The organism is Nocardia sp. NPDC051463 (genome assembly GCF_040681975.1).
GTDB lineage: Bacteria > Actinomycetota > Actinomycetes > Mycobacteriales > Mycobacteriaceae > Nocardia.
Genome location: NZ_JBFBAB010000008.1, coordinates 1 through 55,998 on the forward strand (window position 1 = coordinate 1; position 55,998 = coordinate 55,998).

Genomic DNA, 55,998 nt, shown 5'->3' on the forward strand with positions numbered 1-55,998 from the left:
CAGAACAAGCAAGTCACAACATTCAACGGCGGCAGCGCCATCGCAACACTCCACGGGGTTCAAGGGGTGGGTGTTGCATCCACCCCTTGAACCCAAGCCGTATTCGACCGCCATATGACTACGGTCGGCGAGCAGCTCAGGTACACATCGAGGGGACATGCTCTGCCTTCGGCGCCGTCTGGACGGCCGCGATGCGGTGGTTGAGTCCCGCGCGGTACGGTGAAGGCGATCGCGGCCGAAGTTGTGTTGAAAACAGTTGGGCCGCAGAATGATCCACTTTTTGCGGGAGCCGTGCGCGATCGACTCCCATGCGGCCATCGGGACCCGGTCCACCAGCAGTTCGGCACCGCACCCGAACGGTTACGTGGTTTCCTGGTCCAACCCTTTGAGATCGACTGCGCCGGTGGCTGATAGGAACAGGTGCGGTGGCTGATTCGGCAGAGTTCAGTGGCGCGTGGCGGCGGTCGACTCGAAGCGCGGTAGTTCGGCAAAAGTGCACGTACCGAGCCCGCACCCGAATCCCGCTCGGCCATCCCGGCGGTCCGATGCCACCAACGCATCATCGGCGACTATCTGACCGGCCATCCGGACGACGACCCCCTCGTAGCCCCGCTACTCGCCGACCTGACCAGCCTCCCACCCGTGCTCGTCCAGGCAGGCACCGGCGACAACCACCTGACCGACGCCCACCAACTCGTGGATCACGCCCGAGCCCACGGCGTGTCCATCAGTCTGGAGCTCTACCCCGTGGCCACCCACAACTTCCGCATCTTCTGGTCTTTCCTCCCCGAAGCCGCCGACGCCCTCCGCGTCGCGGGCCGCTTCATTCGAGACCACACCACCGGATCGCGCTCCGAAGTCCGGCCCAGCGCGGAGCGAGGCGAAAGCGGGAGAACCTGCCTGCGCGGCACGGGGTGGGAAGGTATCGCCGCACAGGCGTATTCGGAGGCCCATCAGCGTGGATCTCGGGTGCGCCGGATTGAGATCCGCGACATGGGTGACGCTGCTAAGTCGGCCCATGGAGCGTATTCCGAAGCGGCGGAGGTCAACTCCATGCTGATACGAGGCAACTCGTAGGTGACCGTCAACGTCGTCACGCAGTCGGCATGGGTCCGCCGACTGCTCAGCCGGTGACGCTAACGTCCCATGATGCCGAATGCCGTGCGTTCCGTCGGAGCGTCATAGTTCGGACCATGCGACCCCGAGCCATGGTGAGGTTCGTCCGGCTAGCAGCTGGAGGTGGAAGTCGGGGCCTTCATGTGTCCGATCCTCTTCGGGATCGGTGAGTTGACTGATGGTGCAGATGTAGTCGCCGTTCGGGAGTTCGATGCTGGACCCGTAGATATCCTTGTCGTCGTCCACGGCGGAGTCGGCGAACTGGGCAGCCATGGTGACCGTGTCCAAATTGACGACGACCAGTTCACCGCGCGTCACGGTGATGGGGCCGGCGATTTGCCTGATGATCGGCAGCCGCGGATCTACCGGCGAATCCGAAAGGTCGATCCGCCATTGCTCCTCGCCGCCGGTTCCCCACAGCAGCATCGTCCGCTGCCGTATCTCCGATTCGACGCGCTCGAACAGTATCTCCAAGGTCCAGTTTTCGCCGACGAACGACGTATACGCGTGTGGGTCGACAAGACCGAGGAATCCCGAGTCATCGGTCATTTCGTCGATCCGATGCTGAAGCTGCGCCATGCGGTAGTCCTCCCCGGATTGATCACCGAACCCTACAGGCACAATGCGCGGTCGAACACCGAGCTCACTCCATCGGCGTCCGCGGAGAAGGCGCAGCAGCGTTCCTGGAAGTGTTCTGGCGCAAGGGAACCGACAACCCCGGCGTGCCGGCCATGTTCGATGCTCGGGTCGTCGCTGCCCGGTCGAGCGGAGTAGGTCGCCCGTGTTGCCGACCACGCTCGCCGCGGTCGAGTGCTGGGCCGCATACGGGGCGACCGGACTCCAGGAGTCGAACCGCGATGAGTTTCGCCGTGGCTTCCCGTCTGTATCCATATACCCGATCAACTGCACCCGAGGAGAGCATCATGACCGCCACTTACACCTTCGACGTCTTTTCCAGCCTCGACGGCTACGGCGGCGTCAGCAGCGGCGACTGGGGCGGCTACTGGGGCAAGCAGGGCCCCGAACTGCTCGACCATCGCCTCGCCTTGTACGAGACGGAGCAGCGGATGGTCTTCGGGGCCAACACCTATCGGGCGTTCGCGCAGATGCTGGCCTCGGGCACCGACGAGTCGGTGCGTGACCCATGGGTCACCCGGATGAGGAGCCTGCCGGCGACGGTCGTGTCGACCACCTTGGATGGACCCCTCGACTGGCCGGACGCAGCCGTCGTGAGCGGTGACGCCGTCGACGTCGTCGCCCGGCTCAAGGAGGAGTCCGAGGTGCCGTTGCGCTCGCACGGCAGCCTGTCGATGAACCGGGCGTTGATGGCCGCCGGTTTGGTCGACCGCGTCCAGGTGACGCTCTTCCCCGTGATCACCGGCCAGACCGGTGATGACCCGATCTTCCAGGGTGCGGCCGACTTCGACCTCGAGCTGATCGAGAGCCGGACGCTCGACGGCAACATCCAAGAGCTCATCTACCGGCCCACCCTCCATGTCTGAGTTCATCCACCCCCCGTCGAGCGGCCGGACCGACCCGCGATCTCGGTGCACGCAGTCGCCGGCTGTTCAAGGGAAGAGTGCAGCCCGGACGCCACGGGCATTGAGAGCACTGGGCCCGACGCCAGACAAGGGTTTTGTCCCGGTGCGATCCGGGGGTAACCGGATAGCTGCGCAGCGGCGCCCCCCGGCCGGGTGATCTTCCTCAACGGCACATCCAGCGCGGGTAAGACCACGTTGGCGCGGGCCATCCAGGATGAGAGTGACGTCCCGTTCGTCTACTGGGGGATCGACACCTTGTTCGGTCTGGTTCCGCCGAATTGGGGTGGTGGGCGCGATGGCCCGCTCAGTCGTGACGGATTCTGGTATGACCGGACCGGCCACGATGCAGACGGTCACCCGCTGATGGTCATCCGCTACGGCCACGTCGGATACCGGATGCTGCGGTCGGCGTGCGCTGCGGCTGCCGAGTTCGCTCGTGGGGGCGATCACCTGGTTGTCGACGAGATGCTGTTGTCTGCGGATCTGTTGCCGATGTGGATGGATGCGCTGGCCGGCCTGGACATTCAGTTGATCGGCGTCACCTGTCCGTTGGCCGTCGCCGAGCAGCGGGAACTGGCTCGTGGCAAGACAATCGGGTTGGCGCGAGGCCATCTCCGCACGGTGCACGATCACGGCTATCCCTACGACACGATTGTCGACACGACTACTGCAACGCCCGCCGAACTGGCCAGAGTTGTACTGCATCGACAGCAGACTGCGGACATGTGACTTCGCCTCGGGCAGTGTTCCCCCCTGTGAACCAGGGCGTCCGACCCCGGACGCCGACCACGGATCCCGGTTGCAGATACAACCTGCAAGTGACAACTACATGCTGTCGCCACACAACCAGCGAAGATCAGGGTGTTTCCTGATGGTCGGTGTCCGTGGGGCGTGCCAGTATCGAAAGTATGTACCCGTCTGTGCCCGCGTTCGATGCTGCCCGGGGATATGACCCTGCGCGGGGGTTCGACCCTGGTCGGGGATTCGGGGTGCCCGGTGGATCGGGGGTGATGCCGGTGTTCGATCCCGGTCAACCGCCGTATGCACGGTTGGTGCGGCGCTCGGGTGGGCGAATTGTCGGCGGGGTAGCGGGCGGTATCGCCGATCACTTCGGGATCGATGTTTTCAAGGTGCGGATGGCGTTTGTACTGCTGTCCGCGCTGGCCGGGGCGGGCATCGTCGGCTATGGGTTGTTGTGGATCTTCACCCCGGGCGGTGCGGATGCGGATCGGCCTTCCGGCGCGGAGCGTCGGCAGGGCATCGGGCTCGCGCTGCTCGGGATGGGGCTGGCGGTCGCGGTGTCGTGGCTGCTCAGTGGAACCGCGGCAAAGGTGATCATGCCGATCGTGGTGGTTGCGGTCGGTGCGGCGCTGGTGTGGCGTGAATACGACACCGATGGTCCGCGGTCGCTGCTCGGGCTGCCCGCGCGTCCGTCGGTAGTGACCTGGTCGCGCATCGTCGCGGGGGTCACGCTGATCGTGCTCGGACTCGGTGTGGTGGTGCTGGCCAGGATCGATCTGAGTTCTCTCGGGTCCGCGCTGATCGCGGTGGCGGTCACCTTGGTGGGGGCCGGCCTGCTGACGGTGCCGCTGTGGCTGCGCATGATGCGGGCGCTGAATGCCGAACGCGCGGCCCGGATCCGCAATGAGGAACGCGAGGAGATCGCCTCGCACCTGCACGATTCGGTGTTGCAGACCCTGGCCCTCATCCAGCGACAGGCCGACGACCCGCAGGAGGTGGCCCGGCTGGCCCGCGGCCAGGAACGCGAACTGCGGAAGTGGCTTTTCGAGGATGCCGGTCCCGCGCAGTCGAGTTTGGCCGCGGCCCTGCGCACGATCGCGGGTGAAGTGGAGGACCAGCACGGGGTGAAGGTCACCCCGGTAACCGTCGGGGATGTCTCGATGGATCCCGGCGACACCGGCGCGGGCCTGCCCAAGGAACATTTCACTGCCCTGCTCGGCGCGAGCCGGGAGGCCTTGGTGAACGCGGCCAAACATGCCGGAGTCCCGGATATCGACCTGTTCGCCGAGACCGAGCCACACCAGGTGAGTGTGTTCGTGCGCGACCGTGGCGCCGGGTTCGATATCGCGGCCATCCCGCAGGATCGGCAGGGTCTGGCGAAATCCATCCGCGGGCGGGTCGAACGGCGCGGCGGGCAGGTGGAGATTCTGTCGAACCCCGGCCGGGGCACCGAGGTGCGGATCATCATGCCGCGCAATGATGCCGGTGGTCACGACGATCAGGATGACGCGTCCGCGCCGACCGCTGCCGACACGACAGACCAGGTCCGGCAGCCGGTGCATCCCGGCAAGTGACGCAGTTCGCGCGGTCGTGTCGGTTGTCGCGGATGGATCGGTAAGCCCGAGGGTCCGGGTGCGTCTTGTGGTACCGATTGAGTGCCGGCCGCCCGAGGGCGGTCGGCAGTCAGGGTGGGCGACCCACCGACAGATAGAGGAGAAGTAGGTGACCGTGCGGGTCTTTCTCGTCGATGATCACGCCGTATTTCGTTCAGGCGTCCGGGCGGAGCTGAGCCGCGAGCCCGATATGGAGGTCGTCGGGGAGGCCGGTGGGGTGGCCGAGGCGGTTGCCGGGATCAATACCGCCAAGCCCGATGTCGTGCTGCTCGATGTGCACATGCCCGAGGGCGGCGGGGTCGCGGTGCTTTCCGGGATCGAGGACGGGCCGGTGTGTTTGGCGCTGAGCGTGTCCGACGCCGCAGAGGATGTGATCGCGGTGATCAGGGCGGGCGCGCGTGGCTATGTGACCAAGACGATCTCGGGATCCGAACTCGCCGACGGCATCCGCCGGGTTGCCGGTGGCGACGCGGTGTTCAGTCCGCGGCTGGCCGGGTTCGTCCTCGACTCGTTCACCGGCAAGTCACCGGTGCCGGAGCCGCCGCTGGATCCGGAACTGGATTCGCTGACGCCGCGCGAACTGGAGGTGCTGCGCCTGCTCGCGCGCGGCTACACCTACCGCGAGATCGCGGAAACCCTGTTCATTTCGGTGAAAACTGTGGAGACGCACGCCTCCAACGTGCTCCGCAAAACCCAGCAGTCCAATCGCAATGCGCTGACCCGCTGGGCGCACCGCCGTCGCATCGACTGAATGCGCTCACATCACCGCGATGAGAATGGCGATGATGAGGATCAAGCCGATCAGCAGGCCGACGGCGATCGCCAGCGGTGCCATGCTCGGCTGCGGAGGCTTGGCGCGCTGTGGGGCCGGTGCGCTCACTCCCAATGCTTGGGTGCGATGCGGCCGCGGTAGCGGCATCGAATGCGGACTGCGCAGTCCCGACGCGGAATTCCGCGCGGCCCACGCCGGTATCGTGCCGTCCTCGGTGCGGACCGGAGCACCGAGAATATAGGGCCCAGTCCCGGGACCGAAGGCGGCGGTGAGGATTTCGTCCCTTGCCTGGGCCATCGTCGGCCGCCGCTGCGGTGCGGGTTCCAGCATGTGCAGCAGGGCGTTGGTGAGTATGCCGCTGCGACTCGGCGGAATGATCTGTGCCATCGCCGCGCGCGTGACAAGGACATCGGTATCGTCGTCGAGACCGAACGGCGGCTGCCCCTCGATTGCGGTGTAGAGGGTGGCCCCGAGAGAGAAGACATCGCTCGCCTCGGTCGGCTGTGCGCCGCGCGCTACCTCGGGAGGTAGGTAGGCGGGGGTGCCGGTGATCACGCCGTCCGGGTCGTCGGAGCTTTCGCCCGCGCCGCGCGAAATGCCGAAGTCGCTGAGCTTGGCCATGCCGACGACCGGACCGCGGTCGGCGACGAGGATATTGCCCGGCTTGATATCGCGGTGCACGATGCCCGCGGCATGTGCGGCGGCCAATGCATCGGCGACCTGGGCGCCGATCTGCGCCACCTCGATCGGCGGCAGCGTGTCGACCAGCGCCAATGCCTTCGCGATATTGCGCGAGGGCAGATGCTCCATCACCAGCCATGGCTCGCCCGCCTCCAGCACCACGTCGTAGACGGCGATGGCGTGCTCGTGCGAGAGCTTCGCCGCCACCCGCCCCTCGTGCATGATCTGGCTGCGGATCGCATTCGCCTCCGCTTCGCCGAGACCGGCGGTGGAGAGCACCTGCTTGATGGCGACATCCCGGTTCAGCAGCCGGTCGTGCGCGAGCCACACTGCGCCCATGCCGCCACCACCCAGCTTCGACTGCAGGCGGTAACGGCCTGCGACCAGATAATCCGGGCCGACAATGGGGCGGGGGCGATCGATCATGGGTGCAGGGTATCCGAATTCGGTGGTAGCTGGCCTGATTCGAGTCGAGAGTCCGCCGGCCACGGACGGTGATTTCAGCGCTCGTCCATACCCGGGTTCGCAGTGCGCGTGACAGTACTCGCGGCGTGCTCTTGACGGATCCCGGGGGTGGGTTTCTACTAAGGAAGTATCGAACGTATATTCGATACTGATCGATAGCTGGATCGGTGCTGGCCTCTTGCTTCCGCTGGCGGGAGTGGGCTGCCCCGCATGCTTCGCCGTCGGGTCCATCGTGGGAAGTAGGTGGTAGAGGTGGGTGCGGATGCGGAATCCCGAACGGGAGTCGGGCGGGATGGGACGCCACCGGACGCGGCGCGTGGCTCGTCGCCGACGCTGGATGAGCTGCGCAGGCGAATGGCGGCGATACCCGGCCGCGGTACGGCGGTGGCCGAGCGGATCCCGCTCGGCTCCGAACTGCGCCGTGAATCGCTTGCGGTTCCGCCTGCTCTTGCGGAGTTATTGCCCGATGGCGGCTTGGCCAAGGGCTCGGTCGTTGCCTACAACGGGACGAGCTCATTGCTGGCGGGTTTGCTGGCCGCGGTGACCGAGAGCGGAGGGCACGCCGCGGTGGTCGGGGTGCCACGGCTCGGTCTGCTCGCCGCGGTCGAGATGGGCGCTCAGCTCCAGCGGTTGGCGGTCGTCGCCGACCCCGGCCCCGATCCGGTGGAGGTGGCCGCGGTGTTGCTGGACGGCCTCGATCTGGTGGTGCTCGGCCTCGGTGGCGTCGCGGTCCCACCCGCTCGGGCTCGCGTGATCGCCGCCCGCACTCGCAATAGGGGAGCCACTTTGGTGGTCACCAATGGCGGTTGGGCCAATCCGTCGCTTCGCCTCGACACCCGGGTCGCCGGCTACGCGGGCCTCGGCGCGGGTCGTGGCAGGCTCCGCTCGGTATGCCTGGAAGTCGATGTCCGTAGCAAGGCGGGACCGCCTCGCCGCGGTCGGATAGCGCTGCGTCCGCGCGCGGGCCGAGTGGAATGGGTATCGCTCGAAACTCTCGACGTGACAGTGGAAACGCCGGACACGCGCGGTGCGGCATCGTGAGCGCGTACTTCGGGGGTGTGTCATTCGGGGTGGTAGATCCGGCAAGCGAGGTGACGCCCGATGTGCGTGGTGCGGCACCGTGATCCGAGCGGGCCTGTAGTGTCGCTCGCCGATGCGGGGTCGGATGCGCATGGCCGCGGCCCGCTGTGCCTGCCTGCGCGCGGTCCGGTGCAGTGGGGCCGTGGTGTCGGGTCGTTCGGAAGCGCAGGGGCGAGCTCGGATGATGCGGCCGATTCATGGGGCGTGGCGCGGTGATTCAGCCGGGCCGCGTGCGGAGCGGTTCTCGGGTGCTGGCGCTGTGGTGCCTGGATTGGCCCGCGGTAGCGGCGGCGGTGATGGCGCAGGTGCCGGCGACTCGCCCGGTGGCGGTGCTGGCGGCGGGCAAGGTGATCGCGTGTTCGGCGATCGCGCGGTCCGAAGGGGTGCGGCGCGGGCTGCGGCGACGCGAGGCACAGGCGCGATGCCCGAATCTTCTTATCGTGCAGGCAGATCCGGATAGGGATGCACGGTTGTTCGAGCCGGTGGTCGCGGCCGTCGATGCGACGGTGCCCGGGGTGGAGGTGTTGCGGCCAGGGCTGCTTGTGCTCGGTGCGCGTGGCGCGGCGCGGTTCTTCGGATCCGAGGAGGTGGCCGCGGAGCGACTGGTCGATGCGGTGGCCGCGGTCGGGGTGGAAGCCCAGGTCGGGATCGCCGACGAACTGTCCACGGCGGTGATCGCGGCACGGCGCGGTGCGATCGTGCCGCCGGGCGACGGTGCGCAGTATCTTGCTCCCCTGCCGATCGCCGAGCTCGCCGTCGAGCCGAGCTTGGCGGCGCCGGAGCGTGCCGACCTAGTGGATCTATTGCGCCGCTTGGGATTACGGCGGATCGGTAACTTTGCCGCGCTGTCCTCGGTCGAGATCGGATCGCGTTTCGGTGCCGACGCCGTGCTCGCGCACCGCAGCGCGCGTGGCGTGCCGGAGCGCCCGCCGTCGGCCCGCCGTCCGCCGCCGGATCTGACAGTGCAGTACCGCTGCGATCCACCGATCGATCGGGTCGATGCGGCTGCCTTCGCCGGTCGCATGCTCGCCACCCGACTGCATGCTGTGCTCGCCGCTGCCTCGGTGTCCTGCACCCGTTTGTCGGTATTCGCGGAAACCGAATCGGGCGAACAACTCTCGCGTATCTGGCGGTGTGCGGAGCCGCTGACTCCCGAAGGCACCGCCGACCGGGTGCGCTGGCAATTGGATGGCTGGCTTACTCGCCGCGACGGTGCCAGGCCCACCGCGCCGATCACGCTGCTGCGCCTGGAACCCGTCGAAGTGGTGGCCGCCGGCGCGCTCCAACTGGGTTTGTGGGGTGGGGTCGGGGAGGAAGACGAGCGGGCTCGTCGCGCTCTGATCCGGGTGCAGGGCCTGCTCGGCGGCGAGGCGGTGCAGGTCGGTGTGCTCAGCGGCGGTCGCGGCCCCGAGGAACGCATCACCATGGTCGCACTCGGCGACGAGCCGGTGCCCGCCACCGACCCGGCCCTGCCCTGGCCTGGCCGCATGCCTCAGCCCGCGCCCGCGGTAATCCTGGTGAACCGTCCCGCGGTGCGTCTGGAAGCGGCCGACGGCACCCCGGTCCAGGTCACCGACCGTGGCCTGTTCACCGCGGACCCTGCCCGCCTGCACTGGGGGAGCCGGAACTGGCACCTGGCGGGCTGGGCCGGACCATGGCCGGTGGACGAGCAGTGGTGGACTCCCGAATCGCCCACCGCCGCGGCAGGCATCGCGGCTCGCGCGCAGGCTCAACTCGCAGGCGAACCTGCCGATGTCCGCGTTCTGCTCCTCATCTACTACTCCGAAACCTGGCGCGCCGAAGGGCTTTACGACTGACCGGGCCGCGTCCAGACCATGGCCATGGTGAAGGGATGGCCGCGCAGGTCCGCCCATGTGGGCTTGGCCGCCAGCCAGGTGTCGTCCACGAGTGCCTCGACCATTTCGGTGAGCACCCAGCCCGCCGTCAGCGCCGCGGACATGTGCTCGCTCACCAGATGTAGATCGGTGCTGATCGCGATCGGCGCACCCGAGGCAGTCGTGTAATGCGTCGGCATTCCGGTCACCATCATGAACTGGGGGTGGTAACTGACCATGACGCAGCAAGCGCCCGGCGCGGCCAGTCGCCATGCCTCGGCGTAGTAGGGCGCGAGTTTCGGCAGGTGCTCGTCGATCAGCGAGGAGATCACCAGATCGTAAGCGCCGCTGGGCAATTCGGTATCGCGAACATCTGCCTGCGTCAGAGTGGTGTGCGCACCGCGGGTCCCGGCCAGCTCCAGCATGCCCGCGCTCACATCGACGCCGTCGATATTCGTGATCCCGCGACCACGCAGCCAAGCACCGGTGCGGCCGGTCCCGCAGCCCAGATCGGCCGCGCGCCGCACTCGCGCCCAATCCGGATGGTGCAGCCGCGCCAGCAGTGCGAGGTCCATCTCGTCCATGACGGTTTGCTCGTAGGTCGGAGCCCACCCGTCGTATCCGGTGGCGACGTCGACGGTGGGGTAATTGCGGCGGTCGAAATCCGCGAAGGAGGGCATGGCGCGAAGTATTGTCTGGACCGCGCGACACTCGCCAGCTGATTTCCGCGGGATACACCGATCGATCGCCACGTGCAGCGAGTCCGTGACCATCCTGATGAGGAAGCCCCGGGTCGTTGCGGAGGTGCTCCTGGGACTCGATGTGGTCGATGGTGCGCCTGGGAGTGATCCCCGCAACAGGTGGGGAGTCGGCGCATGGTGCCCTCGGTATCCTCGGAGATCGTGGATCTGACCGTGAGCCGGGCTGTGCTCGATGACGTACAGATCGCCTACCGGGATTCGGGGGCGGTCTCGCTCGATGCCGTACCGGTAGTGCTCGTGCACGGTATGGGTGGGGATGGGCATACCTGGGATCGGTTCGCGCACACGTTGGTGCAGGCCGGCCGCCGGGTGATCATCCCCGATCTGCGCGGGCACGGCCGCAGCTCCCACACCGACTCGTACCTGTTCGGCGAATTCGGCGCCGATGTGCTGAAACTGTGTGACCGACTCGGTCTGCACGCCGTGGACCTGGTCGGACATTCCCTCGGTGGCTACGCGGTGTCCTGCGTTGCGCAGGAACGGCCGGAATTGGTGCGGCGTCTGGTTATCGAGGAATGCCCGCTGCCGCTGCGCTCCGGCGACGAAGAGGTCACGCTGACCCGCCGCTTCCCGACCATCCCCGAACTCTGGCACGCCACAACCAGTCTGATCCGGCATCCGCGCGCGGTGCTGGCCTTCGACCGTTCGATGACGCGGACCGCGCTGGAGCAATTCCGCAAACCCAACCCGGAATGGTGGGACCGGTTGCGCGACATCACCGCACCGACCCTGGTGCTGCGCGGCGGCCCCGGCGGCATGGTCGACCCCGAGAAACTGGCGATCATGCGCACCGACATCCCGGACTGCACGGTGACGGCGTTCTCCTGCGGCCACAGTATCCACCGCGACCGCTACCACGAGTTCGAGGCCACCGTCCTCCCGTTCCTCACCTCGTACTGAGGAATCCGCACTCTTCTCGTGGGAGCAGTCAACAGAAGTTGCTTATTGCCGCCTTTGCGGTATCGGCGCTGCCAGGCAAGATCTACAGTAAAGCGATGTCCGCACTCGACCATCCGGTCTTGTTCTTTCCTGACGAGCTGTCGTTCCGTGCTCGGCTAGCGGACAACCACGGCTCGCGTGAACGTGGTCCGGCCGAGATTCGGCAACAGGGTGGCGGGGCATGTTGTGCTGGACCACGCGCGAACGCGGCGTATCGAGAAGTTCGTGCCGAAGTTCGCCGATGGCCGGCAGCTGGGCTGAGATGGTCCGGGTCGTGACGTGCCGATGAGCGTATTCGAGGGCATGGTGTGCTCGACGGCCGCCGCCGATATTCCCCTGCCGGGCACCGCGACTCGGGTGAGCGGCTGGCTGTGCGTCGAGCAGCCGGGCGCGTGGGGACGCGACGTCATCGGCGACGAGGTACTCGGGCCGGAGATCACTGCCGAACTGGCGGCCCGCACCAAGGCGGCGCAGGTCCGTCCGACGCTGATCCGGCGGCCGGGGCGCAGTGAATTCACCGGGGCCAGAACGGTTGTGATCGCAAGCTCGCGGCCAGCGGGTTCGTGGTGCGAACGCTTCGAGATCACCGATCTGAAGCAGCTGCTCGACCTGGATTTGCACCTGCTCAACGGTCCGCCACCGGGAATCGGTGCACCCGTCGACGATCCGCTCGTTCTGGTGTGCGCCCACGGAAAACGCGACCAATGCTGTGCGCTGCTCGGCCGCCCGATCGCCGCGAGCCTGGCCGCCGAATACCCCGGCCACGTGTGGGAGTGCTCGCACACCGGCGGCCACCGCTTCGCCCCCGCCGTGGTCCTGCTGCCCTCCGGCCTGACCTACGGACGCCTTGATGTCGCGGGCGCGAGGCAAGCGGTCGAAGCTGCCACCCGCGGCGAGGTCTCGATGAGGGGTCTTCGCGGCCGCAGCTGCTACCAACCCATCGAACAGATCGCGGAACTCGCTGTGCGCGAACAGATCTCCGCAGCTACCGATGACCTCACCGTGCACCTCGAGCCCACCGCGACTACCTTCGTCCCGATGGTCGCTCCGGTGGCGTCTGCGTCGGCTACTGTGCCGGTGGGCGACTCGGCGGCGTCTGGGCTGGTGGGGGACCCGGCAAAGTCTGCGTCGGCCTCCGCGCAGGCTGGTGTCTCGGCGGCGCCGATGAACACCGCCGCGGCGGCGAGCGCGTCGGCCGATCCGACGCTGGCAGGCGCGGCAGTGGTCACCCACCATGATGGTCGTCGTTGGCGTGTGACTGCACGTTCGGTGGCCTTCGCCCCACGTCAAGCCAGTTGTGGCGCAGCGGCGAAGCCGGTGACCGCGGTGGTCGCCGACGAAATCCAGCTTCTCGCCGACGATTAATGCTCGAGTCGCCGAATCTCGGGTGGCGGGTAACGTACGGGCGGCTGGAGCGTTCACCGAGGGAGTGCTTGATGACAGATCCGATGGCGGGCCCGAACATGCAAGGGGCACCTCCTCTCCCGGGTGGGCAGCACTCGCATTCCGGCGGTGATTCGGTGCCGCCAGATTTCCCGCCGCCGCCCGGATATGCACAACCTGTGGACGGGGTCCAGTCGCCGCAGCCGGAAAACCAGCCGCCGCCGGGGTATCAGCCGCAGCCGGGTAATCAGTCGCCGCCGGGGTATCAGTCGCCGCAGCCGGGTAATCAGTCGCCGCCGGGGTATCAGTCGCCGCAGCCGGGTAATCAGTCGCCGCCGGGGTATCAGTTGCCGCAGCCGGGTAATCAGTCGCCGCCGGGGTATCAGTTGCCGCCGCCGGGGTATCAGCCGCAGCCGGGGTATCAGTTGCCGCCGCCGGGGTATCAGCCGCAGCCGGGGTATCAGTTGCCGCCGCCGGGGTATCAGCCGCAGCCGGGGTATCAGTCGCCGCAGCCGGGTAATCAGTCGCCGCCGGGGTATCAGCTGCCGCCGGGGTTTCAGCCGCCACTGCCGGGGTTTCAGCCACCACTGCCGGGGTATCAGTCGCCGCAGCCGGGTAATCAGCCGCCGCCGGGGTATCAGTTGCCGCCGGGGTATCAGCCGCCTGCGCCGGGTAGCCAGCCGCCGCCGGGGTATCAGTTGCCGCCGGGGTATCAGCCGCCTGCGCCGGGTAGCCAGCCGCCGCCGGGGTATCAGCTGCCGCCGGAGTATCAGCCGCCGGCGCCGGAATATCAGCCGCCACCGCCCGGGTACCAGTCACCCGCACCGGGATACCAGCACGCATCGCAACCCTCCGAGCCTCATAGCGCACCACCGCAACCACCTACCCAGGACCCCGCCGCAGCGGGGAGCCCCGCGGTGCAGGCGTATCTCGCCGCAGTCGCAGAACACATGGCCGGTGGCGAGATGCAGATCTCGCAGAACTGGATCGGTCAGGTGTGGAGCCTGATCGGCGTCGCCGCGGCCGTCGAAACACCGGTCGATCCGATGATGCTCACGATCTGCGTCGCCAATGTGGCCGAGGTGTCGCCTGCCGCGCTCGCCGACTTTCCGCGCCTGGTCGACGATTTCGTGCGGTCCCTGCGCAAGCAGAGCATGTTCGAGGTGACGGCAGACACGATGGCCGTCGCCGCTCTGGTGTCCGAACGCGTGCATCCCGGCGTCCTGAAGCGATTGACCAACAAACCGATGACTTTCGGTTCGATGGTCGTGCCCGCGGTGGTCGACCTCGAGGCCCGGCAGCTCCACATCGCCGCCAACACTCCGTTCCTGGGCTTGGCGATGTGGGGGAGCATCCGCGTGCAGGCGCGCAAGTATCTCCCGGAACCCCGCCTGGTACTGGGCTGATCGCTGCTGCGCCATCGCCCCCTGCGCGACGGCGCAGCAGCGCTCACCAGTGGGTGCCGGGAACCCAGCGGGCGGCGCGGCGCAGGACCGTGCCGGTGACGCGGCGTGCCGTCGACCGCGGACGTGGCTCGCGTTGGGGGGTAAGGGTTTCCGGCACTTCCTCTGGGTCGGATTCCGTGCGCTCGCCCTTGGCCGCAGGAGAATCGGGCAGTGCGCGGTAATAGCGGTGCAGTATGCGGTCGCGGGTCTTGGGGGTGAGCAGGGCGCCGTATTCAGCGAAGGTGCCCAACGGTACGTCGATGCGTTTGGGGCGTTCGGTGAGCGCGCGCACGATGGTGGCCGCCGCCCACTCCGGGGACTCGGCCGGGCCCTGATCGCCGCTCGGAGTGATCATCGGAGTGCGCACCAGCGGCATATGGATGGTAGTGAAAGTGACGCCGTCGGCCATGGTTTCGACCGCAGCCACCTCGGTGAACTTGTCCAGCGCCGCCTTGCTCGCGAGATATGCGGCGAAGCGCGGGGTGGCCACCTGCACACCGGCGCTGCTGATATTGACGATGTGGCCGAACTTGCGTTCCCGCATCTGCGGCAGCAGGGCCAGCGTGAGCCGCAATGCGCCGAAGTAGTTGACCGCCATGGTGCGTTCGAAGTCGTGCAGCCGGTCGGTGGAGCGGTGGATGGCGCGGCGGATGGAGCGGCCCGCGTTGTTGACCAGCATGTCGACGTGACCGTGTTCGTCGAGAATGGTCTTGACGACCTGGTCGACGGATTCGGAATCGGTAATGTCGCACTGATATCCGTAGGCGATGCCGCCCTCGGCTCTGATCTCTTCGACCACGGTCGCGAGCTCATCGCCGCGACGCGCGAGCAGGAACACGATGGCGTTCTTGTCCGCGGCGGCAAGTGCCGCCGCCCGGCCGATGCCGGAGGAAGCGCCGGTGATGAGGATGTGTCGGCCGGTGAGGTCGCGGCGGTTGCGCCGGGTCTGCCCGCGCGGGCCGGTGTCGTCAGCGGATGCTCGGGTCATCGCTGCTCCTTTGCAGGTCGATTTGGCACGAACTTACTCCTAAGTAAGTTTACCTGCCAAGTGAGCCCCGTCACGTAGGGGGTCGCGCTCGAACGCATCTCGAATCCTTCGAACATATGTGCGATACTCTGCGCATGGCGGACGATCGGATGGCGGAAGTATTTGCCGCGGTGCGGCTCGGAAGTGGGGATCCGGAGGCGGCCCAGCGGCTGCTCGAGGAGTTGTGGATCGAGATCGGTGTCGGTGGAGATCCCTTGCATCGCTGCTTGATCGCGCATCATCTTGCCGATCTGCAGGACACCGCCGATGGGGCGCTGCTATGGGATCAGCGCGCGCTCGCCGCGGTGTTCGGTCCCGGCGTTCCGCTCGACGAAGGGCTCCGCGGCTTCCTTCCCGCGCTGTATCTCAGCCTGGCCGACAGTCACCGCCGCGTCGGCGATTTCGACACCGCTCGTATGCAATTGGCCATCGCGCGCGGCCATCTCGACATTCTCGCCAACGACGCCTATGGCGCCGTGGTCCGGGCCAAGCTCGACAGGGTCGGGGCCGCGCTGACCGCCGCGTCGAAAGAGTCGCTGCCGGCCGGATGACCTGCGGCGACGGGTGAATCTCCGAGGTTGCCGCCCCGTTGCCACTCCTTAACATTTCGAATGTATGTTCGATAATTGAGGAGGTGATGTGTCATGGGTTGGAGCAACGGTCCGCCGACCTGGGCGGAGCTGGAGCGGGTGCTGTCCGGTCGGCCCGGCCGGACCAACCCGGAGGCGATGTACCCCGGCGACGGCGGCGACAGTCCGGCGTGGTCGCGCAAGCGCGGTGCGTACCGGGCCGAGCCGGTCGAACCCGCTGCGGGACCGGTGGTGCCGTATGCGGAGTTGCACGCACATTCGGCCTACAGCTTTCTGGACGGGGCGAGCCAGCCGGAGGAACTGGTGGAGGAGGCGGTCCGGCTCGGGTTGGCGGCGATCGCGCTCACCGACCACGACGGCTTCTACGGAACTGTGCGCTTCGCGGAGGCGGCAAAGGAATGGGGGATGCCCACGGTCTTCGGCGCGGAGCTGTCACTCGGTGCGCAGCGGCGGGAAGGGGCGCAGGCCGCAGGCGCGGATTCGGCACCGCGCACCGGCTCGCCCGACCCCGCCGGTCCGCATCTGCTCGTACTCGCCAGGGGACAAGAAGGGTACCGGCGACTATCGCGTGAGATCGCGGTCGCTCACATGGCCGCAGGGGAGAAGGGCATTCTCCGTTACGACCTCGACGCGCTCACCGCCGCGGCGGACCGGCACTGGCACATCCTGACCGGTTGCCGCAAAGGCCATGTCCGCCGAGCTCTCGAGCGTGATCTCGGTGCGGGCGACACCCGCCTCGCCGAGGCGGAAGCGGCCCTGCGCGATCTGATGGCACGTTTCGGCGCCGACCGGGTGAGCGTGGAGCTCACCCACCACGGCATTCCGGAGGACGACGAGCGCAACGCCCATCTCCTCGCACTGGCCGACCGGCTCGGCCTACCCGTGCTGGCGACCACCGGAGCGCATTTCGCCGGACCCGGTCAGCGTCGCCGCGCCATGGCGCTCGCGGCGATCAGGTCGCGTCGGAGCCTGGACGAGATCGCAGGCTGGCTGGCCCCGGCCGGCGGTGCGCACTTGCGCTCCGGCGCGGAGATGGCACAGCTGTTCGCCGCTTGTCCGCAGGCGGTGGCGAACGCGGTGGCGCTCGCCCGCGAATGCGCCTTCGATCTGAAATTGATCGCACCGAAGCTGCCGCCGTTCGACGTGCCCACCGGACACGACGAGAAGTCGTGGCTACGTGAGCTGACACTCACGGGCGCTGCCGACAGATATGGTCCACGAGCGGGAAATTCCCAGGCGTACCAGCAGATCGAGCACGAGCTCGCGGTGATCGACAAGCTGGAGTTCCCCGGCTACTTCCTGGTGGTGCACGACATCGTCACCTTCTGCAAGGACAACGACATCCTGTGCCAGGGCCGCGGTTCGGCGGCCAACTCGGCGGTCTGCTACGCGATCGGCATCACCAATGTCGATCCCGTCGCCAACAATCTGCTGTTCGAACGGTTCCTCTCCCCGGAGCGCGACGGCCCGCCCGATATCGATGTCGACATCGAATCCGATCGTCGGGAGGAGGCGATCCAGCATGTCTACACCAAATACGGTCGCGACTATGCCGCTCAGGTGGCCAATGTGATCACCTACCGCGGTAAGTCCGCGGTGCGCGATGCCGCACGCGCACTGGGCTTTTCGCCGGGCCAGCAGGATGCGTGGAGCAAACAGGTGAGCCGCTGGAGCGGCGTCGGCGGCGAGACCGGCACCGATATTCCCGCAGAGGTGCTCGAGTTGGCCACCGAAATCGAGGGTTTGCCGAGACATCTCGGCATCCACTCCGGCGGCATGGTGATCTGCGACCGGCCCATCGCCGATGTCTGCCCGGTGGAGTGGGCGCGGATGCCGGGCCGCAGCGTGCTGCAGTGGGACAAGGATGATTGCGCCGCGGTCAATCTGGTGAAGTTCGACCTACTCGGCCTCGGCATGCTCTCCGCGCTGCATTACATGATCGATATGGTGCGTGAGCACAAGGGGGAGACGGTCGAGCTGCACAAGCTGGACCTGCAGGAAGCCGCTGTCTACGAAATGCTCTCGCGCGCCGACTCGGTGGGTGTTTTCCAGGTGGAGTCACGCGCTCAGATGGCCACGCTGCCCCGATTGAAACCGCGGAAATTCTACGACCTGGTCGTTGAGGTGGCGCTGATTCGACCTGGTCCGATCCAAGGCGGTTCGGTCCATCCCTACATTCGCCGCCGCAACGGGCTCGAAGAGGTGACCTATGACCATGAGGCCCTACGGAATTCACTCGCGCGCACCCTCGGCGTGCCGCTGTTCCAAGAGCAGCTCATGCAGATGGCCGTCGATGTCGCCGGTTTCACCGCCGCCGAGGCCGACCAGTTGCGCCGCGCCATGGGGTCCAAACGCTCGCCGGAGCGCATGGAACGACTCAAGGATCGCCTGTACGAGGGCATGCGCGAGCTGCACGGCATCACCGGCGAGGTCGCCGACCGTATCTACGAAAAGCTATATGCTTTCGCGAATTTCGGCTTTCCGGAAAGCCATTCGCAGAGCTTCGCCTCGATCGTGTTCTATTCGGCGTGGTTCAAACTGCATCATCCCGCGGCCTTCTGCGCCGGTTTGCTGCGTGCTCAGCCGATGGGCTTCTACTCTCCGCAGTCGCTGGTCGCCGATGCCCGCAGACACGGGGTGCTCGTGCACAGTCCAGACATCAACGCCAGCCGCGCCGAACCGACCCTCGAGCAGCGCGGCACCCAGGTGCGCCTCGGCCTCGCGACAATCCGCCACATCGGCGCCGACCTCGCCGAACGCATCGTCACGGCTCGTGGGGCGGTGCCGTACACATCCTTCCTCGACCTCGCCGGCCGCGTGGAACTCACTGTCGCCCAAGCGGAGTCACTCGCCACCGCGGGCGCGCTCGGCAGCCTCGGCGGTACTCGCCGCGCGGCGCTCTGGGCGGCGGGCGCCGCCGCGGGCGAACGTCCCGACCGCCTACCCGGCACCGGCGCCGCCACCACCGCCCCCGCCCTGCCCGGCATGAGCGCGCTCGAACTCGCCGCCGCCGACGTCTGGGCCACCGGCGTCTCCCCCGGCAGCTACCCCACCGAATTCCTGCGCCCCCAACTCGACGCCCTCGGTGTCATCCCGGCCTCCGGTCTGCTCGCCGTTCCCGACGGTTCCCGAGTCCTGGTCGGCGGCGCCGTCACCCACCGGCAGCGTCCCGCCACCGCCGCGGGTGTCACCTTCCTCAACCTGGAAGACGAAACCGGCATGGTGAACGTCGTCTGCTCGGTGGGCCTGTGGACCCGCTACCGCCGCCTGGCGCAGAGCGCCCCCGCGCTTCTCATCCGCGGCCGCGTCCAGAACGCCGAAGGCGCGGTCAGCGTGGTCGCCGAGCACCTACAGCGCATGGACCTGCGTATCGAGGCGAAGTCTCGCGACTTCCGTTGATGCTCAGAATATTCCGTTCTGGTTGACGGCATCCGCCGGGATCGGCTGGATGACATCCCAATGTTCGACGAGCTTTCCGCCGTCGAGCCGGAATATATCCATGATCGCCAGGCCGCGCTGCCCGGGTTCGCGTACTCGGTGCACCTGAGCGCAGATTTAATTACCTTCCGCGACAAGACATTTCACCTCGACACGCAATCTGGGAAACGCTTCCCTCGGGTGGGCGAGCCGGGCGAGCAGTCCTTCGAGTCCGTCGGCGATTTCCGGGTTGTGCTGGATGTACCGATCGCCGATCAGTGCGGCGGCGGCCTCGAAATCGCACGCGAATCGGCAGTGCCGCAACGTCGGTCTATCTGCTTCGCCGACCGCGACGCACTGGTGCTCGCCGCGCTCGAGCAGTACCACGGTGATCTGGTACGTGCCATCGAGGACGTGGAAGCCGCCTCCGACGATCCCGTCGAAACACTGCGCACGTGCACCCACGTACTCGGCGCATGAACGCCCGGCATCCGGCCTCTACAAGGTGCTGCACGAAAGCACCCTCAACCAGCGCGCGGCGATACTGTTCACACAGGAACTGACCGAACGCACCATCGCCGCCGTCCAACGATGCATGGATGCCGGTCTCGTGCCCGACGACGATGCGGCGTCGGTCACGCTCGATCTGCGTGCGGCAGTTCACGGTGCGGTGTCGATGCGACTCGACCGGCCGGACCAACCAGGGCCGCCGCTCACCGATCAGATCGAAAGATGCCTCGTCGGACTCGTCGGCGTCGCACCGGTTGGGATAACCCGGATGGCGAGCTCGGTGACCGAACTCACTGCAGCGGCTAGTCTTCGGTCATGCGCAAGCTTGCTGTCGTGATGACCGGCCTGCTGGGTTTGACGTTGCTCGCCGGGTGCGGTGACGACAACGGCAGCTCCGCCTCGGAGGGGTCGACCATGGCCACCGCCGTCGCTCCCGCGCCCGCGATCGTACCGCCGGGGTTCCGTGAACAAGGCCCGGCGACCAAACAGGACAACCGCGGGCAAAGCGGTGAATCGATCACGCTGCGTAAGGAGGTCGTCACCGGCAGCGTGTCGCTCACCGCGAGCGACCCGGTCGGCACCGCGGGCAAGGTCGCCGATCAGGTGCGGCTGCTCGACGGCCGGATCGATAGCCGCACCGAACAACCGGGAGGCGACGACGTCGACCCGAGCGCCACGCTCACCGTGCGGGTTCCCTCGGACAAGACGGATAGTTTCATCGACGGTCTCGGCGGCCTCGGGCGTGTCACCCAGGTGAGCACCAACCGCGACGACGTGACAATGCGGTGGGAAGACCTCGACGCGCGGATCAAGGCGCTGCAGGCCTCGGTAGACCGGCTGCGCGCACTCATCGCAGGCGCAACGAGCACCGCGGATCTCATTGCCGCGGAAAGCGCTCTGTCCAGTCGTCAAGGCGAACTCGACAGCCTCACCGCGCAGAAGCGTCACCTCGACGACCAGGTCGCACTGTCCACCTTGACCATCGATATCACCACCGTGGACAAGAAGTCCGACGACGGGCCGACCAATTTCTGGGATGGCATCGTCTCGGGCTGGCACTCGCTGATGGACTGGCTGAAGGACGCGGTCGTCTTCAGCGGCAAGGCGATTCCGTGGCTCGGTTTCCTCGTCGTGGTCGGCGCGGTGGTCTGGGGCATCGTGCGCATCGTGCGGCGGCCCGGCCGGAAACCGGGTGTCACGGCTACGGAAGAATCGGCCACGCCGAAGAAATCGGCGGTCGCGGCGGAAACGGTGGCCGAACCGACGGCCGCAAGCACCTCGAAGAGCCCCGATGCCAGCGGCGAGACAGGAGCGGCAGGTGTCGACGGTGGTCAGGGCGACGATAAAACCGAACAGCCGTAAAGGCCCGCTCATCGAGACCCTCGCCGACGGCACCCTGCAGTTATATGTGCGCGCCCCCGCCGTCGAAGGTAAGGCGAACAAGGCCGCCATCGAACTCCTTGCCGAGCACTACGGCGTCCCCAAATCCGCTGTCCGCCTGGCCGCAGGCGCGACCTCGCGCTTCAAACGCTTCGAAGTCGACCTCTGAAATCACCGGCGCCCGGCCGAGGGGCGACTGGTTCACACCCCGCCGGGAAATCCGAGTTGGCGCCAAGCTTCGTACACGGTGACCGCGGCTGCGTTGGACAGGTTCATCGACCGCCGCCCCGGCAGCATGGGGATCCGCAACTGCGTAGTGACATGCGAGTCGGCAAGTACCTCCGCGGGCAGACCGGTGGGCTCGGTGCCGAACAACAGCACATCCCCCTCCCGATAGGCCACCTCGGTGTAGTGCGTCCGGGCCTGCGTAGTGAACGCGAACACCCGCTCGGGCCGCAGTGCCTGCCACGCCGCCGCCAAATTCTCGTGCACCGTCACCGAAGCCAGATCGTGGTAATCCAAGCCGGCCCGCCGCAGCTTCGACTCCGAAAGGTCGAACCCCAGCGGTTCGACCAAATGCAGCTCGCACCCGGTCCCGGCGACCAGTCGGATCGCATTGCCGGTATTCCCCGGGATGGCAGGCTCATGAAACATCAGTCGGAACACCGGGCCAGTCAATCAGGTTCGGTGGCAGCCACCTTGTCGGCCTACCGTCGGCGATCGCAGGATCGGCCACGGTCCACTGACGGAGCTGTTCAGTCGGGTAACAGACCGAAGACGCTTACTCGGCGGGTCGCTCCGGTAAGGCGCAGGCCATGCCGTCCGCCATTCCGGTCGGACGCACGCCGAGGCCCTGGTTGAGGCGGGCCCGTTCGTTCTCCCAGGCGATGGTGGTGGCCAACTCGGCGACCTGCGTCTTTGTCAGCTGTGTCAGTAGGGCGGTGCGCAGGTCGTCGAGCTCGACGGCCGGCGTCGAGGTCATGGCTTCGGCGAAGGAGATGACGAGTCTTTCCAGGTCGCTGTAGGCGTCGCTGGTTCGGTAGCGCGGCAGGTCGGTGAGCTGTTGTTCGTTCAGGCCGGAGGAGCGGGCGATCGCGGAACCGATATCGAGGCAGAATTCGCAGTTCACCAGGCCTGCGGTCTTCAGTTGGGCCAAGTCCTTGAGCTTCGGATCCAGCCGATTGGCGAACAGCAACGACGTCTCGTAGACGATTGTGCCGAACAGCACCTGCGGTCGATGGACGAGCCAGCCGAATAGATCGGACCGATTTCGCTTCGCCTGCCGGATTGCCTTCAGATGGTGCCGAGTCTGTGTCAACGCTTTCATCGTTCCCACCACCCATCCTCGAGTTCTGGAGAAGTCCACGTTACCGCTAAACTACGTCCTGTAGTAGGGGTTTTCGTGGCGAGCGTCGCATCGCCGGGACCACCGCCGTAGCGGCGGCCGTTCAGGGAAAATCGGTCGGTGCGCGCAGGGCTTTCAGGGCAGCGTGATTTGTTGTGGCACGCTCGGCTGTCGAATAACTCGCGGTCCGACGACCGCTGTCGGTGACCGGCCGCCTGGTGTCTGCAAGAATCGGTGCCGTGACCGACGTGGACGCCTCTGCCGCTGGACGGCAGTCCGGTAGGAACCGGGGTGAGCAGTTCCTGCGCTCTCACCTGCCGATGGTCGTCGTGACGGTGGTCATCGTGCTCGCGGTGATTTTTGTCGCCTCGGATCGCTGGCGTCGTGGGGCGCTGTTCTTCGGTGGCGCGACGCTGCTGGCTGCCGCTTTCCGGCTGTGTCTGCCGACGGCTCGGGTCGGCCTGCTCGCGGTGCGCAGCAAGCCCTTCGATGTCGCGACCTTGAGCATCCTCGGCACCCTGATCGTTTTCATTGCCGCGACTATCAACACTCTCGGCGTCGGCTGACGGGTCAGCATTCGCGTCCGATCCGAGGCCGTGGGGCGAAACCTCGGTGAGCACGGGGTCGTTCAGTTGTCCTCGCCGATGTGTCGGCGAGGACGGCGCACGCATCGGCTAGTTCACCGGCCGGCGGGGTAGCGCTCGGTGAACACGGTGTGCTCGCGCGGGCGGCGACCGGGGTGCGGTGGGTTGGCGTCGCTGTAGCCGATGGCCACCATGACCGTGATGGCGAGGTCGGGGCGGTCGTCGATGCCGATGGCCTTCTTCACCAGGTCCGGGTCCCAGCCGTTCATCGGCGCCGAGGCCAGGCCGAGGCTGGTGGCGGCGAGCATGACGTAGGTTGCCGCGATCATCGCGTTCTTCACCGCGTTCTCGCGGATCAGCCCGCGCTGGTGCAGCGAGTGGAATTCGGCGCGGGAGTCGAACATCGCGGTGAACTCCGTGTTCCACGCGCCGTTGCGGCCCGCCAATTCGGCGATATCGGTATTGCTCGCCTCCCAGGCCGCGGTCTCGGCGACGAAGACCAGCACCACCGGCGCCTGCAGCGGCTGCGGCTGACCGTAGGCGGCGGTCGAGAGGTTGCGGCGGCCGGACTCGCTGGTCACCACCACAATCGAACGGTCCTGCATATTCCATGCGGTGGGTGCCTCGACTGCTAGGTCCAGCAGCTCCTCGAGCAGTTCCTGCGGCACCGGGTCGGGGCGGTAGTGGCGTGTGGTGCGGCGGGTGCGAATGGCGTCGGGAACCGAAAGTGTCTGTGTTGTCATGATTCTTACTATCGGAGAGTTACTCTTCAATAGGAAGACGGCACTTGAAAGTGCGTTACACTCGAAAACGTGCGTACGATCCATGAGGCCAGTGGGCTGCCTGCCGATGTCTATTCGGCGAAGTGCCCTACTCGGCAGCTACTCGACCAGGTCGCGGGTAAGTGGACGGTGTTGATCGTCGATGCCCTCGCCGACGGGACGATGCGTTATACCGACCTGTACCGCCGCATCGATGGCGTCTCGCAGAAGATGCTCACGCAAACTCTGCGGCAGCTCGAATCGGACGGATTCGTCACGCGCACAGTGCATCCCACCATTCCACCGCGCGTCGACTACGACCTCACGGAGCTCGGCCACAGCCTGCGCACTCCGATCGCGGCGCTACGCGAGTGGATCGAGACCAATATCAACCGGGTCGAGGCGGCCAGGCGTCTGGCGGCGGGCTGAGACCGGTGCGGATATCCCGACCCGAGCCACGCCGGGTGTCGCAGGTAGTAAGCTGAATCCTCCGGCTCGCAATGGTTTTCATGAGCTATAGCTTGGATGCCGAGCGAGTCCGAGGCCGTCCGGGAACCTGACGGTCCGGTCCGATGCAGCGACTCCAGTGCAGGGGAAACGGCATGAGTGATACCGATGGCGGGAGCGGCGGGGCGCATTCGCTGTGGACCGTGGTGGCCTTCGATGACAACGGCCGCGAGGGCGCGCCGCTCGTCGGGACCGCCATGGCGGGAGATCTGGATATGGCGGCGGGGCTGGTCTGCGCGTATCTACCCGCCCTGGAACAGGATTCGAAGGGCTACTATCTGGTCGCCACGCGCAGCAGGTCCGGCGCGGGCCGGTTGTCCGGCTGCCCCGCGCGTCCTGCGTGGATCAGCAAGCCGTTTCGCGACGGCGCGGAATGGGCAACGGGACCGTGGAGCGCGCTGGAGGACGACCGCGTGCCCGAGGGCTAGTGCACCTAGCCTGCTTCGGCCACGGCTGCGCGTCCGCTGCGCGCGCCGTAGCGGCTACGCGCCTGGGCCGGTGTGATCGTCTCGAGTTCGGCGGGCGGTTGTCCCTTCAGGTGCTGTTCCAGGATCTGGCCGGCCATCGGGGCGATGAACGGCGCCGCGACGATGAGGCCGAAGGAATCGAACGCCGACGCGCCCCACACGATGGTCCGGGCGGCGGGGCGGACCAGCAGATCGACGATGCGTGGCCGATCGAACCTGCCGAGTTTGCGCATCCACTTCGGCAGCGTGGCGACCGAAGCCAGCGACAGCAGCCTGCTGCCCGCGAAATAGCTGATGCCCGCACCGTTGCGCAGTGGGGTCCACAGCAGGTGGTGCATGCCCTTCTCGGCGCGCTCGGAGGTGCACAGTCGCGCGCGGACCTCGGCGAAATACGCGCGCACTTCCTCGCGGGAGCGCGGCACGTCTTCGGGCTTGCAGGTCTGCAGTTCGGCCGCGATCGCGCATTCGTGCCAGTAGCGCGTCTCTTCCTCGGCCGACAGCGGGCCGGGTCCGAACATTTCGTAGGCCTTCAGCACTGAGTGCCAGCCGGTGATGTGGATCCACAGCTGGGTCTCCGGGCTGTTGGCGCTGTAGCGCGCCCCGCTGATCGGTTCGATGCCGGTCATCGAGGCATGCACCCGCATCAGGTGCTCGGCGGCCTGGATGGCCGTGCGGCCGTCGGCGAGGGCGGCGATGAGGAAGTATGAGAAGGTGCGGTCGAGACGCTGACGCGGGTCGGTGTAGATGCCGCGGGAGTCGGCGACGGCCGCGGTCAGGAACGGGTCGAAGTGTTCGAGGACCACCGCGCGCTGGAAGCCGATCACGGCGGTCGGAGCGGTCCAGATCTTCCAGCTCGGTGAGCCGGGGCCGAAGAACCCGTAGTCATCGCGGCGAAGTGTGGTCGGATCGAAGGCCATCAGCTGCTCCTTTGCGTGCTCGTCCGCTCCATGGCGGCGAATGCAACGCAACCGTAGCAATTGGCCGCAGGCAATACAACGGTCCCGTAGCATTTATTGTCGAACGGATTCCATTTCCGGTGCCCGCGGGTGACACTATGAACCGGTGGAGGTGAAACGGCAGTGACTCGATCGCACACCGCGGCCGACCGTCCGCGCAGGCGATACGCACCGCGTCTGCCTCCGGAGCAACGTCGCGCCCAACTGCTCGACGCGGCCTTCGCCGTATTGGACAGGATGGAACTGCACGAGCTGAGTATGGAGGCCGTCGCGCACCAGGCCGGTGTCGGAAAACCGGTGCTCTACACCGTGTTCAAGACTCGCACCGAGCTGGTGACGGCGCTGCTCGAGCGGGAAAACGAGCGCGGCCTCGAGCAGGTCGCCGCGACATTGCCCACCGATCTGATGGGCGCCGATCCGGTCGTCGCGGCCTCGGCGACGGTCGAGGCGTTCGTCGGTGTGGCACTGGAGCATCCGACCCGTTGGCGGTTGATTCTCACCGCACCGGGCAATGCTCCCGGCGAATACCGTGACGCGCTGCAGAATTCGCGTGCGGGCATCTTCGATCAGGCCGAGGCGCTGGTCCGTATGGGTACCGCGCTCGAGCCACGGTGGGCGGGCGTGGATTCCGCGTTGCTCACCAACTCGCTGTTGACCGTCGCCGAAATGCTCGGCCGGTTGGCGGTCAGTGAGCCCGACACCTATCCCAAAGAGCGGCTGCAGGCCTACGTGCGTTCCATCGTCGGTCTGCTCGTCGGAGCACCCGTCGCCGAATAGACTCGGGGGCAAAGTATTTCGTGTGCCCTGGCAACCTGTGCCCGGGCTCCGCCGAAGAGCGGTGTCAGTCGACCGGCTTGCGGTGCATCCGGGCCAGCCGCATCGTCTCGGTCAGCAGCTTCGACACTGCGGCCGCCTCGGTGAGGAATCCGTCGTGGCCGTCGCGCGAATGCACGATCTCCAGTCCATCGCAGCCGGGCAGCCCATCGGCCAGCTCCTGCTGGGTGCGCAGCGGATAGAGCCGATCGGAATCGACGCCGCCGACCACACACGGCACCGGCGTCGCGGCAAGCGCGGCCTGGACCCCGCCGCGTCCACGCCCGATGTCGTGCCGGTTCATCGCCTCGGTGAGCAAGACATAGGTGGCCGGATCGAAACGGCTACAGAGCTTGTCGGCCTGATGGTCCAGATAGCTCTGCACCGCATAGCGGCCGCCGCGCCGTGGATCCTCGTCGCCCTGCGCGTTGTTCTCGAAGCGGTGATCCAGCTCGGACTCGGTCCGATAGGTCAGGTGCGCGATGCGCCGTGCGATGCCCATGCCGGTCATCGGAGCGCGATCGGTGTCGTGATAGTCGCCGCCCTGCCAGTCCGGGTCGGCCTTGATCGCGGCGATTTGCGTTGTCTGCGTGCCGATCTGATCGGCGGTGGCGCGTGCGCCGACGGCGAGCACCAGGGCGGCGCCGACCCGGTCCGGGGTACCGACCATCCATTCCAGCACCCGCATGCCACCCATGGACCCGCCGACGACCGCGGCCGGCCTTTCGATGCCGAGCAGATCCATCAGCGCCACTTCCGCGTTCACCTGATCGCGGATGGAAATCTCCGGAAACCTTGCGCCCCAAGGCTTTCCGTCCGGAGCCAGCGAGGTGGGCCCGGTGCTGCCCTTGCAGCCGCCGAGTACATTCGTCGCGATGACACACCACTCGTCGGTGTCGATCGGCGCGCCGGGGCCGACCATGCCGTCCCACCACCCCGGCAGTGGATGGATGTCGTCCGGGCGTCCGATCACATGCGAGTCACCGGTCAGCGCGTGCTCGACCAGCACCACGTTGTCCAGCGTGGGGGAGAGCTCACCCCAGCGCTGCACGGCCAGGTGCACGTCCCCGACCACAGCGCCGTTCTCCAGCCGCACGTCGCCGATGGCGATCATGCCGAGCCGCCCGTCCGGCGGTGGCAGGGCCACCGTCGGAGCGGGTCGCACGGCACTCGGTTCGGCGTGCACGGTCACGTCGCCGCCGCCGCGAAACCGGCTCGCAGATCGGCGAGGATGTCGTCGATTCCCTCGATGCCCACCGCCAGCCGAACCAGCCCCGGCGTGACGCCGGAGGCCAACTGCTCTTCAGGTGTCAGCTGCGAGTGCGTGGTCGACGCAGGATGGATCACGAGAGAACGCACATCACCGATGTTAGCGACATGGCTGTGCAGGGCTAATGCGTCCACGAACTTCTTGCCCGCATCGACACCGCCGCTGAGCTCGAACGCAACAATCGCGCCCGGCCCCTTCGGTGCGAGCTGCTTGGCGCGCTCGTGCCACGGCGAGGACGGCAGCCCCGCGTAGTACACCGCTTCGACGGTGGGCTGGGCGGTCAGGAACTCGGCCACCGCCTGCGCGTTGGCGACATGGCGCTCCAGGCGCAGGCTCAGCGTCTCGACGCCCTGACTGATCAGGAAGGCGTTGAACGGCGACACCGCGGCGCCGAGGTCGCGCAGCAGCTGCACGCGTGCCTTCAGCGCGTACGCGGGTGCGCCCAGGTCGGCGAACACCGCACCGTGGTAGCTCGGGTCCGGAGTGGTGAAACCCGGGAACCGTGGCGCGCCCTGCTCGTCGCGCACGGTCCAGTCGAACGTGCCGCCGTCGACGATCACGCCCGCGACCGCGGTGCCGTGGCCGCCCAGGTACTTGGTCGCCGAGTGCACGACGATGTCGGCACCGTGCGCGAGCGGCTGGATCAGGTACGGGGTGGCGACCGTGTTGTCCACGATCAGCGGCAGTCCGTTGGCGTGCGCGATCGCGGAGATTCCCGGGATGTCGAAGAGGGCACTGCTCGGGTTGGCGATGGTCTCGCCGTAGAACGCCTTGGTGTTCGGCCGGATGGCCGCCCGCCACTGCTCCAGGTCGTCGGGGTCCTCCACGAAGGAGACCTCGATACCGAGCTTGGGCAGCGAGTAGTGGAAGAGGTTGTAGGTGCCGCCGTAGAGGTGCGGGCTGGACACGATGTGGTCGCCTGCCGAGGCCAGGTTGAGGATCGCGTAGGTCTCCGCGGCCTGTCCCGAGGCCAGCAGCAGTGCGGCGACACCACCCTCCAGGGCGGCAATGCGCTGCTCGACCACGTCCTGGGTCGGGTTCATGATCCTGGTGTAGATGTTGCCCGGCTCGGCGAGGCCGAACAACGCGGCCGCGTGATCGGTGTCACGGAAGGCGTAGGAGGTGGTCTGGTAGATCGGGAGGGCGCGGGCGCCGGTGGTCTCGTCCGGGGCCTGCCCCGCGTGGACCTGCTTGGTCTCGAAGGACCACTGCGTCGGATCGGACGCGATCGAATCGATATCGGCCGCGGACGCGATGGGGTCACTCATGTCTTACTCCAAGGGGGTTGTTCGCCAGAACTACTTACTAATGGGATGTGGGCGACGGACAACAACACATGGGGGGTACCTCCTGAAGTGCGCGCTTGCTCTCGACTTTCGAGAGCCCGGTCATCACCCGGAGCACCCCACCGCTGCAGGAGGGTTGCCGTCCAGCAAGCCGGGGCTTCGCGCTGGCACTCATGACCTGACCGGCATCATAGCTGGCGGTCGGTCGACGATCGAAATCGTCGTCGAAAATCACCGGGTTGCGGTGGCCAACGGGACGCAGCAGATGCGCACGAACTCGTCGAAGGTGGACAGGAACGCGGTGCGGCCCGCCATGGCCGCCGCCGCCGGATCGCTGTCGTCGAAGATGTCGACCGAACATTCCATCCCGAGCTGACCGATCAGCTGCCAGGTGCCGACGATCAGCCGCACCTCGAGTGCGTCGGGCTGGGTGTGGAGTCGTTCGGCGAGCACCTCGGCGATCGCGGCGGTCTTGTTGTCGGCATGTTCGAGACTGCGCGCACTGACCGACGGACTGTTGCGCAAGATGCGCTGCATCTGCTGGAACTGCCGGAACGACAGCAGTCTGTCATTTCCGTCTATCGCCTGGTCGATGGTCCGCAGGAAAGCCTCACGCAATGCTTGCAGCTCGTTGCCGGTGACCGGGAGTCCGCGCAGCGTCTCGGCGACAGTGCGGCCGAAGTCCTTGATCGGCCCCAGGATGATGTCTTCTTTGCTGTCGAAATACCGGTTGATCGTCCGGGGCGAGACGTCGGCGGCATTGGCGATCTGCTCGACGGTGGTGGCATCGAAACCATGCGCGTCGCAGAGATCGAGTCCGACCTCGATGATGCGCAACCGGGTCTGCTGCTTCTTGCGCTCGCGCAGGCCGGCAGGCGTGGGAATCGCGGCGTGGTCCTGGTTCGGCTCGGCGCCGGCAGGGGAGTCCGCTGCGGCGCTCGCGCCGGTCGGCGTTGATGACTCGAGCATCTTTCCACTGTATCGCAACCGGGACTTTTCGTGTCGTTAGCAGTCAAATGTCTGATTGCGACATTTTTCTCTTGACGACAAATGTCTGACAATGACAGGATGGCATCACGACTTCGAGTTTCAAGGAGATCAAGGTGACCGAGACTGCGACAGCGGTAGACGTTCCGGAAAAACAAGGCAGTTCGGCACGCTGGTTGGCCCTGGGGGTGATCGCATTGGCCCAGCTCATGGTGGTGCTGGACGCCACCATCGTGACCATCTCGCTGCCGTTCGCACAACGTGATCTCGACATCAGTGATGGCAATAAGCAATGGATGCTCACCGCCTACACGCTGATTTTCGGCGGTCTGCTGTTGCTCGGCGGCCGGCTCGCCGACTACCTCGGCAGGCGCCGGATCTTCATCGTCGGTCTCGTGGGCTTCGCGGCGGCCTCCGCGCTTGCGGGTCTCGCGCAGAACGGTGTGGAGCTGTTCGCCGGCCGCGCACTGCAGGGCGCTTTCGCGGCTTTGCTTGCGCCGGCGGCACTTTCGCTGCTCTCGGTGACTTTCACCGAGGCCAAGGAACGCGCGACCGCGTTCGGTGTCTTCGCCGGAATCTCCGCGGGTGGGGCCGCGCTCGGACTGATCGCGGGTGGCGCGCTCACCGAGTACGCCTCGTGGCGCTGGTGCCTGCTGGTGAACACCCCGATCGCCATCCTCGCTCTGGTCGGTGCGCTGGCCTTTGTGGTGAAGGACATACCGGCCCCGCGCACCGGCGGCTACGACGTGCCGGGTGCCGTCACCGTGACGCTCGGTCTGATCGCGATCGTGTACGGCTTCAGTCGCGCCGCCGACGACGGCTGGTTGGCAGGCAGCACCCTCGGGCTGCTCGTCGCGGGTGTCGCGCTGCTGATCGCCTTCGTCGCGATCGAGCGTCGTTCCTCGAATCCGCTCTTGCCGCTGCATATTCCGGGTGAGATCAACCGTGGCGGCGCCTTCCTCGCCGCGCTGCTCATCCCGATCGCGATGTTCGCGATGTTCCTGTTCCTGAGCTACTACTTCCAGATCACGCTCGGCTACTCGTCGCTGAAGGCCGGCTTTGCGTTCCTGCCGTTCCCCGCGGGCATCGCGATCTCCGCCGGTGTCACCAGTGCGCTGCTGCCGAAGCTCGGCCCGCGGCCGCTGATGGTGGCGGGTGCCGTGCTCGGTGTCCTCGGCCTGCTGTGGCTGGCGCAGTTGAGCTACGGCGACAGCTACGCGGCGAGCGTGCTGCCCGCACAGGTGCTGATCGCGCTCGGTATGGGTCCGCTGTTCGTCGGCATGCAGACCGTCGCGCTGCATCAGGTCGAGGAGGAGGACTCGGGTGTGGCGAGTGCGTTGCTCAACGCCGCGCAGCAGGTCGGAGGCGCGGTCGGCACTGCCCTGCTGACCACCATCTCGGTGCAGACGGCCAAATCGTTCGCGGAGGGCAATCCGACGCTCGACAACCTGGTCGCCCGTGCCTCGATCCACAGCTACGACGTGGCGTTCTACGTCGGCGCCGGTTTCTTCCTCGCCGCGGTCCCGGTGATCGCGTTCATGATCAGGGACAAGCCGCAGAACCTGATCGAGGGCTCCGAGGACGGAGCTCGGGTCCACGTCGGGGTCTGAGATCTTCCTCTCACGACGTCGGAAGTCCGTGTATCGCCTCCGCTCGGCGGCGATGCGCGGACTTTCTTTTGCCCGCCGCAGGCCACACCGGGGTGACGGGCACAACGCTGCGTCACTTGCCGGTCCGCGAGTGATCGAGGCCACTCTCGACCTACTTGCCGGTAACCATTTCGGGCGCGCTCACTCGGGGGGCTGCCCGCGCGGTGAGATCCTTACCAGCAGTACGCTTGTCTTGTTTGCACCACACGTTCCGCGGACAACGCGGGGCATATACGTTGTCTTTGGAACAGCTGGGGTCCGCTCACAAGCGTGTTCGCCTGGCCGTGCAATGAGGGCACCATCCTAGGAGGACACGAAGATCCATGTCCAAGATCAAGGTTGAAGGCACCGTCGTAGAACTCGACGGCGACGAGATGACTCGGATCATCTGGCAGTTCATCAAGGACAAGCTGATCCACCCGTATCTCGACGTGAACCTCGAGTACTACGACCTCGGCATCGAGTACCGGGACAAGACGGACGACCAGGTCACCATCGACGCCGCCAACGCCATCAAGGAGCATGGTGTCGGCGTGAAGTGCGCCACCATCACCCCGGATGAGGCGCGCGTCGAGGAGTTCGGCCTGAAGAAGATGTGGCGGTCGCCCAACGGCACCATCCGCAACATTCTCGGCGGCACGATCTTCCGCGCTCCGATCATTATTTCGAACGTCCCGCGCCTGGTGCCCGGCTGGACCAAGCCGATCATCATCGGCCGTCATGCCTTCGGCGACCAGTACCGCGCCACCGACTTCAAGGTGTTCGAGGGCGGTACCGTCACCCTCACGTTCACCCCGGACGACGGCAGCGAGCCGATCGTGCACGAGGTCGTGAAAATGCCCGAGGACGGCGGCGTCGTGATGGGTATGTACAACTTCAAGAAGTCCATCGAGGATTTCGCGCGCGCGTCGTTCAACTACGGACTCGCGCAGAACTACCCGGTGTACATGTCCACGAAGAACACCATCCTGAAGGCCTACGACGGCATGTTCAAGGACACCTTCCAGGAGGTCTTCGACGCCGAATTCAAGACCCAGTTCGACGCGGCGGGGCTCACCTACGAGCACCGGCTGATCGACGACATGGTGGCCTCCTCCATGAAATGGGAGGGCGGCTACGTCTGGGCTTGCAAGAACTACGACGGCGACGTGCAGTCCGATACGGTCGCGCAGGGCTTCGGCTCGCTCGGTCTGATGACCTCGGTGCTGCTGACCCCGGACGGGCGCACCTGCGAGGCCGAGGCCGCACACGGCACGGTCACCCGGCACTACCGCCAGCACCAGCAGGGCAAGCCGACCTCGACCAACCCGATCGCGTCGATCTTCGCCTGGACCCGTGGTCTCGAACACCGCGGCAAGCTGGACAACACCCCCGAGGTGATCGGCTTCGCGCAGACCCTCGAGGACGTCGTCATCAAGACCGTCGAAGGCGGGCAGATGACCAAGGACCTGGCCGCGCTCGTGGGCGGCGACCAGGGCTACCTGACCACCGAGGAATTCCTCGGCGCGCTCGACGCCAACCTGGCCCGCGCCCTGCGCTGACCGAACCCCCACCACCACTCCCGGCGCTGGAACATTCCGGCGCCGGGCGCGAACCAACGGGCACCCGCACCACGCCACGGCGACCGCATGCCGGTCGCTCCGATCGGCAAGTGGTACGGGTGCCCGAACTGTTTCCTGGTCGGGCCGGTCAACTCCGCTCGGATACTGCGGCGCCGAGTAGACCGCTGACGACGCGGGTGAAGCTGTCGGCGCCATTGCCCAGTTCCGCCTGTTCATCGAACATGCGCTGCAAAGGGTCGAGCAGGTCTGTCGCGACGCCCTGATCGTGGCTGGCGGTCCGGATATTGCGCAGACCGGCCCGATTGCCCGCCAGGTCGGAGAAATTGACCTCGAACTGCCGTGAGTCGATCTCCTCGGCCAGGGTCGGCAGCACGTCGATGATGGAGCGCAGCCACGGCATCAAGAACTCTGCGGTGAACTCGCCCGCGGGGAAGCCCGCGCTGCCGACCATCGCCGCCGCTTGGAAGAAACCGCCGAACAGCCCGTACATACCGGCCAATACCGCCATGTCGTGCAGTGCGGCGAGGCCCGTGTCCGCACCCAGGTATTTCGCGGTGCCGAGCTCGGCGATGGTGCCGCCGTGCGCCGCGTGCGCTTCGGGCGAGCCGCTGTAGGTGACCATGGTGTCCGGCGTGCCGAGTGTCTGTGGCACGCCGAGGATCCCGCCGTCCAGGTAATGCCCGTCGCGCTCGGCGATCCAGGACGCCAGCTCGCGTGCCTCGTCCGGACGGCCGGTCGCGAGATTGAGGACGGTGCGTCCGCGCAGCGCGTCGGGAGCGGACGCGAGAATCGCGGCACCCGCGGGGGTGTCGGCCGCCGTGACCACGATCAGCGCGCCGGCGGCCACGGCCGCCGCGGGCGTCGCAGCGCGCACGGCTCCGAGTTCGTCCAGATGTGCGGCCTTGCCCGATGACCGGTTCCACACGGTGGTCGGGTGGCCGTTGCGCAAGAAGATCTCCGCGACCGTCGCGCCGATGCGGCCGAGGCCCAACACGGTCACCGATGTCCGATTGTCGTTCACGATTCCTCCGTCGATTCCTGAGTTCGGTTGGTGGGCGCCCGAACTCAGTCTTCGCGCTCCGACGGGAAAATATCAGTGGCAGAACTGACGACAAGCGAACGATTACTGCCATAACATCGACTCATGACCGGTCGAACTGTCGCGTTGGCCGTCGCTCCCGGTGCGCTGCATCCGTGGGATCTCTACGAGCTGGGCGTGGTGGCCTCGATCTTCGGCACCCCGCAGCCGGATCTCTCCGACTCCTGGTACGAACTGAAGGTCTGCGCAGTGACGCCGGAGCAGCACGCCCAGCCGATCGGGTTCGGCACCTACCTGCGAGCCGAACACGGTCTCGCCGACCTGCTGGCCGCCGATACCGTGATCGTGCCCTCGGTGGCACACGACTTCGTGACCGCCGAACGCGAAATACCACCCGAACTCGTCGATGCGCTCGCCGCGGCGCACCGTCGCGGTGCACGCATGGTCGCGCTGTGCGACGGGATCTTCGCCCTCGCCGCCGCGGGCATCCTGGACGGGCGGCGGGCCACTGTGCACTGGGAGCACGCAGAGGTCCTGTCCAGGCGATATCCCGACATCGAGGTCAACGAGTCGGTGCTCTACGTCGATGACGGCGATGTGCTCACCAGTGCGGGCATGGCGGCCGCCCTCGATCTCTGTCTGCACCTGGTCCGCCGTGACTTCGGCGCGGTGATCGCCAACCGGTTGGCGCGACGGATGGTGATTCCGCCGCACCGTTCCGGTGGTCAGGCGCAATTCGTCGAACTGTCCATTCCGCCGCGGGCCGACGACGGCATCGGACCGGTGCTGCAGTGGGCCATCGCCAATCTCGACCAGCCGCTCACCGTGGACACGCTCGCGGCGAAGGCGAACATGAGTCCGCGCACCTTCTTCCGGCACGTGCAGCAGGCGACCGGCGCGACGCCGATGCAATGGCTGCTCGGCCAGCGGCTCTCACACGCCCAATCTCTCTTGGAATCCAGTGATTTCGGCATCGATCGGATCAGCAGCATGTCCGGCCTGGGCACGGCGGCCAACCTGCGCCGTCATTTCGCCGGCGTCATCGGTGTGTCACCCGCCGAGTACCGGCGCACCTTCGAACGACGCGAGCCACTGCATCCCGGCTGAGCGTCGGATTGCCCGGTGGCTGCTCATATGGGGTGTGCGCACGTTGACCTGTGCGATATATCGACGCTGAGGTGGGCGAACTCACGTTTGCTCGGGAAGCGGAAGCGGCAGGCAGGCGGTTACATGACTACGTGACCAGTCCCGTAGCCACGTCGCCCACCGCACCAGTCGAGGCCGAGCGGACGGATTGGCATATTCCGGCGATGCTCGCGCTCGCGCTCGGCGGGTTCGGGATCGGGACGACCGAGTTCGTCACGATGGGTTTGCTACCCGACATCGCGAGCGCCATGAGTGTCGCGGAGCCGACGGCCGGGCACGCGGTGTCGGCGTATGCGCTCGGCGTGGTCGTCGGCGCTCCGCTGATCGCGGCCCTGTGCGCCCGGGTGCCGCGCAAGCGGCTGCTCGTTGTGCTGATGGTGGCGTTCACCATCGGAAATGCTTTGACCGTCCTCGCGCCGACCTTCGCGACCCTCGTCGTCGCGCGTTTCCTCGCCGGCCTACCGCACGGCGCCTATTTCGGCGTCGCCTCGCTGGCGGCCGCGACTCTTGCCCCGGTGGGGCAACGGGCGAAGGCTGTTGCTGCGGTTATGCTGGGTTTGAGCGCCGCCAACGTTGTCGGCGTTCCCGGAGCTACCTGGCTGGGTCAGCATCTCGGCTGGCGGGACGCGTTCATCGTGGTCACGGTGATCGGACTGGCGACCGTGGCCGCCCTCCTGCGTTACGTGCCCGAGCTCACCGGCATCAGAACCACCAACCCGATGACCGAACTCGGTGCGCTGCGTCGTCCGCAAGTTCTGCTGACTCTGCTCGTCGGCGCGATCGGTTTCGGCGGCATGTTCGCCGTCTACACCTACATCACCACCACGCTCACCGACGTCGCCGGTATGCGAGCGGGTCTGGTCCCGGTGGTCCTCATGCTCTTCGGCCTCGGCATGGTGGCAGGCAATATCATCGGCGGCGTCCTGGCCGACCGCGGCGTCGATTTCGCGATCTTCGCCGCCCTCGGCGCGATGGTCGTCATCCTCGCGGGATTTGTCGCCGCCGCACACAACCCGTACACCGCTGGTATCGGCGCCTTCCTCATCGGCGGCTCGGGCGCGGCACTTGCCCCTGCCCTCCAGACCCGGCTGATGGATGTCGCCGCAGACGCCCAAACCCTCGCCGCTGCCCTCAACCATGCCGCTCTCAACATCGCCAATGCCGCGGGCGCGTGGCTCGGCGGTCTCGTGATCGCCGCGGGCCTCGGTTACACGGCTCCCGCGACGGTCGGTGCCGGCCTCGCGATACTCGGCGTCGTGCTGTTCACCATCACGGTCTGGACCGCGCGGCGCACTGTGCACTCCTGATGGGCCGCGTCCGGGCGTCTGCCTCTCGCTGGCTGTCTCGCAATGGAGGAGCCGGGTCTACGACGGCCTTGACGTGTTCGTGCCAGTCGTTCATCGAACGGCCTGAATGACCTTCACGGCCTTCGGGAGGTCTTCGGGTCGATCCGGTTTGGCCTGTCCCCCTTATTTTCCCAGCTACTTTCGGCTGCGCTATCGATCCTCTCAGCTTTCGCGCGCTACGGCCGATATGCGCCGTCCGTCGCGGGTGTTCACGTAGACGCTCGGATCGTCATCGACGCGCGCTCGAATGACGGCGAAGACGAGACCGTCATCAGTGACGGATGCGACGGCTTCGTCGAGTCCGGAGCCCATCGAGACCGACACCGCGTCGTGGGCGGCGAGACCGGTCATGGCTAACCAGCCTCCGTCGCCCTTGCTGTCACTGTGAAACCTAATACGCAAACGTTGGAGCGGCATGTTATCCGGTGAGCGGTCGCTACGCGGCCCGGCCGGTCGCGGCGCACCGAACGTAGTGCCCTCCACGAACCATTCGCCGCCACGCGGATCGGCGAACACGATCCATCGGCCCTGTGCACCGTCGATGAGGACGGCAGCGACATCGTCCCGGATGACGGCAGTGACCGGGTTCAGGTCCCGGTCACTGCCCGTGAGGGCGCGGGTTGCCACTGCGACCGCTGGGTGTTGCTCGAGAGTCGTCATTCGGCTACGCCCTTCCGTTGTTGTTAGCAGATCGCCGCGATTGTGCTGCTGTTGTCGGGTTCGCGGTCCCAGTTGCCATTAAACGCGTTCACGATCGCCTCGGTGTGGAACTGGTAGAGGACCCCGGCCGACGAGCACGACGCCGAGTACAGCGTTTCGACGTCGGGATCGGTGGTGTTGTCGTTGCGTTCGGAGTGAACATAGTGCTTGCCGTCCTTCGGGTCGTAGCGCCAGAGCTTCGTAGTCACGTTGCGCAACGCGGGCTTTCCGGTGCAGTGCACCTTGAACCCGAAGTTGATCGGCGCTATCGATTTGTGGTCGGTTTTCCATGGCTCGATCGCGTGGATGAAACACACGACGTTGTCGGCCGAAGCGGCACCGGTAGCGCCGCCGACGAGGGTCGAGCCGACGCCGAATCCGGTGAGCAACGCCACCCTGATCAGGTTCCTCATCACTTCCCCTATCTATCTACTTACCGCTGTCTGTTGAGAGCGGTCGAGGCCGTCGGCCATCGCGATCGGCGGTCAGAAGTCGCCTTCCTTCCGGGCAGTCGGATTTCTCCGACTCGACCCGTCGTCGAATGGCCTCGACAGTCCGGTCTTTCGGGATGCGTTCGGGCCAGAAGATCGCTGCAAAGACCACGGTCAGGGGCAGGCCGAACACGACCACCCACCCGAACACGACCACCCACCCGAGCGCGATCATCGGTGCACCCCGCCGAGCAGGGACCAGCGGGCGAAAGACTCACGTGGGCAAGCGCATTCGACATCAGCAAACCCCATCAGTCGATTCAGGGTTTGGGCGTCCAGGTGTGCCGAGGACGGCAACAGCACCACGTCGACGCCTAACCCGGCGGCCTGTTCGACCAGACCGAGTACCGAGCCTGCGTCGGCCCAGTGCAGCACGTAGCCCAATCGCCGGGCCAAACGACGAATTTGGGCCTCGTCCCATTCCGAAGTCGGTGATGTCGGGTCTAACCACGCGAGCGCTCCCATTCCCCTGCGCCTTCCGCTGTCTAGTTGGTAGGCACCCGCCGCCGAGGACTTCGCATCAACCCGGCGGCGGGCTGACACTAGCTTTGCAACGCAGGTACGGAAGTGTGTTCCTCCGTGGAACAATGCACGTAAGGCGTGGGAACGTGGCAGGGAAAGCGCAGGGAGCGCACATGACCGACGAACCGAATACCTACATCGGCCAGCGGGTACGCGCGATCCGGGCGCGGCGGGGGATCACCCAACAGGTGCTTGCCGATAGGGCTGGATTGGGCCGATCGGTGCTTGCCAAGTATGAGGCGGGACTACGGCCGATCGACTCCCGCCGGACCATGCTGGCGCTGGCGCAAGCGCTCGGTGTGACGCTGGGTGACCTGACTGGGCACGAGCAAGACAAGCTCGACCCGTCCACCGCCGGATTCCATTCCGTGGTGCCGGAGTTGGAGGCTGTGCTCTGGTCGCAAGGCAACGTGACCGACACCCGTCTACCGCGCAGCCTCGAGGAATTGGCGACAGCGGCCAAGGAGGCCACCCTCTACCGGCAGAATGGCGACTACGCAGCGCTCGGGCCACTGTTGGTTCCGATGCTCACGGACTCGTTTCGTCATGTGCGCGACAATGGCTCCCCGCAGGCGTGGGACATCCACGGCGCGATCGTCTACGGCGTGGCCTCTGCGCTGCGCTCACGCGGGTATGAGGCGTTGTCCTGGACGGCCGCGCAGGAATCCGAACGCGCCGCCCGGGAGACCGGAGGTACCGCATCGCTCGCGGCCGTTTCCTATCTGCGCAGCCAAATCTTGATGTCACGGCCCGGCGCACTGCCCGCTGCGCTCGAGCAGTCCGAACAGGTCGCCGATCGCCTTGTGCCCGATGTGCGCACCCGCGGCGATATCGAGACGGTAGGGATGCTGCACCTGCAAGCGTCGTTGGTGTCCGCCACGATGGGTAAGGACCCACAACCGCACCTTGCCGAAGCGGCCGAGCAAGCGGGCAGGCTCGACGATGCCCCAGCGGGAGCGAGTCAGGCACGGAATCGAACCTTCGGCGCGGCGAACGTCACCTTGTGGAAGATGTCCGCTGCCATGGAGCGGCGCGAACCGGGGCAAGTGCTCGACCTCGAGCCAACGTTGTCACCGGCCGATCTGCCTGCCGATGCGCGCCGCGCTCAGTTCTTCGTGGAGGTAGGACGCGCGCACACCATGCAACGTGACCACCGGAGCGCGCTGAATGCCCTGCTGCGTGCCGAACACGCCGCGCCCCAGCACGCACGAGCGATGCCGATCGTGCGGGAACTCGTTGGGCACATGATGCGCACCGCGCGCCGCGATCTCACGACCGGGGATCTCGGTCGGCTGGCTCAGCGGGTCGGTGTTGTGCCCGTGTGAGAGCAGTACAGCGGCACGGTCGAGGACAATTCGCTGTGACCTCCTGACGGGCTGTCGTCCGGTGCGTCCTACGGCTGAGTGCCGCGACACGATGGGGATGGCGCTACCGCTCATCGTCTGCTGGTGGTTGCTGCCGGTCGCGGATGCCGCCTGTCACGGTGCGGCCCGAACAGTGCCGAAAGAGTTGCTCGGCGTCGTAGGGTCGGCGTAGCGAAGTTGTAGCGATCCCGTCACACCGACGACCTTCGACCGGTAGGGAGTAATCGTGGCCGATACGTTCCATCCGCTCGATCCGCTGTCGTCCGACGAGTTCCGTGGAGTTGTCGCCGTACTGAGCCGTACGCACGGTGTCGGCCCCGGCTGGCGGTACGCGTCGATCGAACTCGCCGAGCCCTCGAAGTCCGAGATAGCGGCGTTCGATGCCGACACAGTGGTGCCCGACCGCAGGGCACACGTGGTGTGTTTCGAGCGGGCCGAGAACAAGACCTACAAGGCGCTCGTCTCGCTGACCACCGGCACCGTGCTGTCCTGGACACATCTGCCCGGAGTGCAGGCGAACTTCACCCTCGACGAATGGGAGGAGGCCGACGAGGCGCTGCGCGCGCATCCCGAAGTGATCGCCGCCTTGGCCGCGCGGGGGATCACCGACATGAGCCTGGTGTTCATGGACACCTGGACCTACGGTGACGCGGTGCTGCCGCCGCGGTATCGAGGTCGCAGGCTCGGCTGGTCCGATACCTGGGTCAGGGCCGCCGACGGCGCGAACCCCTATGCCGGGCCGGTCAACGGATTCCACTGCGTCATCGACATGAACACCATGGAGCTACTCGAGATCGAGGACACCGGCTCGGTCGACACCCCGGAGATCATGGGCGAGTACGTCCCCCGCCACGTCCCGGACCGGATTCGCGCCGCGAGTACCCGGGAACCATTGCGTCCCTTGGAGATAACCCAGCCGGATGGGCCGTCCTTTTCGGTGGCGGCAATAAGGTCGAGTGGCAGAACTGGTCGCTGCGCGTCGGTTTCAACTATCGCGAGGGCATGACACTGCATGCGGTGAAGTACAACGACGGCGGCCGCATCCGCTCGATTGCGAACCGGCTCTCGTTCGCCGAGATGATGGTTCCGTACCGGGATCACTGCACCGACCACTACCGCCGAACGGCCTTCGACATCGGGGAGTGGGGCATCGGATTCATGACCACCTCGCTCGAACTGGGCTGCGATTGCCTCGGTGAGATCCGCTACCTCGATGCGGTGGTGCACAACAGCAGCGGTGCACCCGTCACGATCAGCAACGCCATCTGCGTCCATGAAGAGGACAACGCGGTCCTGTGGAAGCACGTCGACCATCACGCCGGCGCCGAGGTGCGCCGAATGCGCAGGCTGACAGTGTCTTTCCACGTTACCGTCGCGAACTACGAGTACCTCGTCTACTGGCGCTTCTACCAGGACGGCAATATCGAGTGCGAGGTCCGCGCGACCGGAATCATGGTTGTCGGTCATTTCCCGGCAGGCGGCGCGCACCCGCACGGCACAGTGGTCGACCAGCGCACCTACGCGCCGTTCCATCAGCATTTCCTGGTCGCTCGCCTGGATCTGGACATCGACGGCACCGAGAACACGGTGTACCGCAGCGAGACCGAGATCGTCCCGATGGGACCGGACAACCCCTACGGACTTTCGTTGCGGCAGAACAACACTCCATTGCGCACCGAAAGCGAAGGTAAGCAGGACTTCGACTGGTCGACGCAGCGCGCCTGGAAAGTGGCCAACGACAACACCACCAACGGACTGGGCACCGCACCGGCCTACAAGCTGGTGCCGGGGGGTGCGATTCCGGCCATGTTCGATCCGCGATCGCCGATCCTGGCGCGCTGCAAGGCAATCGAGCACACCCTGTGGGTCACCCCGAATGCCCCCCACGAGCGCTGGCCCGCGGGTGAATTCGTCACACAGAGCAAGGTCGATCACGGGCTGCCCGAGTGGACGGCGGCGAACCGGTCCATCGTGAACACCGACGTAGTGCTCTGGTATGTCTTCGGCATCCACCACATCACCCGCCCGGAGGACTGGCCGATCATGCCGGTCGACACCGTGAGCTTCTGGCTCAAACCTGTCGGCTTCTTCGACCGCAACCCCGCGCTCGACGTCGCACCGACGCCCCCGAAAGCCTGCCACCAGCACCCATGACAGCGCTTCGGTTCAGTCAGTGGTGGTCGATCCTGCCCAATTCGCCGACGATGCGCGCCAGCGCGCGGATCTGATCGGTTTCGAACTCGCGGTGCCAGACCAGCGCCCAGCGGAGCAGGTGCGCGTCTGTGGTGTGGCGGAAGCTGCCGCCGGGCCGGTTGTAGTACTGGGGCGGCTGGTCGGGCGTGATATGGATGGCGTCGTCGGAGCCCATCACGTATGTGGATACGTCGTCACCATTCGACACCCTCGAGATCCGTTGCTTGGAGCGGCCTTTGACCCCGGCCAGTTCGCGGTTGTCGGACATCGCCGCGACCATCGGCTCGGACAACAGCACCGGTCCCACCGTGAGATCGGACTCCTCGACCGGTAGCCGGGCGATGACGACGTCGGTCTCGCCGCGGCGCAGCGGGCCGAACGGGTCGGTGAACGACACGGACCGGATCTGCAGCACGAATTCGGGGTGTCTGGTGCGGAAGGTCTGCCAGATCGATCGGTAGTCGTGGGCATTCCCGCCGACCATGCCGATGCGCAGCATCGTGGAGGCGCTGCCCGCGGCCGACCGCGCCCGGTCCAGTGCCTGTCGCACCTCGCGATACGCCGGAAGCAGGTCGGCGCACAGTTGCGTGCCGAGCGGTGTCAGCCGGATATTGCGTGGGTTGGTGCGATCGACGAGAAGCGCGCCGAGACGCCGTTCCTGGCCCTTGATCGACTGACTGATCCGCGCCTGGGACAACTGCAATCGCTGCGCGGTGCGGCCGAAGTGCAGCTCCTGGGCCAACGTCAGCAGAATCTCGATATCCCGCATTTCCACGGCATTACCGCCTTCCGATATCGCCCGGTTCGCGCAGTCGTGCAACGCCGGGAGTGGGAGATCATTCCGAGCACCTGTGCGTCGCTGCGATGACCGACCCCACGGAGGGGGCGAGCAGCGGCGGGGCGGTGTCAGTGCACCTTCGCGAAGAAGCCGCGGATGTCATCAAGTAGCAGGTCGGGCACTTCGTGGGCCGCCCAGTGACCGCCGATCTCGTACTTGTTCCACTGCACGATGTTGGCGTGGTCGCGTTCGGCGAACTTGCGCGGCGGCGTGAAGTCGTAGCCGAAGGAAGCCAGTCCGATCGGCACGGTGGTCGGCGCGTCCGCGTGGCCGGTTTCGAAGGAGAACCGGGCCGAGGGCGCCGCGGTGCTGGTGAACCAGTAGATCGAAATATTGGTCAGCAGCTCGTCCGGCGTCATCGAATCGGTGAGCATCTGCCCGCTCCAGGTGGGCTGCCCGCTCCACGCGATCAGGGCGGCGGGCGAATCCGTGCGTGCCGGGCCGATGGCCTGCCGTTGTGCCCGCCAGGTGGAGTCGTGGATGGCGCGTTCGAGGAATTGCTGTCCGAAACCCATCAGCTTCAATTCGAATTCACTGAGCCCGTTCAGTTCGTCCGGTTCCCCCTTGGCGAAGGAGAAGATCTGGTCGACGTGCACGCCGATCACCTTGTCCGGGGCGAGTCTGCCCATTTCCGGTGCGACGATGGCACCGCCGTCATTGCCGTGCACGCCGAACCGGTCGTAGCCGAGTCTGGCCATCAGTCCGTTGAAGACGGCGGCGATCCGCACCGGATGCCAGCCGACTCGATCCGCAGGCTTGGAGAACGCGAAGCCGGGGTAGGACGGGATAACGACATGAAAAGCCTGGGTGGGGTCGCCGCCATACGTGCGTGGATCGGTCAACTCGTCGATCAGGCCGAGAAATTCGGTGAAGGAGCTGGGCCAGCCATGGACGAGAAGCAGTGGTGTCGCGTCCGGTTCCGGGGAGCGGACGTGCACGAAATGAACGTTCTGTCCGTCGATCTCGGTGGTGAACTGGGGGAAACTGTTGAGCCGCTGTTCTTGCGCGCGCCAGTCGAACCGATCGCGCCAGTATTCGAGCAGGGGTTGCACGTATGACCGTGGTCCCCGGTAGTCCCAGCTGAGCTGGACCGGCAGCTCGAAGTCGGCATTACCCCCGAGCTGATCGAAGGGACGCTCCGACCGGGTGTTCGCCAGGCGCTGCGCCAGATCATCCAGGTCGGCCTGGGGAATTTCGATACGGAACGGTCTGATCTCGGACACTGCCTTAGCCTGCGAGAACGGCCTGCCGGGAACAACACCGAGTTCCCGATCAGTTTGGCTTATCGGTCGCGGACAGCGGCGTCGGAGCAGGCGAATCACTCGGGGTTCCGAGGCTGAGCAGGCGGTCGACCAGGGTGCCGACGTATGCCTCGCGGAGGGGGCCGGTGCCGAACAGGGCGCGGGTGTACATCGGTGCCAGGATCATGTCGACGACCTCGAGCACCTCGGGAGCGGCTTCGCCGCGTGCGGTGGCCCGGTCGAGCATGCGCTGGATCTGGTCGACGCGGTCGGAGAGGAATCGGTCGCGGGTGTCTTCGCCTGCCGCGCCTGTATCGATCAGCGCGAGGATCGTGCGCAGCAACGCAAGTCCGTTGGGGCCGCTCACATCTCGGGCCGCATTCGCCGCGTAGGCGCGCAGATCGCCGTCGAGGGTTCCGGTGTCGGGGATCGCGGACTCGGTGGTGAGTCGATCGACGGCAACCTCCATGGCCAGCGCCTCGAGAGTGCCCCAGCGGCGGTAGATGCTCGTATCGGCCACGCACGCGCGGGCCGCGACCTCGGCGACGGTGAAGTTCCCGTATCCCCGTTCGGCGACGAGTTCGGTGACCGCGCGGTGCACCGCCGCGCGGACGCGGGCGCTGCGACCGCCGGGGCGGCGGGTGCGTTCCTCCATGGCACCCAATTTAACGCAGTTCGCACTTGCGTTTAAGCGGTTCTGGTCGCTACGCTCCGATTAACGCCGTTATCGACTGCGTTTAGGAGTTGGGCGGTATCGCCGTGCACTCCTGAGTGTGGTCCGGTGAACCAATCCTTTCGGCTGTCACCATCTTCTGGAGCAACACATGGACGCCATGATCAACCGCATCGACCGTGCCATCGAGATGACCGCCGCCGTTGTCGAGGGGATCCCGGCCGACCGTATGACCGCGCCGACCCCGTGCGTCGAATGGGACGTCCATTACCTGCTCAACCACGTGGTCGGCGGCATGAACATCTTCGCCGCGCAACTCGAGGGTGTCGACCATGACCGCGACCATCACGACGACTGGCTCGGTGCGAATCCACACGGGGCGTACGCAGCAGCGGCGGTCGCCGACAGCGCGGCGTGGCATCGCCCCGATGCGCTCGAACAGACTGTGGGCTTGGGTTTCGGTCTCGTGCCCGGTCCCATGGCTGCGGTGATCCACCTGACCGAAGTGCTCGTGCACGGTATCGACCTCGCGCTCGCCACCGACCAGGAACAGTGGCTCGACCAGCAATTATGCGGCGAGCTGCTGGCGATCATGCGTGAGATGGGTATCGACAACTTCCGCACACCCGGCATGTTCGGACCCGAGCTCCCGGCATCGGGCGATGATCCGGCGCACCGGACGCTGTCCGCTTACCTCGGCCGGACCTGGTAGGCGGCTGCCTCGCCGTCGCTCGCCCCGGCGCGATTGTCGGCGGACTCCGTCCGGCGGTATGACTAGGCGGCTGCCTCGCCGTCGCTCGCCCCGGCGCGATTGTCGGCGGACTCCGTCCGGCGGTGTGACCGGGCGGCTGCCTCGCCGTCGCTCGCCCCGGCGCGATTGTCGGCGGACTCCGTCCGGCAGCCAGGTCCGGTCGTGGTAGACCGTGGGACGGAGCGCCTTTGTTATGCGGTTCTCAGATCACTTTGTTGAAGAAACCGCGAATGTCGGCGAGCAGGAGCTCGGGGGCTTCGTGTGCGGGCCAGTGACCGCCACGGTCGTATTCGTTCCACTGCACGATGGTGGTGTGGTCGCGTTCGGCGAACCTGCGCGGCATGGTGAAACCGTCGCCGAAGGAGGCCAACCCGATCGGCACGGTGGTCGGCTCGGTCGGCGTCGCCGAGTGATGGCTCTCGAAGTAGAACCGGGCAGAGGGGGCCGAGGTATTGGTGAACCAGTAGATCGACACATTGGTGAGCAGTTGGTCGGCGGTCATCGCCTCCGCGATCAGCCTGCCGCTCCACGCGAGTTGTCCGGTCGGGGAATCCGACAGCGCATGACCGAGGGTCTGCGGCTGCGCCCGCTGGGCGGAGTCGTGGACGGCGTGGTCGAGAAACTTCTGTCCGAACCGCACCAGCATCAGTTCGTCCTCGCTGAGTCCGTCCAGCTCACCACGTGCGCCCGTCGGAAAGGAGAAGATCTGGTTCACGTGCACCCCGATGACCCGGTTGGGGGCGAGTCTGCCCATCTCGGGCGCCACCATGGCCCCACAGTCGTTGCCGTGCACGCCGAAGCAGTCGTAGTCGAGCCTGTCCATCAGCTCGTTGAACGCCGCCGCCATCCGCACCGGATGCCAGCCCGCCACCTGGGTCGGGCCGGAGAAGGCGAATCCGGGATACGAAGGGATCACTACGTGGAAGGCGTCTGCCGGATCACCACCGTGTGCCCGCGGATCGGTCAATTCGCCTACCAGGCCGAGGAATTCGGTGAAGGAGCTCGGCCAGCCGTGCAGGAGAATCAGCGGTGTCGCGTCCGGCTCCGGTGAGGTGACGTGCGCGAAATGGATATTCTGACCGTCTATTTCGGTGATGAACTGCGGGAAAGCGTTGAGCCACTGCTCTTGTGCACGCCAGTCGAAGCCGTCGCGCCAATACTCATGCAGCGGCCGGACGAACGACAGTGGGACGCCGTACTCCCATCCGGGTCGTATCGGGATGCCGATGTTCACCCGGCCCGCGATCTCTTGGGCGGGCAGCTCCTCGACGTATCGCGTGTGCGCCAGGCGGTAGGCGAGGTCGTCGAGGTCGGCTTGCTCGATGTCGATACGGAAAGGTGTGATCGCGGGCAATTCGGCTCCAGGTGTTGTTCCAGCGTGCTGGATCAGCCTCGGTGACGTGGTGGTGTCGGAACAACGCCGAATTCGCGCGCAGCTGATCAGTTCTGCTTATCAGCCGTAGTGGAGGGCGAACAGTTGCGGCCGCCGTGAACATACAGATCTGTATGTAAGTGTAGAATCGCCGGAATGACCAGGTCCGCAGCGCCCAAGCAGCAGCGCCGCACGCAGGAGCAGCGTAGCAGCGAGATGCGTACGCGGCTGCTCGATGCCACCATCGACTGCCTGGTCGAGTATGGCTACGCCGGGACGACGACACCCCGGGTCGCCGAGCGTGCCGGGGTCACCCGCGGGGCTCAGGTCCATCACTTCGGCTCGAAGACCGATCTGGTGGTGGCGGCCATCAGTCATCTTGCGCAATTGCGTGCGGAGACCGCGATGCGGGAGATGTCCAAGATCGAGAGCGTCGAGGATCCGGTCGGCGCGGCCTTGGACTCGCTGTGGGAACTGCACCAAGGGCCGCTGTTCATCGCGACCGTGGAGCTCTGGGTGGCGGGCCGGACCGACCGGGTGCTCGCCTCGGCCATGGAGAAGGTCGAGCCGTTCGTGAACAACGCCGTGCTGATGGCGGTCGCCCGATTCGTGCCGGATGAGATGCAGCGCAAGGAAGCCCGGGACTTCGTCTATACCGCGATGGACGCGCTGCGTGGAATCCTGGTGTCCAACTTCGTCGATCCCGATCCTGAACGGGCGCATCGGCGTTGGCGGCGGGCCTCGGTGCACCTGCGCGAGATCGCAACCGCCGCGCTGGCCGCCCACCGTCGCGTCGACAAGTCCGAATAGGCAACGGCCACCGGGCTTTCCCATCGATCGCCGCGTGTGTGGCGCCCGTCGTGGTTCCGGGGTGCCAGGGGTGCGCTGTCCTGGTGGGTGGACGGCGCCGGTGAACTGAGGCGCCGGATCTCGTTTTCCCGGCCGGCTTGCCGAGGCGATCATGTGCGGCCTGTCGAACTCGGATCCGGTGACAATGTAGGGCGGTGTACGCCCGACGGATTGTGGTGTCCGTCGAACAGGGGCAGGTCGATGACGTCGTCGCCGTGGTGTGGCTCGATGCCGCAACATACGCGACCGGCTGTATGTCCGGACCGATTGGGTCTGAGCTGGCGATTGTGGCGAATGCCGAACTGGGTAGTTCATCAACCTTGCGGGCTTACATACAGCTCTGTATGTTTGTTTCTGTTCGGTCCGGACGGATCGGTGACTGTCGGCGCCGCGTGCGGATCGCCGCCGCCGAGTGCACACCGGGGCAGGTACAACGTGAGGAGTTCGATGGCGAACAAGGTCTACGTCGTCGGCGTCGGCATGACGAAGTTCGAGAAGCCTGGCCGCCGCAAGAACGAAGACGGCAGCGATTGGGACTACCCGGATATGGCTCGGGAGTCGGGGACCAAGGCGCTCGCCGACGCCGGAATCGCCTATGGCCTGGTGGAGCAGGCCTATGTCGGCTACGTATACGGCGAATCGACCGCGGGGCAGCGTGCGGTCTATGAACTGGGCATGACCGGCATCCCGGTCGTCAACGTCAACAACAACTGTTCGACAGGCTCGACCGCGCTCTACCTTGCGGCACAGGCGATTCGGGGCGGTCTCGCCGAATGCACGCTGGCGCTCGGATTCGAGAAAATGCAGCCGGGTTCGCTCGGCTCCACCTGGGATGACCGCGAACAGCCGATGGCCAAACACATCATGGCACTCGCCGAGATCTCCGAGGTGCTTTTCCCGGTGGCGCCGTGGATGTTCGGCGCCGCGGGCCGCGAGCACATGAAGCAATACGGCACCACTGCCGAGCATTTCGCGAAGATCGGCTACAAGAACCACAAGCACTCGGTGAACAATCCGTATTCACAGTTCCAGGACGCCTATTCACTCGATGACATCCTCGGCTCGCGAATGATCTACGACCCGCTCACCAAGCTGCAGTGCTCGCCGACCTCCGACGGCTCCGGCGCGGTGATCCTGGCGAGCGAGGACTTCGTGAACACCCACGACCTCGCCGCGCAGGCGGTGGAGATCGTCGGTCAGGCCATGACCACCGATTTCGCCTCGACCTTCGACGGGACCGCCAAGAACCTGATCGGCTACGACATGAATGTCCACGCCGCACGCAAGGTTTACGAGCAGGCCGGCCTCGGTGCGGAGGACTTCCAGGTCATCGAGTTGCACGACTGCTTCTCCGCCAACGAACTGCTGCTCTACGAAGCCCTCGGGCTCTGTGGCGAGGGGGAGGCCGGAAAGCTCATCGACGACAACCAGACCACCTACGGCGGCAAATGGGTAGTGAACCCCTCGGGCGGCCTGATCTCCAAGGGCCACCCCTTGGGCGCGACGGGTTTGGCGCAATGCTGCGAACTCACCTGGCAGCTGCGCGGTACCGCGCGCAAGCGCCAGGTCGACAACGTCACTGCCGCCCTCCAACACAACATCGGCCTCGGCGGCGCCGCGGTCGTCACTGCCTACCAGCGGGCCGACCGCTGACCTGATCCGCTCGCCTCGATGAAAGTCGGGGCATGCCAAGGCTATTCGCCACTCGACGAGGAGTAACTCATGGGCCACATCGAAGCCACCAAGGACGTCAACGCCACCCCCGATGCCCTCTGGGCGGTCGTCTCCGACCCGAACAGCTGGGACAAGTGGTTCACCATTCACGAGCGCTTCATGGAGGAGCCGCCCGCCACGCTCACCGAAGGGGCCAAGCTGATCGCGAAGATCGTCATGCTCGGTATGGCGAACAAGCTGGAATGGACCGTCGTCTCGGTGCGGCAGCCGAGCGCACTCACCCTCGGCGGCACCGGCATGGCCGGTGTGAAGACCGAGTTCACCTTCGATATCCAGCCCAAGGGCGACGGCGGCAGCACCATCCTGGTTTCCGGCGACTTCGAAGGCGCGCTGATCAAGGGTGCACTCGGCAAGGCGGTCGAGAAGGACGGTCTGAAGCAACTGGACAAGTCCCTCGAGCAACTCGACGCGCTGGCCTCGGTCTGATGCCGGGTCGCCTCGAGCGAAGGAGAGTGCGATGACAGCGGAGGCCGCCGCGGCCCGGTTGGTCGAGTTCGACGACAGCGGGCTCGAAACCTGGTGTGACGAAGAGCGATTCGAGGTCACACCCGAGCGGATCGCGGAATACGCGGCCGCGACCAATGATCCGATCGAGGCCCACCGCACGGGCCAGGCGGCCGCGCCGGTCTTCGCCATAGTGCCGGTCTTCGAAGCCATGATGATGCCGGTGATCGACGTCGCGCCGATAGACATCTTCGGCCGAGTCGTGCACGGGGAGCAGGATTTCCACTTCCATCGTGCGATCCTGCCGGGAGACAGGCTGGTCTCGCGGGCCAAGGCGACCGGGTACACCAGCCGCTCGAACGGCACCGCCATCACCATCCTCGTCGAATGTCGCACGGAGGAAGGCGAGTTGGTCAATGAGCAGTATCTGACCGCGTTCTTCCGCAACATCGATGCGGGCAAGACCGTCGGCACCCCCGCGCCCGCACACAAGTTCGACGAGAGCTTGCGGGTGCGGGATCCGGTGGCGGTGGTGGCGCAGCACGTGGATCTCGACCAGACCTACCGCTACGCACCGGCTTCCGGTGACCCGGTGCCGCTGCATCTCGACGAGCAGGTTGCCAAAGATGCCGGGCTGCCCGGCATCATCGCGCACGGCCTGTGCACCATGGCTTTCGCCTCATGGGCGGTGCTCACCGAGGTAGCGGGCTCGGATGTGTACCGGTTGAGGCGATGTGCCGTGCGCTTCGCCAAGATGGTCTTCCCCGGCGACGATCTGGAGACCCGGATCTGGCAGGTCGGCTCCGAGAACGGCGTCAGCACCTATGCCTTCGAGACCATGCGCGGCGATGATGTCGTGCTCAGCGACGGCTTGGCGGAGATCGAGGACTGACCGCCGACGGCTGCCCTGTCGTTTCGGACCGTGCGCCGGCCGACAGGGGACGGGCGACATATCAGGCGATCGCGGCTTCGGCCGGGAGCGCTGGGGGCCAGCAGAAACGAACGGCGGGGACGAGGACAGGAGGCACTCGATGGGTGCATTGGAAGGACGGGTCGCCGTCATCACCGGTGCGGGTCGCGGCATCGGGCGTGAGCACGCCCTGCTGTTCGCTCGTGAGGGCGCGGCGGTCGTTGTCAACGACCGCGGTGGCAGCAACGCCGGTGAAGGCGCCGATGCCGGTCCGGCGCAGGAAGTCGCGAACGACATCGTGGCCGCCGGCGGCACGGCGGTCGCCAACACCGACGACATCGCGACGTGGGACGGCGCGCGCAACCTCATCGAGCAGGCCGTTTCGGAGCTGGGCGGGCTCGATGTCGTCATCAACAACGCAGGCATTCTGCGCGACAGCTTCCTCGCAGGGCTGGAGGAATCGCAGTGGGACGCCGTCGTCGCCGTGCACCTCAAAGGCCATGCCGCGGTGCTGCACCACGCCGCCGCGTACTGGAAGGCACAGTCGAAGGCGGGCAACCAGCCCAACGCCGCGGTCGTCAACACCGCGTCGGCCTCGGGCGTGACCGTGCCCAACGCCGGTCAGGCCAACTACGGGGCCGCCAAGGCGGGGATCGCGGCACTGACCCTCGTCGCCGCCGACGAGCTGGAACGTTACGGCGTGCGGGTCAATGCGATCGCCCCGATTGCCCGCACCCGGCTCACGCTGGCCACCCCCGGCATGGGTGCGATTCTCGGCGCCGAGGTCGAGGAGGGCGAATTCGATGCCTTCAGTCCGGCCAATATCTCGCCGCTGGTCGCCTACCTCGCCTCGGACAAGTGCCTGGTCACCGGGAAGGTTTTCGCAGTACAGGGCGGGGCCATCTCCGAGCTGGCAGGCTGGCACGACGTGAAGACGATCGAGACCGAAGGGCCCTGGCTCATCGACGATATTGCCGCCCGGCTGCCTTGATCTCGCGGCCTGAGGACGGATGCCGTCCGGCGCAACAGTGAGGAGAACGACGATGTTCGAATGGTCCGAGACCGATGAAATGATCCGCGAGGCGGTGCGCACCTTCATCGACAAGGAGGTCCGCCCGAACCTCGACGCGCTCGACAGCGGTGAGATGTCGCCATACCCGATCATTCGGAAGTTGTTCAGCGACTTCGGGATCGATGCCATGGGCGGCGATGCGGTCGAGAAGCTGCTCGCCAAGCAGCGGAAGAAGGAAGCGGCGATCGCGGCAGGGGAGCCGCTGCCGGAGAGGAAGGAAAAGCCGTCTGGCGGTAGCCCGTTCAGCGGCCAGGAGTCGCTGATGGCAGTGCTCATCGGTGAACTCTCCGGCGTCTGCATGGGCATGGTCACCGCGATGGGCGTCAGCATCGGCCTCGGCGCGACGACCATCATGTCGCGTGGCACGCTGGCCCAGAAGGAGCGTTGGCTGCCCGACCTCGTGACCATGAAAAAGATCGCTTCCTGGGCGATTACCGAACCCGACTCGGGTTCCGACGCTTTCGGTGGCATGAAGACCTATGTGCGGCGCGACGGCGAGGACTACATCCTCAACGGGCAGAAGACTTTCATCACCAACGGCCCCTTCGCCGACGTGATGATCGTCTACGCAAAACTCGACGAGGGCGACGGCGGCGACAAGCGTGACCGCAAGGTGCTCACCTTCGTGCTGGACAAGGGTATGGAGGGCCTCACGCAGGGCAAGCCGTTCAAGAAGATGGGGCTGCATGCCTCGCCGACCGGGGAACTGTTCTTCGACAACGTCCGGCTGTCCAAGGACCGGCTGCTGGGGGAGACCGAGGAGCACAAGGGCGGCGACGGCCGCGACAGCGCGCGCTCCAGCTTCACCGCCGAACGCATCGGCGTCGGCTTCATGGCGCTCGGCATCATCAACGAATGCCACCGGCTCTGCCTGGACTACGCCAACAATCGCAAGCTCTGGGGCCAGGAGATCGGCCGCTTCCAGTTGGTTCAGCTCAAGCTGGCCAAGATGGAGATCGCCAGAATGAACGTGCAGAACATGGTGTTCAACACCCTCGAGCGGAGTCGGGCCGGTAAACCGCCCACGCTCGCCGAGGCCTCGGCCATCAAGCTGTACGCCTCCGAGGCCGCCACCGAGGTGGCCATGGAGGCGGTGCAGCTGTTCGGCGGCAACGGCTACATGACCGAATACCGCGTGGAACAACTTGCCCGCGACGCGAAGTCGCTGATGATTTACGCCGGCAGCAATGAGATCCAGGTGACCCACATCGCGAAGGGGCTGCTGGCCCGGTAGACAGGTCGGCCCGGGTGCGTCACATCGGCGTGCGTGCCCGGGCGGATCGGGAGCTTCTTTTCGACCCGACGATGACGCGCTGACCTGCGGATATCTGTCGAGTCAGACCGCGCGCAGGTGTGTGCGGCTCGCGTAGATGTGTTCGGCGATGAGGGTGGCTATCCGGTCGGGGGCTTCCAGCATCGGGACGTGGCCGACGCCGTTGACCAGGATGCGGTCGGAGGAGTCGGGGAGTTCCTTCAGAAAGCGGCGGGCGTAGGTGCGGTTGGGAATCACTCGGTCGTACTCGGCCATCAGCAGCCGCACCGGGGTGGTGAGTGTCGAGAGGTCTTCCAGGGCGGGGGCGCGCAGGTTGCCGAAGATGAAGGGCAGCATGGCATCGCAATGCAGTATCGCGGCGATCGTCGCGGCGATATCGCGGCGGGGTACAGCCGCGGCATTCTTGCTCAACGCCAGCAGCGTGAATCGTTGCGCCAGTACGTTGCGCACCGCGAATCTGCCGAGGCGCTTGCCGATTTCGACGATCGGTACCAGCGACAGGAACTTCAGGCCGGCCCGGAATTGGGTGAGCGACGGTGAGTTCCAGCCGCCTGCCGGCGCGATCGCGGTGAGCGTGCGCGCGCGCCCGCGCCGCGCCAATTCGAAGCCGACCCAGGCACCGAGGGAGTTGCCCGCGATATGACAGGTGCGCCAGCCGAGTTCGTCGAGCTGGTCCTCGATCCGATCGGCCAGGGTGTAGACGTCGACCGACCAGCCGTCCACGTCACCGCCACCCCAGTGCCCGGCGAACGCTGGTGCGAACACCTCACAGTTCGACGACAACCGGATCGCCACCTGTTCCCAGCAATGCGGTGACAGCAAGAACCCGTGCAATAGCAAAACCGGATCGCCGGAACCCAGGTGCAGGGCCTTGATCGGGTGGGGATCGGTCGCGGACTTGGCGACAGTGGACGTGGTGGTGTGAGACGTCATCGTCGACACCCCTTCCTGGACGGCGGTGTCCGGGGAAATTCATCTGACCAGCATTGTACGGTCGTGAGGTGCCGACCATCATCTCAACGATCAACCTCAACGGCGTCCGCGCCGCCGCGGGCAAAGGCCTGCTTGCCTGGCTCGCGTCCACCGAGGCCGACATCGTCTGCTTGCAGGAGACCCGCGCCACCGACGAGCAGACCAGAGCGGCGCTCGCGCCCGCACTGGCCGAGGGCTGGTGGCTCACGCACGCCGAACCGGAGTCCAAAGGCAGGGCAGGGGTCGGCATCCTGTCCAGGCGCGAGCCGAAGGCTACGCGAATCGGATTCGGCAGCAACGAGTTCGGAGCCTCGGGGCGCTATATAGAGGCCGATTTCGATGATGTCACCGCGGCCAGCGTGTACGTGCATTCCGGTGATGCCGGCACGCCACGTCAGGACGAGAAGTACCGCTTCATGGCCGAGCTCGGCGCCTATCTCACCCGCCGCACCGGCGAATTCGTGGTGAGTGGCGACTGGAACATCGCGCCGTCGGAGCTCGATATCAAGAACTGGAAGGGGAATCTGAAGTCGGCCGGATTCCTGCCCGAAGAGCGTGCCTGGATCCAGGAGTTGCTCGCCGCGGGCTATACGGATGTGGTGCGCACGCTGCATCCCGGCGTCGAGGGCCCTTACAGCTGGTGGTCCTACCGCGGCCGTGCTTTCGACAACGATTCGGGCTGGCGTATCGACTATCAACTCGCCCGCGGCGACCTGGCGGCCCGAGCCAAGCAGGCCGTCGTCGAGCGCGCCGCCGCCTACGATCAGCGCTGGTCGGACCACGCCCCGGTCACGGTGCAGTACCGATGAGCGACCGAAATATGTGCCCTCACACTCTTCTCGTCGGTTCGGTCGGTAGGTGGTTGCGATGATCGCTGGAAAGCGTGGCACGTACACGGTGCTCAGCGTCCTCGCCGTACTGGTCGCCGTCGTCGGGCTCATCGCGCTCAATCGTGGTGGTGACGGCGGCGCGGTTCTCGGCTCGGCGACGTCGACTGCCCGGAGCGCGACCGCGACGCAGGCCAAACCACCTACCGCGGTCGGTACCGCGACACCGCTGCTCGGCGGTACCACCGCACCGGCCGCGTCTCGCGCCCCCGGTGTGCCGGACCGGGCCTACGTGACGCTGGCCGAGATCGACGCCGGACGCTGGCCGGACTCCGCGAACGCGCCGGGCACCAAGGGCGGTGATCGGTGGATGAATCGTGCGGGCACCCTGGCCGCGAGGGATTCCGCAGGCAAGTCGATCAGCTATCAGGAATGGGATGTGAACCCCAAGCAACGCAACCGATCCCGGGATGCCGAACGGATCGTCACCGGTAGCGACGGCTCTGCTTGGTACACCGGTGACCATTACGAGACTTTCACGAGGATGCGCTGATGACCGAGCCGATCCCGTTGTCGCAGTTCCTCGCCCGTCCCGACACCGCCGAATCCGGTCCCGCCGCCGGTCCGGTCGCCGTCGCGTCCGCACTCGGCTCGCTCGCCATCGACGCTGCGGAGTTGAGTGCACTGCGCTATCGCGCCCCCTCCGGCTACGTGGTGCGCGAAGTGCGCGGACCGAAGATGCACACCACCATGGGCGTT

Annotated in this window: 55 protein-coding genes, 2 pseudogenes and 1 riboswitch (1 of these 58 only partly in view); of the genes and pseudogenes, 36 read left to right on the plus strand and 21 right to left on the minus strand. The window is 66.3% G+C overall.

The window, feature by feature from the left end; genetic code table 11:
• Positions 1–561 precede the first annotated feature (561 nt).
• Positions 562–1,077 (plus strand): alpha/beta hydrolase, encoded by a 516-nt coding sequence (locus AB0M74_RS13360; RefSeq protein ID WP_364906530.1) that lies wholly within the window; start codon positions 562–564, stop codon positions 1,075–1,077.
• 102 nt (positions 1,078–1,179) lie between these two features.
• On the opposite strand, the gene AB0M74_RS13365 is transcribed toward AB0M74_RS13360, so the two are convergent.
• Entirely contained in the window at positions 1,180–1,695 is a 516-nt protein-coding gene (locus AB0M74_RS13365; RefSeq protein WP_364905950.1) for a hypothetical protein, read from the minus strand.
• A 344-nt stretch (positions 1,696–2,039) separates the two neighbouring features.
• Between AB0M74_RS13365 and AB0M74_RS13370 the strand changes: the two genes are divergently transcribed.
• The 4 genes from AB0M74_RS13370 (at position 2,040) to AB0M74_RS13385 (ending at position 5,762) form a co-directional block, all read left to right on the plus strand.
• Positions 2,040–2,618, plus strand: coding sequence for a dihydrofolate reductase family protein (locus AB0M74_RS13370; RefSeq protein WP_364905953.1), 579 nt, complete (start codon positions 2,040–2,042; stop codon positions 2,616–2,618).
• 192 nt (positions 2,619–2,810) lie between these two features.
• Positions 2,811–3,386, plus strand: a complete 576-nt coding sequence (locus AB0M74_RS13375; protein WP_364905956.1) for a chloramphenicol phosphotransferase — start codon at positions 2,811–2,813, stop codon at positions 3,384–3,386.
• A 281-nt stretch (positions 3,387–3,667) separates the two neighbouring features.
• A complete protein-coding gene (locus AB0M74_RS13380; RefSeq protein WP_364906532.1) occupies positions 3,668–4,972 on the plus strand; it encodes a PspC domain-containing protein in 1,305 nt (434 codons plus the stop codon).
• Between the two features lie 154 nt (positions 4,973–5,126).
• Positions 5,127–5,762, plus strand: a complete 636-nt coding sequence (locus AB0M74_RS13385; RefSeq protein ID WP_328412751.1) for a response regulator transcription factor — start codon at positions 5,127–5,129, stop codon at positions 5,760–5,762.
• A 6-nt stretch (positions 5,763–5,768) separates the two neighbouring features.
• Here the strand turns inward: AB0M74_RS13385 and AB0M74_RS13390 are convergent, their stop codons facing one another.
• On the minus strand, positions 5,769–6,890 hold the full coding sequence (locus AB0M74_RS13390; RefSeq protein ID WP_364905959.1) for a protein kinase: 1,122 nt from the start codon (positions 6,888–6,890) through the stop codon (positions 5,769–5,771).
• Positions 6,891–7,283: 393 nt separating this feature from the next.
• On the opposite strand from AB0M74_RS13390, the gene AB0M74_RS13395 reads away from it, so the two are divergent.
• Both AB0M74_RS13395 and AB0M74_RS13400 read left to right on the plus strand, forming a co-directional pair.
• Entirely contained in the window at positions 7,284–7,970 is a 687-nt protein-coding gene (locus AB0M74_RS13395; RefSeq protein ID WP_364906535.1) for a hypothetical protein, read from the plus strand.
• A gap of 236 nt (positions 7,971–8,206) precedes the next feature.
• Positions 8,207–9,826 carry a DNA polymerase Y family protein gene (locus AB0M74_RS13400; RefSeq protein WP_364905962.1) on the plus strand — a complete coding sequence of 540 codons (1,620 nt, stop codon included), beginning with the start codon at positions 8,207–8,209 and terminating at the stop codon, positions 9,824–9,826.
• Here AB0M74_RS13400 and AB0M74_RS13405 read toward each other — a convergent pair.
• A complete protein-coding gene (locus AB0M74_RS13405) occupies positions 9,817–10,524 on the minus strand; it encodes a class I SAM-dependent methyltransferase (protein ID WP_364905964.1) in 708 nt (235 codons plus the stop codon). The two genes, AB0M74_RS13400 and AB0M74_RS13405, sit on opposite strands and share 10 nt — an antisense overlap.
• Positions 10,525–10,719: 195 nt before the next feature.
• On the opposite strand from AB0M74_RS13405, the gene AB0M74_RS13410 reads away from it, so the two are divergent.
• From AB0M74_RS13410 to AB0M74_RS13420, 3 genes are all read left to right on the plus strand, one after another.
• The gene (locus AB0M74_RS13410; RefSeq protein ID WP_364905967.1) at positions 10,720–11,505 is read left to right on the plus strand and encodes an alpha/beta hydrolase; all 786 of its coding nucleotides are present in this window, start codon (positions 10,720–10,722) and stop codon (positions 11,503–11,505) included.
• Positions 11,506–11,829: 324 nt separating this feature from the next.
• Positions 11,830–12,909, plus strand: coding sequence for a sucrase ferredoxin (locus AB0M74_RS13415; protein ID WP_364905970.1), 1,080 nt, complete (start codon positions 11,830–11,832; stop codon positions 12,907–12,909).
• 71 nt (positions 12,910–12,980) lie between these two features.
• Complete coding sequence (locus AB0M74_RS13420; RefSeq protein WP_364905972.1) at positions 12,981–14,333, plus strand: hypothetical protein; 1,353 nt, start codon at positions 12,981–12,983, stop codon at positions 14,331–14,333.
• Positions 14,334–14,376: 43 nt separating this feature from the next.
• On the opposite strand, the pseudogene AB0M74_RS13425 reads toward AB0M74_RS13420, so the two are convergent.
• Positions 14,377–15,291, minus strand: a pseudogene (locus AB0M74_RS13425) (SDR family NAD(P)-dependent oxidoreductase); the annotation flags it as partial.
• 203 nt (positions 15,292–15,494) lie between these two features.
• Here AB0M74_RS13425 and AB0M74_RS13430 point away from each other — a divergent pair.
• From AB0M74_RS13430 to AB0M74_RS13455, 6 genes are all read left to right on the plus strand, one after another.
• A complete protein-coding gene (locus AB0M74_RS13430) occupies positions 15,495–15,950 on the plus strand; it encodes a hypothetical protein (protein ID WP_364905975.1) in 456 nt (151 codons plus the stop codon).
• 93 nt (positions 15,951–16,043) lie between these two features.
• On the plus strand, positions 16,044–19,388 hold the full coding sequence (locus AB0M74_RS13435; protein ID WP_364905978.1) for an error-prone DNA polymerase: 3,345 nt from the start codon (positions 16,044–16,046) through the stop codon (positions 19,386–19,388).
• A gap of 60 nt (positions 19,389–19,448) precedes the next feature.
• Positions 19,449–19,886 carry a hypothetical protein gene (locus AB0M74_RS13440; protein WP_364905981.1) on the plus strand — a complete coding sequence of 146 codons (438 nt, stop codon included), beginning with the start codon at positions 19,449–19,451 and terminating at the stop codon, positions 19,884–19,886.
• Positions 19,887–19,911: 25 nt separating this feature from the next.
• A complete protein-coding gene (locus tag AB0M74_RS13445; RefSeq protein ID WP_364905984.1) occupies positions 19,912–20,253 on the plus strand; it encodes a hypothetical protein in 342 nt (113 codons plus the stop codon).
• Entirely contained in the window at positions 20,232–21,278 is a 1,047-nt protein-coding gene (locus AB0M74_RS13450) for a DUF4349 domain-containing protein (protein WP_364905986.1), read from the plus strand. Before AB0M74_RS13445 ends, AB0M74_RS13450 begins: the two co-directional genes overlap by 22 nt.
• Complete coding sequence (locus AB0M74_RS13455; protein WP_364905989.1) at positions 21,208–21,465, plus strand: DUF167 domain-containing protein; 258 nt, start codon at positions 21,208–21,210, stop codon at positions 21,463–21,465. The genes AB0M74_RS13450 and AB0M74_RS13455 overlap by 71 nt, the downstream gene beginning before the upstream one ends.
• Positions 21,466–21,497: 32 nt before the next feature.
• Here AB0M74_RS13455 and AB0M74_RS13460 read toward each other — a convergent pair whose 3' ends face one another.
• The gene (locus AB0M74_RS13460; protein WP_364905992.1) at positions 21,498–21,962 is read right to left on the minus strand and encodes a tRNA (cytidine(34)-2'-O)-methyltransferase; all 465 of its coding nucleotides are present in this window, start codon (positions 21,960–21,962) and stop codon (positions 21,498–21,500) included.
• 115 nt (positions 21,963–22,077) lie between these two features.
• Positions 22,078–22,623, minus strand: a complete 546-nt coding sequence (locus AB0M74_RS13465; protein ID WP_364905995.1) for a carboxymuconolactone decarboxylase family protein — start codon at positions 22,621–22,623, stop codon at positions 22,078–22,080.
• Between the two features lie 338 nt (positions 22,624–22,961).
• Between AB0M74_RS13465 and AB0M74_RS13470 the strand changes: the two genes are divergently transcribed.
• Positions 22,962–23,207, plus strand: coding sequence for a DUF3017 domain-containing protein (locus tag AB0M74_RS13470; protein ID WP_364906538.1), 246 nt, complete (start codon positions 22,962–22,964; stop codon positions 23,205–23,207).
• A 113-nt stretch (positions 23,208–23,320) separates the two neighbouring features.
• On the opposite strand, the gene AB0M74_RS13475 is transcribed toward AB0M74_RS13470, so the two are convergent.
• Positions 23,321–23,968: a nitroreductase family protein gene (locus AB0M74_RS13475; RefSeq protein WP_364905998.1), complete on the minus strand. Its 648-nt coding sequence runs from the start codon at positions 23,966–23,968 to the stop codon at positions 23,321–23,323.
• A 69-nt stretch (positions 23,969–24,037) separates the two neighbouring features.
• On the opposite strand from AB0M74_RS13475, the gene AB0M74_RS13480 reads away from it, so the two are divergent.
• Both AB0M74_RS13480 and AB0M74_RS13485 read left to right on the plus strand, forming a co-directional pair.
• Positions 24,038–24,415 carry a helix-turn-helix domain-containing protein gene (locus tag AB0M74_RS13480; RefSeq protein WP_364906000.1) on the plus strand — a complete coding sequence of 126 codons (378 nt, stop codon included), beginning with the start codon at positions 24,038–24,040 and terminating at the stop codon, positions 24,413–24,415.
• Between the two features lie 173 nt (positions 24,416–24,588).
• The gene (locus tag AB0M74_RS13485) at positions 24,589–24,921 is read left to right on the plus strand and encodes a hypothetical protein (protein ID WP_364906003.1); all 333 of its coding nucleotides are present in this window, start codon (positions 24,589–24,591) and stop codon (positions 24,919–24,921) included.
• Between the two features lie 5 nt (positions 24,922–24,926).
• Here the strand turns inward: AB0M74_RS13485 and AB0M74_RS13490 are convergent, their stop codons facing one another.
• Positions 24,927–25,877: an oxygenase MpaB family protein gene (locus AB0M74_RS13490; protein WP_364906006.1), complete on the minus strand. Its 951-nt coding sequence runs from the start codon at positions 25,875–25,877 to the stop codon at positions 24,927–24,929.
• Positions 25,878–26,039: 162 nt separating this feature from the next.
• Here AB0M74_RS13490 and AB0M74_RS13495 point away from each other — a divergent pair, with 162 nt between their 5' ends.
• Complete coding sequence (locus AB0M74_RS13495; protein WP_364906009.1) at positions 26,040–26,693, plus strand: TetR/AcrR family transcriptional regulator; 654 nt, start codon at positions 26,040–26,042, stop codon at positions 26,691–26,693.
• Between the two features lie 64 nt (positions 26,694–26,757).
• Here the strand turns inward: AB0M74_RS13495 and AB0M74_RS13500 are convergent, their stop codons facing one another.
• The 3 genes from AB0M74_RS13500 to AB0M74_RS13510 all read right to left on the minus strand — a co-directional run bounded on the left by AB0M74_RS13500 (position 26,758) and on the right by AB0M74_RS13510 (position 30,254).
• Positions 26,758–27,843, minus strand: coding sequence for a homoserine O-acetyltransferase (locus AB0M74_RS13500; RefSeq protein WP_364906541.1), 1,086 nt, complete (start codon positions 27,841–27,843; stop codon positions 26,758–26,760).
• A gap of 74 nt (positions 27,844–27,917) precedes the next feature.
• Positions 27,918–29,267, minus strand: coding sequence for a bifunctional o-acetylhomoserine/o-acetylserine sulfhydrylase (locus tag AB0M74_RS13505; RefSeq protein WP_364906012.1), 1,350 nt, complete (start codon positions 29,265–29,267; stop codon positions 27,918–27,920).
• 86 nt (positions 29,268–29,353) lie between these two features.
• Positions 29,354–29,464: riboswitch (SAM riboswitch) on the minus strand.
• Positions 29,465–29,516: 52 nt separating this feature from the next.
• Entirely contained in the window at positions 29,517–30,254 is a 738-nt protein-coding gene (locus tag AB0M74_RS13510) for a TetR family transcriptional regulator (RefSeq protein WP_364906015.1), read from the minus strand.
• Between the two features lie 134 nt (positions 30,255–30,388).
• On the opposite strand from AB0M74_RS13510, the gene AB0M74_RS13515 reads away from it, so the two are divergent.
• Together AB0M74_RS13515 and AB0M74_RS13520 are read left to right on the plus strand one after the other, a co-directional pair.
• Positions 30,389–31,882: an MFS transporter gene (locus AB0M74_RS13515; RefSeq protein WP_364906017.1), complete on the plus strand. Its 1,494-nt coding sequence runs from the start codon at positions 30,389–30,391 to the stop codon at positions 31,880–31,882.
• 362 nt (positions 31,883–32,244) lie between these two features.
• A complete protein-coding gene (locus AB0M74_RS13520) occupies positions 32,245–33,462 on the plus strand; it encodes an NADP-dependent isocitrate dehydrogenase (protein ID WP_364906020.1) in 1,218 nt (405 codons plus the stop codon).
• A 148-nt stretch (positions 33,463–33,610) separates the two neighbouring features.
• Here AB0M74_RS13520 and AB0M74_RS13525 read toward each other — a convergent pair whose 3' ends face one another.
• A complete protein-coding gene (locus tag AB0M74_RS13525; RefSeq protein WP_364906023.1) occupies positions 33,611–34,504 on the minus strand; it encodes an NAD(P)-binding domain-containing protein in 894 nt (297 codons plus the stop codon).
• A gap of 123 nt (positions 34,505–34,627) precedes the next feature.
• Here AB0M74_RS13525 and AB0M74_RS13530 point away from each other — a divergent pair, with 123 nt between their 5' ends.
• Entirely contained in the window at positions 34,628–35,629 is a 1,002-nt protein-coding gene (locus AB0M74_RS13530) for a helix-turn-helix domain-containing protein (protein ID WP_364906026.1), read from the plus strand.
• Positions 35,630–35,823: 194 nt separating this feature from the next.
• The gene (locus AB0M74_RS13535; protein WP_364906543.1) at positions 35,824–36,975 is read left to right on the plus strand and encodes an MFS transporter; all 1,152 of its coding nucleotides are present in this window, start codon (positions 35,824–35,826) and stop codon (positions 36,973–36,975) included.
• Between the two features lie 201 nt (positions 36,976–37,176).
• Here AB0M74_RS13535 and AB0M74_RS13540 read toward each other — a convergent pair whose 3' ends face one another.
• The 4 genes from AB0M74_RS13540 to AB0M74_RS13555 are packed head-to-tail and all read right to left on the minus strand — an operon-like array spanning position 37,177 to position 38,600.
• Positions 37,177–37,674 carry a hypothetical protein gene (locus AB0M74_RS13540; RefSeq protein ID WP_364906029.1) on the minus strand — a complete coding sequence of 166 codons (498 nt, stop codon included), beginning with the start codon at positions 37,672–37,674 and terminating at the stop codon, positions 37,177–37,179.
• Between the two features lie 23 nt (positions 37,675–37,697).
• Positions 37,698–38,126, minus strand: coding sequence for a hypothetical protein (locus AB0M74_RS13545; RefSeq protein WP_364906032.1), 429 nt, complete (start codon positions 38,124–38,126; stop codon positions 37,698–37,700).
• Between the two features lie 16 nt (positions 38,127–38,142).
• Complete coding sequence (locus tag AB0M74_RS13550) at positions 38,143–38,379, minus strand: hypothetical protein (protein ID WP_364906035.1); 237 nt, start codon at positions 38,377–38,379, stop codon at positions 38,143–38,145.
• Positions 38,376–38,600 (minus strand): hypothetical protein, encoded by a 225-nt coding sequence (locus AB0M74_RS13555; RefSeq protein WP_364906038.1) that lies wholly within the window; start codon positions 38,598–38,600, stop codon positions 38,376–38,378. Before AB0M74_RS13555 ends, AB0M74_RS13550 begins: the two co-directional genes overlap by 4 nt.
• A gap of 239 nt (positions 38,601–38,839) precedes the next feature.
• Here AB0M74_RS13555 and AB0M74_RS13560 point away from each other — a divergent pair, with 239 nt between their 5' ends.
• The gene (locus AB0M74_RS13560) at positions 38,840–40,051 is read left to right on the plus strand and encodes a helix-turn-helix transcriptional regulator (protein WP_364906041.1); all 1,212 of its coding nucleotides are present in this window, start codon (positions 38,840–38,842) and stop codon (positions 40,049–40,051) included.
• A 262-nt stretch (positions 40,052–40,313) separates the two neighbouring features.
• Positions 40,314–42,244: pseudogene (locus AB0M74_RS13565) on the plus strand (primary-amine oxidase).
• 16 nt (positions 42,245–42,260) lie between these two features.
• Here AB0M74_RS13565 and AB0M74_RS13570 read toward each other — a convergent pair.
• The 3 genes from AB0M74_RS13570 to AB0M74_RS13580 all read right to left on the minus strand — a co-directional run bounded on the left by AB0M74_RS13570 (position 42,261) and on the right by AB0M74_RS13580 (position 45,017).
• Positions 42,261–43,052, minus strand: coding sequence for a LysR family transcriptional regulator (locus tag AB0M74_RS13570; protein ID WP_364906545.1), 792 nt, complete (start codon positions 43,050–43,052; stop codon positions 42,261–42,263).
• A 137-nt stretch (positions 43,053–43,189) separates the two neighbouring features.
• Positions 43,190–44,344, minus strand: a complete 1,155-nt coding sequence (locus tag AB0M74_RS13575) for an epoxide hydrolase family protein (protein WP_364906043.1) — start codon at positions 44,342–44,344, stop codon at positions 43,190–43,192.
• A 49-nt stretch (positions 44,345–44,393) separates the two neighbouring features.
• The gene (locus AB0M74_RS13580; RefSeq protein WP_364906046.1) at positions 44,394–45,017 is read right to left on the minus strand and encodes a TetR/AcrR family transcriptional regulator; all 624 of its coding nucleotides are present in this window, start codon (positions 45,015–45,017) and stop codon (positions 44,394–44,396) included.
• A gap of 169 nt (positions 45,018–45,186) precedes the next feature.
• Here AB0M74_RS13580 and AB0M74_RS13585 point away from each other — a divergent pair, with 169 nt between their 5' ends.
• Entirely contained in the window at positions 45,187–45,747 is a 561-nt protein-coding gene (locus AB0M74_RS13585; protein WP_364906048.1) for a TIGR03086 family metal-binding protein, read from the plus strand.
• A 241-nt stretch (positions 45,748–45,988) separates the two neighbouring features.
• Here the strand turns inward: AB0M74_RS13585 and AB0M74_RS13590 are convergent, their stop codons facing one another.
• Positions 45,989–47,140, minus strand: coding sequence for an epoxide hydrolase family protein (locus AB0M74_RS13590; RefSeq protein WP_364906051.1), 1,152 nt, complete (start codon positions 47,138–47,140; stop codon positions 45,989–45,991).
• Positions 47,141–47,314: 174 nt separating this feature from the next.
• On the opposite strand from AB0M74_RS13590, the gene AB0M74_RS13595 reads away from it, so the two are divergent.
• The 6 genes from AB0M74_RS13595 (at position 47,315) to AB0M74_RS13620 (ending at position 53,401) form a co-directional block, all read left to right on the plus strand.
• Positions 47,315–47,968 carry a helix-turn-helix domain-containing protein gene (locus tag AB0M74_RS13595; RefSeq protein ID WP_364906054.1) on the plus strand — a complete coding sequence of 218 codons (654 nt, stop codon included), beginning with the start codon at positions 47,315–47,317 and terminating at the stop codon, positions 47,966–47,968.
• 486 nt (positions 47,969–48,454) lie between these two features.
• The gene (locus tag AB0M74_RS13600; RefSeq protein ID WP_364906057.1) at positions 48,455–49,660 is read left to right on the plus strand and encodes a lipid-transfer protein; all 1,206 of its coding nucleotides are present in this window, start codon (positions 48,455–48,457) and stop codon (positions 49,658–49,660) included.
• A gap of 69 nt (positions 49,661–49,729) precedes the next feature.
• A complete protein-coding gene (locus AB0M74_RS13605; RefSeq protein WP_364906060.1) occupies positions 49,730–50,167 on the plus strand; it encodes an SRPBCC family protein in 438 nt (145 codons plus the stop codon).
• 31 nt (positions 50,168–50,198) lie between these two features.
• The gene (locus AB0M74_RS13610; protein WP_364906062.1) at positions 50,199–51,077 is read left to right on the plus strand and encodes a MaoC/PaaZ C-terminal domain-containing protein; all 879 of its coding nucleotides are present in this window, start codon (positions 50,199–50,201) and stop codon (positions 51,075–51,077) included.
• Positions 51,078–51,216: 139 nt separating this feature from the next.
• Positions 51,217–52,086: an SDR family oxidoreductase gene (locus AB0M74_RS13615; protein ID WP_364906065.1), complete on the plus strand. Its 870-nt coding sequence runs from the start codon at positions 51,217–51,219 to the stop codon at positions 52,084–52,086.
• Between the two features lie 52 nt (positions 52,087–52,138).
• Positions 52,139–53,401 (plus strand): acyl-CoA dehydrogenase family protein, encoded by a 1,263-nt coding sequence (locus tag AB0M74_RS13620; protein WP_364906548.1) that lies wholly within the window; start codon positions 52,139–52,141, stop codon positions 53,399–53,401.
• Between the two features lie 102 nt (positions 53,402–53,503).
• Here the strand turns inward: AB0M74_RS13620 and AB0M74_RS13625 are convergent, their stop codons facing one another.
• On the minus strand, positions 53,504–54,373 hold the full coding sequence (locus AB0M74_RS13625) for an alpha/beta hydrolase (protein ID WP_364906068.1): 870 nt from the start codon (positions 54,371–54,373) through the stop codon (positions 53,504–53,506).
• A 68-nt stretch (positions 54,374–54,441) separates the two neighbouring features.
• Here AB0M74_RS13625 and AB0M74_RS13630 point away from each other — a divergent pair, with 68 nt between their 5' ends.
• The 3 genes in view from AB0M74_RS13630 to AB0M74_RS13640 are tightly spaced (at most 58 nt apart) and all read left to right on the plus strand, a layout consistent with a single transcriptional unit that may run on beyond the window.
• The gene (locus tag AB0M74_RS13630) at positions 54,442–55,221 is read left to right on the plus strand and encodes an exodeoxyribonuclease III (RefSeq protein WP_364906071.1); all 780 of its coding nucleotides are present in this window, start codon (positions 54,442–54,444) and stop codon (positions 55,219–55,221) included.
• Positions 55,222–55,279: 58 nt separating this feature from the next.
• Positions 55,280–55,792 carry a ribonuclease domain-containing protein gene (locus AB0M74_RS13635; RefSeq protein WP_364906073.1) on the plus strand — a complete coding sequence of 171 codons (513 nt, stop codon included), beginning with the start codon at positions 55,280–55,282 and terminating at the stop codon, positions 55,790–55,792.
• A protein-coding gene (locus AB0M74_RS13640; RefSeq protein WP_364906076.1) for a barstar family protein crosses the window boundary here: on the plus strand, positions 55,792–55,998 show its 5' portion. It continues 303 nt past the right edge of the window; 207 of the gene's 510 nt are visible here — the first part of the coding sequence; the start codon lies at positions 55,792–55,794; its stop codon lies off the right edge, out of view. The genes AB0M74_RS13635 and AB0M74_RS13640 overlap by 1 nt, the downstream gene beginning before the upstream one ends.

Coding starts and splice junctions, on each gene's coding strand:
- AB0M74_RS13365 (WP_364905950.1), bottom strand. CDS start 1,695: ATGGCGCAGCTTCAGCATCGGATCGACGAAATGACCGATGACTCGGGA.
- AB0M74_RS13370 (WP_364905953.1), top strand. CDS start 2,040: ATGACCGCCACTTACACCTTCGACGTCTTTTCCAGCCTCGACGGCTAC.
- AB0M74_RS13380 (WP_364906532.1), top strand. CDS start 3,668: ATGCCGGTGTTCGATCCCGGTCAACCGCCGTATGCACGGTTGGTGCGG.
- AB0M74_RS13390 (WP_364905959.1), bottom strand. CDS start 6,890: ATGATCGATCGCCCCCGCCCCATTGTCGGCCCGGATTATCTGGTCGCA.
- AB0M74_RS13395 (WP_364906535.1), top strand. CDS start 7,284: ATGGCGGCGATACCCGGCCGCGGTACGGCGGTGGCCGAGCGGATCCCG.
- AB0M74_RS13400 (WP_364905962.1), top strand. CDS start 8,207: ATGGGGCGTGGCGCGGTGATTCAGCCGGGCCGCGTGCGGAGCGGTTCT.
- AB0M74_RS13405 (WP_364905964.1), bottom strand. CDS start 10,524: ATGCCCTCCTTCGCGGATTTCGACCGCCGCAATTACCCCACCGTCGAC.
- AB0M74_RS13410 (WP_364905967.1), top strand. CDS start 10,720: ATGGTGCCCTCGGTATCCTCGGAGATCGTGGATCTGACCGTGAGCCGG.
- AB0M74_RS13415 (WP_364905970.1), top strand. CDS start 11,830: ATGAGCGTATTCGAGGGCATGGTGTGCTCGACGGCCGCCGCCGATATT.
- AB0M74_RS13420 (WP_364905972.1), top strand. CDS start 12,981: ATGACAGATCCGATGGCGGGCCCGAACATGCAAGGGGCACCTCCTCTC.
- AB0M74_RS13430 (WP_364905975.1), top strand. CDS start 15,495: ATGGCGGACGATCGGATGGCGGAAGTATTTGCCGCGGTGCGGCTCGGA.
- AB0M74_RS13435 (WP_364905978.1), top strand. CDS start 16,044: ATGGGTTGGAGCAACGGTCCGCCGACCTGGGCGGAGCTGGAGCGGGTG.
- AB0M74_RS13440 (WP_364905981.1), top strand. CDS start 19,449: ATGTTCGACGAGCTTTCCGCCGTCGAGCCGGAATATATCCATGATCGC.
- AB0M74_RS13450 (WP_364905986.1), top strand. CDS start 20,232: ATGCGCAAGCTTGCTGTCGTGATGACCGGCCTGCTGGGTTTGACGTTG.
- AB0M74_RS13455 (WP_364905989.1), top strand. CDS start 21,208: ATGCCAGCGGCGAGACAGGAGCGGCAGGTGTCGACGGTGGTCAGGGCG.
- AB0M74_RS13465 (WP_364905995.1), bottom strand. CDS start 22,623: ATGAAAGCGTTGACACAGACTCGGCACCATCTGAAGGCAATCCGGCAG.
- AB0M74_RS13470 (WP_364906538.1), top strand. CDS start 22,962: ATGGTCGTCGTGACGGTGGTCATCGTGCTCGCGGTGATTTTTGTCGCC.
- AB0M74_RS13475 (WP_364905998.1), bottom strand. CDS start 23,968: ATGACAACACAGACACTTTCGGTTCCCGACGCCATTCGCACCCGCCGC.
- AB0M74_RS13485 (WP_364906003.1), top strand. CDS start 24,589: ATGAGTGATACCGATGGCGGGAGCGGCGGGGCGCATTCGCTGTGGACC.
- AB0M74_RS13490 (WP_364906006.1), bottom strand. CDS start 25,877: ATGGCCTTCGATCCGACCACACTTCGCCGCGATGACTACGGGTTCTTC.
- AB0M74_RS13500 (WP_364906541.1), bottom strand. CDS start 27,843: ATGATCGCCATCGGCGACGTGCGGCTGGAGAACGGCGCTGTGGTCGGG.
- AB0M74_RS13505 (WP_364906012.1), bottom strand. CDS start 29,267: ATGAGTGACCCCATCGCGTCCGCGGCCGATATCGATTCGATCGCGTCC.
- AB0M74_RS13510 (WP_364906015.1), bottom strand. CDS start 30,254: ATGCTCGAGTCATCAACGCCGACCGGCGCGAGCGCCGCAGCGGACTCC.
- AB0M74_RS13520 (WP_364906020.1), top strand. CDS start 32,245: ATGTCCAAGATCAAGGTTGAAGGCACCGTCGTAGAACTCGACGGCGAC.
- AB0M74_RS13530 (WP_364906026.1), top strand. CDS start 34,628: ATGACCGGTCGAACTGTCGCGTTGGCCGTCGCTCCCGGTGCGCTGCAT.
- AB0M74_RS13540 (WP_364906029.1), bottom strand. CDS start 37,674: ATGACGACTCTCGAGCAACACCCAGCGGTCGCAGTGGCAACCCGCGCC.
- AB0M74_RS13545 (WP_364906032.1), bottom strand. CDS start 38,126: ATGAGGAACCTGATCAGGGTGGCGTTGCTCACCGGATTCGGCGTCGGC.
- AB0M74_RS13550 (WP_364906035.1), bottom strand. CDS start 38,379: ATGATCGCGCTCGGGTGGGTGGTCGTGTTCGGGTGGGTGGTCGTGTTC.
- AB0M74_RS13560 (WP_364906041.1), top strand. CDS start 38,840: ATGACCGACGAACCGAATACCTACATCGGCCAGCGGGTACGCGCGATC.
- AB0M74_RS13570 (WP_364906545.1), bottom strand. CDS start 43,052: ATGCGGGATATCGAGATTCTGCTGACGTTGGCCCAGGAGCTGCACTTC.
- AB0M74_RS13580 (WP_364906046.1), bottom strand. CDS start 45,017: ATGGAGGAACGCACCCGCCGCCCCGGCGGTCGCAGCGCCCGCGTCCGC.
- AB0M74_RS13585 (WP_364906048.1), top strand. CDS start 45,187: ATGGACGCCATGATCAACCGCATCGACCGTGCCATCGAGATGACCGCC.
- AB0M74_RS13595 (WP_364906054.1), top strand. CDS start 47,315: ATGACCAGGTCCGCAGCGCCCAAGCAGCAGCGCCGCACGCAGGAGCAG.
- AB0M74_RS13600 (WP_364906057.1), top strand. CDS start 48,455: ATGGCGAACAAGGTCTACGTCGTCGGCGTCGGCATGACGAAGTTCGAG.
- AB0M74_RS13605 (WP_364906060.1), top strand. CDS start 49,730: ATGGGCCACATCGAAGCCACCAAGGACGTCAACGCCACCCCCGATGCC.
- AB0M74_RS13610 (WP_364906062.1), top strand. CDS start 50,199: ATGACAGCGGAGGCCGCCGCGGCCCGGTTGGTCGAGTTCGACGACAGC.
- AB0M74_RS13615 (WP_364906065.1), top strand. CDS start 51,217: ATGGGTGCATTGGAAGGACGGGTCGCCGTCATCACCGGTGCGGGTCGC.
- AB0M74_RS13620 (WP_364906548.1), top strand. CDS start 52,139: ATGTTCGAATGGTCCGAGACCGATGAAATGATCCGCGAGGCGGTGCGC.
- AB0M74_RS13625 (WP_364906068.1), bottom strand. CDS start 54,373: ATGACGTCTCACACCACCACGTCCACTGTCGCCAAGTCCGCGACCGAT.
- AB0M74_RS13635 (WP_364906073.1), top strand. CDS start 55,280: ATGATCGCTGGAAAGCGTGGCACGTACACGGTGCTCAGCGTCCTCGCC.